Source organism: Cryobacterium sp. TMT1-3 (genome assembly GCF_004402315.1).
Classification (GTDB): Bacteria; Actinomycetota; Actinomycetes; order Actinomycetales; family Microbacteriaceae; genus Cryobacterium; species Cryobacterium luteum.
The window spans coordinates 115,343-173,013 of the sequence record NZ_SOFW01000030.1 but is presented as its reverse complement, the minus strand read 5'-3'; the positions used below and the strand labels follow the sequence as shown (position 1 = coordinate 173,013).

General features: G+C 66.7%; 47 protein-coding genes and 1 riboswitch (2 of these 48 running past the window's edge). Of the genes, 38 read left to right on the top strand and 9 right to left on the bottom strand.

The annotated features are described in order from the left end of the window. From E3O25_RS09795 to E3O25_RS09780, 4 genes are all read left to right on the top strand, one after another. On the top strand, nt 1–880 hold the 3' portion of the coding sequence (locus tag E3O25_RS09795; RefSeq protein ID WP_134361053.1) for a DUF6350 family protein. 368 nt of this gene lie to the left of the window's left edge; only the last 880 of its 1,248 coding nucleotides appear in the window; the start codon falls outside the window, past its left edge; the stop codon is at nt 878–880. A gap of 9 nt (nt 881–889) precedes the next feature. After that, nucleotides 890–1,483 (top strand): phosphoribosylglycinamide formyltransferase, encoded by a 594-nt coding sequence (gene purN / locus E3O25_RS09790; RefSeq protein ID WP_134361052.1) that lies wholly within the window; start codon nt 890–892, stop codon nt 1,481–1,483. Beyond that, nucleotides 1,480–3,147, top strand: coding sequence for a bifunctional phosphoribosylaminoimidazolecarboxamide formyltransferase/IMP cyclohydrolase (gene purH, locus E3O25_RS09785; RefSeq protein ID WP_092107379.1), 1,668 nt, complete (start codon nt 1,480–1,482; stop codon nt 3,145–3,147). The genes purN and purH overlap by 4 nt, the downstream gene beginning before the upstream one ends. Before the next feature lie 135 nt (nt 3,148–3,282). Further along, nucleotides 3,283–4,362 carry a Glu/Leu/Phe/Val dehydrogenase dimerization domain-containing protein gene (locus E3O25_RS09780; RefSeq protein WP_134361051.1) on the top strand — a complete coding sequence of 360 codons (1,080 nt, stop codon included), beginning with the start codon at nt 3,283–3,285 and terminating at the stop codon, nt 4,360–4,362. A 107-nt stretch (nt 4,363–4,469) separates the two neighbouring features. On the opposite strand, the gene E3O25_RS09775 is transcribed toward E3O25_RS09780, so the two are convergent. Beyond that, nucleotides 4,470–5,195, bottom strand: coding sequence for a DedA family protein (locus tag E3O25_RS09775; RefSeq protein ID WP_092107383.1), 726 nt, complete (start codon nt 5,193–5,195; stop codon nt 4,470–4,472). Between the two features lie 546 nt (nt 5,196–5,741). Between E3O25_RS09775 and E3O25_RS09770 the strand changes: the two genes are divergently transcribed. After that, nucleotides 5,742–7,604: an ABC transporter ATP-binding protein gene (locus E3O25_RS09770; RefSeq protein WP_092107385.1), complete on the top strand. Its 1,863-nt coding sequence runs from the start codon at nt 5,742–5,744 to the stop codon at nt 7,602–7,604. Continuing rightward, nucleotides 7,601–9,406, top strand: a complete 1,806-nt coding sequence (locus E3O25_RS09765; RefSeq protein WP_134361050.1) for an ABC transporter ATP-binding protein — start codon at nt 7,601–7,603, stop codon at nt 9,404–9,406. The genes E3O25_RS09770 and E3O25_RS09765 overlap by 4 nt, the downstream gene beginning before the upstream one ends. A 257-nt stretch (nt 9,407–9,663) precedes the next feature. On the opposite strand, the gene E3O25_RS09760 is transcribed toward E3O25_RS09765, so the two are convergent. After that, nucleotides 9,664–10,014: a cupin domain-containing protein gene (locus E3O25_RS09760; RefSeq protein WP_134361049.1), complete on the bottom strand. Its 351-nt coding sequence runs from the start codon at nt 10,012–10,014 to the stop codon at nt 9,664–9,666. Nucleotides 10,015–10,381: 367 nt separating this feature from the next. On the opposite strand from E3O25_RS09760, the gene E3O25_RS09755 reads away from it, so the two are divergent. Then, nucleotides 10,382–11,986 carry a DUF4389 domain-containing protein gene (locus E3O25_RS09755; RefSeq protein ID WP_198410975.1) on the top strand — a complete coding sequence of 535 codons (1,605 nt, stop codon included), beginning with the start codon at nt 10,382–10,384 and terminating at the stop codon, nt 11,984–11,986. 118 nt (nt 11,987–12,104) lie between these two features. On the opposite strand, the gene E3O25_RS09750 is transcribed toward E3O25_RS09755, so the two are convergent. Further along, nucleotides 12,105–12,422, bottom strand: a complete 318-nt coding sequence (locus E3O25_RS09750) for an MGMT family protein (protein WP_370448753.1) — start codon at nt 12,420–12,422, stop codon at nt 12,105–12,107. A gap of 8 nt (nt 12,423–12,430) precedes the next feature. Continuing rightward, nucleotides 12,431–12,883, bottom strand: coding sequence for a GNAT family N-acetyltransferase (locus tag E3O25_RS09745; RefSeq protein WP_092107393.1), 453 nt, complete (start codon nt 12,881–12,883; stop codon nt 12,431–12,433). Nucleotides 12,884–13,041: 158 nt separating this feature from the next. Here E3O25_RS09745 and E3O25_RS09740 point away from each other — a divergent pair, with 158 nt between their 5' ends. From E3O25_RS09740 to E3O25_RS09715, 6 genes are all read left to right on the top strand, one after another. Beyond that, on the top strand, nt 13,042–14,256 hold the full coding sequence (locus E3O25_RS09740) for an NADP-dependent isocitrate dehydrogenase (RefSeq protein WP_092107621.1): 1,215 nt from the start codon (nt 13,042–13,044) through the stop codon (nt 14,254–14,256). Nucleotides 14,257–14,413: 157 nt separating this feature from the next. Next, nucleotides 14,414–16,381 (top strand): heavy metal translocating P-type ATPase, encoded by a 1,968-nt coding sequence (locus E3O25_RS09735; protein WP_134361048.1) that lies wholly within the window; start codon nt 14,414–14,416, stop codon nt 16,379–16,381. Between the two features lie 242 nt (nt 16,382–16,623). Beyond that, nucleotides 16,624–20,340, top strand: a complete 3,717-nt coding sequence (locus tag E3O25_RS09730) for a S8 family serine peptidase (RefSeq protein WP_241988559.1) — start codon at nt 16,624–16,626, stop codon at nt 20,338–20,340. A gap of 149 nt (nt 20,341–20,489) precedes the next feature. Then, on the top strand, nt 20,490–21,737 hold the full coding sequence (locus tag E3O25_RS09725) for an MFS transporter (protein ID WP_241988558.1): 1,248 nt from the start codon (nt 20,490–20,492) through the stop codon (nt 21,735–21,737). A gap of 227 nt (nt 21,738–21,964) precedes the next feature. Beyond that, a complete protein-coding gene (locus E3O25_RS09720; protein WP_134361047.1) occupies nt 21,965–22,972 on the top strand; it encodes a ring-cleaving dioxygenase in 1,008 nt (335 codons plus the stop codon). Beyond that, nucleotides 22,969–23,610 (top strand): alpha/beta hydrolase, encoded by a 642-nt coding sequence (locus E3O25_RS09715; protein ID WP_134361046.1) that lies wholly within the window; start codon nt 22,969–22,971, stop codon nt 23,608–23,610. The genes E3O25_RS09720 and E3O25_RS09715 overlap by 4 nt, the downstream gene beginning before the upstream one ends. On the opposite strand, the gene E3O25_RS09710 is transcribed toward E3O25_RS09715, so the two are convergent. After that, complete coding sequence (locus E3O25_RS09710) at nt 23,607–23,963, bottom strand: YrdB family protein (protein WP_241983945.1); 357 nt, start codon at nt 23,961–23,963, stop codon at nt 23,607–23,609. The two genes, E3O25_RS09715 and E3O25_RS09710, sit on opposite strands and share 4 nt — an antisense overlap. 136 nt (nt 23,964–24,099) lie before the next feature. Beyond that, the gene (gene purU, locus E3O25_RS09705; protein ID WP_092107405.1) at nt 24,100–24,960 is read right to left on the bottom strand and encodes a formyltetrahydrofolate deformylase; all 861 of its coding nucleotides are present in this window, start codon (nt 24,958–24,960) and stop codon (nt 24,100–24,102) included. 197 nt (nt 24,961–25,157) lie between these two features. Here purU and E3O25_RS09700 point away from each other — a divergent pair, with 197 nt between their 5' ends. The 10 genes from E3O25_RS09700 (at nt 25,158) to E3O25_RS09655 (ending at nt 38,525) form a co-directional block, all read left to right on the top strand. Then, the gene (locus tag E3O25_RS09700) at nt 25,158–26,417 is read left to right on the top strand and encodes an MFS transporter (protein WP_092107408.1); all 1,260 of its coding nucleotides are present in this window, start codon (nt 25,158–25,160) and stop codon (nt 26,415–26,417) included. Between the two features lie 60 nt (nt 26,418–26,477). Beyond that, complete coding sequence (locus tag E3O25_RS09695) at nt 26,478–27,029, top strand: RNA polymerase sigma factor (RefSeq protein ID WP_134361045.1); 552 nt, start codon at nt 26,478–26,480, stop codon at nt 27,027–27,029. Continuing rightward, nucleotides 27,026–27,256 carry a hypothetical protein gene (locus tag E3O25_RS09690; RefSeq protein ID WP_092107412.1) on the top strand — a complete coding sequence of 77 codons (231 nt, stop codon included), beginning with the start codon at nt 27,026–27,028 and terminating at the stop codon, nt 27,254–27,256. Before E3O25_RS09695 ends, E3O25_RS09690 begins: the two co-directional genes overlap by 4 nt. A 457-nt stretch (nt 27,257–27,713) precedes the next feature. Next, entirely contained in the window at nt 27,714–28,742 is a 1,029-nt protein-coding gene (pstC, locus tag E3O25_RS09685) for a phosphate ABC transporter permease subunit PstC (RefSeq protein WP_092107414.1), read from the top strand. 9 nt (nt 28,743–28,751) lie between these two features. Then, a complete protein-coding gene (pstA, locus tag E3O25_RS09680; protein WP_092107416.1) occupies nt 28,752–30,032 on the top strand; it encodes a phosphate ABC transporter permease PstA in 1,281 nt (426 codons plus the stop codon). Further along, on the top strand, nt 30,029–31,708 hold the full coding sequence (locus E3O25_RS09675; protein ID WP_092107418.1) for a substrate-binding domain-containing protein: 1,680 nt from the start codon (nt 30,029–30,031) through the stop codon (nt 31,706–31,708). Before pstA ends, E3O25_RS09675 begins: the two co-directional genes overlap by 4 nt. After that, entirely contained in the window at nt 31,705–34,365 is a 2,661-nt protein-coding gene (locus E3O25_RS09670) for a hypothetical protein (RefSeq protein WP_134361044.1), read from the top strand. Before E3O25_RS09675 ends, E3O25_RS09670 begins: the two co-directional genes overlap by 4 nt. Nucleotides 34,366–34,534: 169 nt before the next feature. After that, nucleotides 34,535–35,701, top strand: a complete 1,167-nt coding sequence (locus E3O25_RS09665) for a hypothetical protein (protein ID WP_134361043.1) — start codon at nt 34,535–34,537, stop codon at nt 35,699–35,701. A 167-nt stretch (nt 35,702–35,868) separates the two neighbouring features. Beyond that, complete coding sequence (locus E3O25_RS09660; RefSeq protein ID WP_134361042.1) at nt 35,869–37,251, top strand: hypothetical protein; 1,383 nt, start codon at nt 35,869–35,871, stop codon at nt 37,249–37,251. A 119-nt stretch (nt 37,252–37,370) separates the two neighbouring features. Further along, nucleotides 37,371–38,525, top strand: a complete 1,155-nt coding sequence (locus E3O25_RS09655) for a WxL protein peptidoglycan domain-containing protein (RefSeq protein ID WP_134361041.1) — start codon at nt 37,371–37,373, stop codon at nt 38,523–38,525. A gap of 148 nt (nt 38,526–38,673) precedes the next feature. On the opposite strand, the gene E3O25_RS17140 is transcribed toward E3O25_RS09655, so the two are convergent. Beyond that, a complete protein-coding gene (locus tag E3O25_RS17140; RefSeq protein WP_134361040.1) occupies nt 38,674–38,859 on the bottom strand; it encodes a hypothetical protein in 186 nt (61 codons plus the stop codon). A gap of 19 nt (nt 38,860–38,878) precedes the next feature. On the opposite strand from E3O25_RS17140, the gene E3O25_RS09645 reads away from it, so the two are divergent. The 11 genes from E3O25_RS09645 (at nt 38,879) to mnhG (ending at nt 50,837) form a co-directional block, all read left to right on the top strand. Next, nucleotides 38,879–39,388, top strand: a complete 510-nt coding sequence (locus E3O25_RS09645; RefSeq protein ID WP_134361039.1) for a hypothetical protein — start codon at nt 38,879–38,881, stop codon at nt 39,386–39,388. A gap of 281 nt (nt 39,389–39,669) precedes the next feature. After that, nucleotides 39,670–40,476, top strand: coding sequence for a sortase (locus E3O25_RS09640; RefSeq protein WP_166787743.1), 807 nt, complete (start codon nt 39,670–39,672; stop codon nt 40,474–40,476). A gap of 306 nt (nt 40,477–40,782) precedes the next feature. Further along, on the top strand, nt 40,783–41,547 hold the full coding sequence (gene pstB, locus E3O25_RS09635) for a phosphate ABC transporter ATP-binding protein PstB (RefSeq protein WP_370448757.1): 765 nt from the start codon (nt 40,783–40,785) through the stop codon (nt 41,545–41,547). Nucleotides 41,548–41,630: 83 nt separating this feature from the next. Next, nucleotides 41,631–43,439, top strand: coding sequence for a PASTA domain-containing protein (locus E3O25_RS09630; RefSeq protein ID WP_134361038.1), 1,809 nt, complete (start codon nt 41,631–41,633; stop codon nt 43,437–43,439). Next, nucleotides 43,436–44,347 carry a lytic transglycosylase domain-containing protein gene (locus E3O25_RS09625; protein ID WP_370448752.1) on the top strand — a complete coding sequence of 304 codons (912 nt, stop codon included), beginning with the start codon at nt 43,436–43,438 and terminating at the stop codon, nt 44,345–44,347. Before E3O25_RS09630 ends, E3O25_RS09625 begins: the two co-directional genes overlap by 4 nt. 124 nt (nt 44,348–44,471) lie before the next feature. Then, on the top strand, nt 44,472–47,453 hold the full coding sequence (locus E3O25_RS09620) for a Na+/H+ antiporter subunit A (RefSeq protein ID WP_134361037.1): 2,982 nt from the start codon (nt 44,472–44,474) through the stop codon (nt 47,451–47,453). Further along, nucleotides 47,450–47,986 carry a sodium:proton antiporter gene (locus E3O25_RS09615; protein ID WP_134361036.1) on the top strand — a complete coding sequence of 179 codons (537 nt, stop codon included), beginning with the start codon at nt 47,450–47,452 and terminating at the stop codon, nt 47,984–47,986. Before E3O25_RS09620 ends, E3O25_RS09615 begins: the two co-directional genes overlap by 4 nt. Continuing rightward, complete coding sequence (locus E3O25_RS09610) at nt 47,983–49,587, top strand: Na+/H+ antiporter subunit D (RefSeq protein ID WP_134361035.1); 1,605 nt, start codon at nt 47,983–47,985, stop codon at nt 49,585–49,587. The genes E3O25_RS09615 and E3O25_RS09610 overlap by 4 nt, the downstream gene beginning before the upstream one ends. Next, on the top strand, nt 49,584–50,177 hold the full coding sequence (locus tag E3O25_RS09605) for a Na+/H+ antiporter subunit E (RefSeq protein WP_092107439.1): 594 nt from the start codon (nt 49,584–49,586) through the stop codon (nt 50,175–50,177). Before E3O25_RS09610 ends, E3O25_RS09605 begins: the two co-directional genes overlap by 4 nt. Then, the gene (locus tag E3O25_RS09600) at nt 50,174–50,443 is read left to right on the top strand and encodes a monovalent cation/H+ antiporter complex subunit F (RefSeq protein WP_338419455.1); all 270 of its coding nucleotides are present in this window, start codon (nt 50,174–50,176) and stop codon (nt 50,441–50,443) included. The genes E3O25_RS09605 and E3O25_RS09600 overlap by 4 nt, the downstream gene beginning before the upstream one ends. A gap of 49 nt (nt 50,444–50,492) precedes the next feature. After that, nucleotides 50,493–50,837, top strand: coding sequence for a monovalent cation/H(+) antiporter subunit G (mnhG, locus tag E3O25_RS09595; protein ID WP_241988557.1), 345 nt, complete (start codon nt 50,493–50,495; stop codon nt 50,835–50,837). Nucleotides 50,838–50,842: 5 nt separating this feature from the next. Here the strand turns inward: mnhG and E3O25_RS09590 are convergent, their stop codons facing one another. Then, a complete protein-coding gene (locus tag E3O25_RS09590) occupies nt 50,843–52,012 on the bottom strand; it encodes an LLM class flavin-dependent oxidoreductase (protein ID WP_092107441.1) in 1,170 nt (389 codons plus the stop codon). Between the two features lie 197 nt (nt 52,013–52,209). Beyond that, nucleotides 52,210–52,298, top strand: a riboswitch (ZMP/ZTP riboswitch). 21 nt (nt 52,299–52,319) lie between these two features. On the opposite strand from E3O25_RS09590, the gene glyA reads away from it, so the two are divergent. Beyond that, complete coding sequence (glyA, locus tag E3O25_RS09585) at nt 52,320–53,612, top strand: serine hydroxymethyltransferase (RefSeq protein WP_277871551.1); 1,293 nt, start codon at nt 52,320–52,322, stop codon at nt 53,610–53,612. Nucleotides 53,613–53,850: 238 nt separating this feature from the next. Next, nucleotides 53,851–54,735: a bifunctional methylenetetrahydrofolate dehydrogenase/methenyltetrahydrofolate cyclohydrolase gene (locus tag E3O25_RS09580; protein ID WP_092107443.1), complete on the top strand. Its 885-nt coding sequence runs from the start codon at nt 53,851–53,853 to the stop codon at nt 54,733–54,735. 359 nt (nt 54,736–55,094) lie between these two features. Here the strand turns inward: E3O25_RS09580 and E3O25_RS09575 are convergent, their stop codons facing one another. Then, on the bottom strand, nt 55,095–55,637 hold the full coding sequence (locus E3O25_RS09575) for a gamma carbonic anhydrase family protein (RefSeq protein ID WP_134361034.1): 543 nt from the start codon (nt 55,635–55,637) through the stop codon (nt 55,095–55,097). Between the two features lie 189 nt (nt 55,638–55,826). Between E3O25_RS09575 and E3O25_RS09570 the strand changes: the two genes are divergently transcribed. Together E3O25_RS09570 and E3O25_RS09565 are read left to right on the top strand one after the other, a co-directional pair. Beyond that, nucleotides 55,827–56,786 carry an aldose 1-epimerase family protein gene (locus tag E3O25_RS09570; RefSeq protein ID WP_134361033.1) on the top strand — a complete coding sequence of 320 codons (960 nt, stop codon included), beginning with the start codon at nt 55,827–55,829 and terminating at the stop codon, nt 56,784–56,786. Then, a protein-coding gene (locus tag E3O25_RS09565; RefSeq protein WP_134361089.1) for a DMT family transporter crosses the window boundary here: on the top strand, nt 56,783–57,671 show its 5' portion. The gene runs 35 nt beyond the window's last position; 889 of the gene's 924 nt are visible here — the first part of the coding sequence; its start codon is at nt 56,783–56,785; the stop codon falls past the right edge of the window. Before E3O25_RS09570 ends, E3O25_RS09565 begins: the two co-directional genes overlap by 4 nt.

The window sequence follows — 57,671 nt, the reverse complement described above, 5'->3', positions numbered from 1 at the left end:
CTATGCCCTTCTCGCCACGCTCGTGACCGTGTCGGCCGTGTCGCAAACCGTCGCGCCCAACCAGCTGCAGGGTGTTCTGCTGCCGGCGCTCATCTATGCCGCCGGAGTTCTGGTGGGAGCGGAACTGGGGCGGCGCAAGACCGCGGGGGCCGTTGACGCTGTGGATCGGGTGAGCCTGCGCATCCGCTCGTGGTACCAGCGGATGCCGCAGACCAGTCGCACCATCATCGAGGCCGCTCTGCGCGGCGGAACAGCGGCCGCCGCCGGGGTGCTGATCGTGTCGGCCGTGGCCGTGGCCGCGCTCATCGCGGTCAACTACGCGACCATCATCGGGCTGTACGAGGCGGTGCAGGCCGGCGTGTTCGGCGGCGCCACCATCACTCTCGCCCAGCTCGCCCTCATTCCCAACCTGGTCATCTGGGCCGCCGCATGGTTCGTCGGTCCGGGCATCGCGCTCGGCGTGGGAACGAGCGTCTCGCCGATCGGAACCGTCGTCGGCACCCTGCCCGGCCTGCCCCTGTTCGGTGCGCTGCCGCAGGGCACCCCGGCCTACGGCTTCCTCGGACTGCTCGTTCCGGTGCTGATCGGTTTCATTGTGGCGGTCGTCACCCGACAGTATTTGGATCGCCCCGGTGTGCCCGAACGCACCACGCTTGAACACGTGCTCACCGGCCTCGGCATGGGAGTGGTCGCCGGCGCACTGCTCGGCGTGCTCGCCTGGTGGTCGGCCGGAGCCATGGGCCCCGGCCGTCTGGTCGAGGTCGGGCCCGATCCGTTGCTGGTCGGGGCTCTCGCCGCCGCCGAAATCGGTGTCGCTGCGGCCCTCGGCATGCTGGCAGGCCGGGTGCGACTCCCGTCGGGGCTCTCCGTCAAACGGTAAGCTCAGTGCGTGCTGTCTATTGTCGTGTTGATCTCCGGCGGAGGATCCAATCTGCGAGCCCTGCTGGAGGCGTCAGAAGACGCCGAGTTTCCGGCCCGAATAGTCGCGATCGGCGCCGACCGTGATGCCGACGGGCTCGAGCTCGGGGTGGAATTCGGCATCCCCGCCTTCTCTGTTCCCTTCGCGTCCTTTGCCGACCGCGCCGAGTGGGGCGACGAACTGCTCGCGCAGATTCAGCAGTGGCAGCCCGACCTGGTCGTACTCAGCGGCATGATGCGACTGCTGCCGCCACGCGTGGTCGCCGCACTGTCGCCGAACCTGATCAACACGCACCCGGCCTACCTTCCCGAGTTCCCCGGGGCACACGCCGTGCGGGACGCCCTCGCCGCCGGGGCTGTGCAGACCGGTGCGAGCATCATCGTGGTCGATAACGGTGTCGACGAGGGCCCCATCCTGGTGCAGGAACGCGTCGCCGTTCTGCCCGATGACACCGAAGCTTCCCTGCAGAATCGCATCAAGATCGTCGAACGCCGACTGCTCATCCAGGCCGTGCTCGACATCGCCAACGGACATATGAACCTCAAGGAGAATTCCAACGCATGAGTGGACACACCAACGCGCCCAGCTTGTACCGTGACCGGGACCAGATCCGCATCGAGCGCGCACTCATCTCCGTGAGCGACAAGACCGGCCTGCTCGAACTCGTCGCAGCGCTGAAAGCGGATAGCGTCGAAATCGTCTCCACCGGATCGACGGCGGCCACCATTCGCGCCGCCGGCTTCGACGTGACCGATGTCTCGACGGTCACCGGTTTTCCGGAGTCCCTCGACGGTCGTGTCAAGACCCTGCACCCCGGCGTGCACGCCGGCATCCTCGCCGACCTGCGCCTGGAAGCCCACGAAGCGCAGCTGAGCGAGCTTGGCATCAAGGCCTTCCAGCTCGTCGTGGTCAACCTGTATCCCTTCGTCGAGACGGTCGAGAGCGGCGCCGAGCCGGCCGACGTGATCGAGCAGATCGACATCGGCGGCCCGGCGCTGGTGCGGGCATCCGCTAAAAACCACGCCAACGTGGCCATCGTCGTCGACCCGGCCAACTACGGCGAGATCATCGAAGCCGTCACCGCCGGCGGATCGACCCTCACACTGCGCCAGAAGCTCGCCTCGCTCGCGTTCGAGCACACCGCCGACTACGACCTGAGCGTGTCGGCCTGGTTCACCGAAAACGTCTACGACCAGTGGCAGGACGACACCGAGGCCCTCGGCGAGGCCGACGTGCTGGAACACGAAGACGACGAGGAAGACGACGAGTCGCCGTTCCCGGAGGGCTTGGGCATCGAGGTCACCCGCGAGGCCATTCTGCGCTACGGCGAGAACTCGCACCAGGCTGCAGCGCTCTACGTGGGTGAGGGCGGCCGCGGCATCGCCCAGGCCCGGCAGCTGCACGGCAAGGACATGTCGTACAACAACTACGTCGACGCGGATGCCGCGGTGCGCGCCGCCTTCGACTTCAGCGAACCGGCCGTCGCCATCGTGAAGCACGCCAACCCCTGCGGCATCGCCATCGCCAAGCCCAACGCACCGGATGCCATTGCCTCGGCGCACCTGCGCGCCCACGCCTGCGACCCGATCTCGGCGTTCGGCGGCGTGATCGCCGCGAACCGCGTTGTCACGTTCAACATGGCCCAAACCATCAGTGAGATCTTCACCGAGGTGCTCGTGGCCCCCGGCTTCGAGCCGGCCGCGGTGGAACTGCTTACCAAGAAGAAGAACATTCGCCTGCTCGAGCTGCCCGCCGATTACGAACGGTCCTCGCTCGAACTACACCAGATCTCCGGCGGCCTGCTCGTGCAGGAGACCGACAGCTTCGAAGACTTCAGCTCGGCCGGCTGGACGCTCGTGGCCGGCCCCGAAGTGGATGCCGCCACTCGCGCCGACCTCGAATTCGCGTGGAAGTCGTGCCGTTCCGTGAAGTCGAACGCTATTCTGCTCGCGCACGCCGGAGCATCTGTTGGGGTGGGCATGGGCCAGGTCAACCGGGTCGACTCCTGCCACCTCGCCGTGAGCCGCGCCGGCGAACGGGCCGAGGGTTCGGTCGCCGCGTCCGACGCGTTCTTCCCCTTCGCCGACGGCCTCGAGGTGCTGCTCGAAGCCGGAATCGCCGCTGTCGTACAGCCCGGCGGTTCGGTGCGCGACCCCGAGGTCATCGCCGCGGCGACCGCGGCCGGTGTGTCGATGTACTTCACCGGAGAGCGCCACTTCTTCCACTAGTCCGATCGCGAAAAGCACCGTCGATATTCAATCGAGGGTGCTTTTGCGCACCCGGTTTGGTTATCCTGTTCGAGGCGGTGCCACACACCGGCGTCGCCGCATCCGGCCCACAAGGCCCGAAACAACGGAGTTTCCATGACCCTCACGCACCCCACCGTCGCTGTCGATTCTCTCGCCCAGACGACGCCGTCCCATGAGAAAGTACTGATCGTCACCGGAGAACGCTCGGGACTCATGATCACGGTGGCCGTTCACTCCACCCGCCTCGGCCAGGCACTCGGCGGCGCCCGCCTCTGGCAATACGCGAACTGGACCGACGCTGTCGCCGACGCGCTGCGCCTCTCCGCCGCCATGACCCTCAAGAACGCGGCTGCGGGGCTTCGCCGCGGCGGCGGTAAGTCGGTAATCTACCTGCCGCTTGGCACCGTGCTGACCGATGCGCTGAAGCGTCTGGCGATGCTCGACCTCGGCGACGCGATCGAAAGCCTGGGCGGCGCCTACATGACCGCCGAAGACGTCGGCACGAGCGCCGAACTCATGGCCATCGTCGCCGAACGCACCAGTCACGTCTGCGGACTGCCCGCCGCAACCGGCGGCGTCGGCGAACCGGCGGAGGCGACCGCGGCCGGCGTGTACGCGAGCATCGAATCCACCCTGGAGGCCCTGTTCGGCAGCCGCGACGTGCGTGGGCGTCACCTGGTCATCTCGGGCCTCGGCCAGGTCGGCGGACGCCTCTCGACCGCTCTCGCCGCCGCCGGCGCCACCCTCACCGTCACCGACATCAACCCGGACAAGCGCGCGCTGGCCGACGCGCTCGGCGCAAGCTGGGTATCGGTTGCCGACGCGCACCGGGTGCACGCCGATCTGTTCGTGCCGTGCGGCCTCGGCGGGGTGCTGACGAAAGAGGTAATTGCGGAGCTCAACGTGCTCGGCGTCTGCGGCGCCGCCAACAACCAGCTCGCTTCGCCTGCCGGAGCGACGCTGCTGGACGCGCGGGGCATCCTCTGGGCGCCGGATTTCGTCGTCAACGCCGGCGGTGTTGTCTATCTCGACCTGGCGAGCGAGCCGAACGCCGACCTCGGCCAGATCTCGGCGCGCGTGGCTGCCATCGGTTCCGTGCTCAGCCAGATCTTCGCGGATGCCCGCGCGAACGAGATCACGACCCTCGCGGCCGCCGAGCGACTCGCGGCGGCCCGCCTGAACGCCGCCCGATAGCCCGTTCCGGGCCTCTTCGGGTCATGGGCGCGCCCCTTCTGGGTGGCCGCTACGCCGGTTACTGTAGCGGCCACCCAAATGGGGCGCGGTCACGGGCGGGGCGAGGTCTATTCGCGCAGGTCGGCCGGGATGGTGGGCTGAACGCGGGCTGCCGCGCGGCGCTCTTTGAGAGTCGTGCTCGCGGCCTTGGTCAGCTCCGTGAGAATCGGAATTCCGGAGAGCAGGATGATGCCGATGATGAAGAATTCGGAGTACTTCTCGACGAATGCGATTTGGCCGAGGAAGAATCCGACCAGGGTGAGGCCGACGCCCCAGGCGAAGGCACCGATCGCGTTGAAGGTCACGAAGTTGCGATAGCGCATCTTGCCGACGCCGGCGGCGACCGGCACGAAAGCGCGAAAAATGGGCAGGAACCGGGCCAGGATGATGGACTTGCCGCCGTGCTTGGCGAAGAAGGCGTTGGTGCGTTCAACGTTCTTCGGGTTGAAGAACCGGTTCTTCTCCCGGGAGAACACGGCCGGGCCGGCTTTTCGACCGATCACGTAGGCGAGCTGATCGCCGGCGAAGGCGGCGATGAACACGACCAGGCAGGTCACCCAGATCGGCAGCGGAACGACGCCGGTCGCGGTGAGCAGACCCACCGTGAACAACAGCGAATCGCCGGGCAGGAACGACAGCACGATGAACCCGGTCTCGATAAACACGACCGCGGCGACGCCCAGCAGCACAAACGATCCAAACGAGTGGATCAGCCACTCAGAGTCGAGAAAATCGATTCCGAACAGGGTGGGCAGCATGACGAATCCTTCCAACAGAGCGAGAGCGCGCGGCATGGCGATGCCGACAGAGGCGCAGAACCCAGACTACGGGACGTAATGCTGGGAAGGGCCGGGACCCGGAGTGGTTCGGCACGCGATGCCGTCGCGAGCGGGGGCACCCGGCGCAGAAAATACTTGTGTTCTGCCCCCGTTTCGCCATAGTCTGAAAGGCTGCCTGATCCGGGGGGCAATTGATACATATTCTTGAGGCGCCCAGGAGGCAGACATGACAAAGACAGCACCGATCACACTCGCACCCCTTGCGAACGACGGAGCACACTTTGGCGCGTTTGCCCCGGTGTCAGTTAGCCAGACTCGCGTCGCCTAGCCTCGTCGTTCCCCGCACGGCGGCTCGCGCACACCGATCCGCCAGCGCGACCACGGGGTGGGTCTAACTCGCCACCTGTAAAAACGTGGCCCCGGCACGCACTCTTGGGCTGATCGTCCCCGGTATTCGGATCATCAGCCGCACACTTGGTCGCCCGCGTTCTTGGCGACCACAGACATCCGCTGCACCACTAGAACCGCGGGCGCAGCCGCAGCACCATCAGGACTGGAACAATGACCCCCACCGCCCCACCGGCCGCGACGCCTCCCCCCGACAGCACGACGGCACGCCGCACGACCTTCCGCAGCCTGCAACGGCTCTATCCCTACGCCAAACCGGCCCTGCCGCGCCTGTACCTCGGCATGGTCGCCGCGCTGCTCGCCGGCCTCGTGGCGCTGGCCATCCCGCAGGTGCTGGCCTGGCTCGTCGACGGACCGCTCAGCGGCGTGGGCGGCGGCGACAGCGCCGCCCAGATCTGGCCGGCCGTGTGGATCGTGCTCACCCTCGGCGTCGTTGAGGCGATCATGATCGCCCTGCGCCGCTGGTTCGTGCTCACCCCCGGCACCCACATCGAGGCGCGCATGCGCAACCACCTCTACGCCCGGTTGCAGGACCTGCCGGTGAGTTTTCATGACCGCTGGCCGAGCGGCCAGCTGCTCTCCCGCGCCGTGAGCGACCTCAACCTCATTCGCCGCTGGGTGTCGTTCGGCCTCGTGCTGCTCGTCGTCAACTTTCTCACCATCGTCGTGGGTGTCGTCATTCTGCTCTGGATGCACTGGCTGCTCGGCGTGATCTTCGTGGTCTGCTCGATTCCCATCTGGATCTACGGCTACGTCTTCGAGGAGAAGTACTCGGTGATCGCCCGGCGCAGCCAGGACCAGGCCGGCGACCTCGCGACCGCGGTCGAGGAGTCCGTGCACGGGATCCGCGTGCTCAAGGCCTTCGGTCGCGGCTCGTTCGCGCTGAAGAACTTCGCCTCGCAGGCGGAGAGCCTGCGCGGCACCGAGATCGAGAAGGCGCGGGCCATCGCCGGAATCTGGCTGTGGCTGCTGCTCGTTCCCGACGTTGCCTTCGCGCTCTGCCTCGTCACCGGCGTCTGGCTCACCAGTCAGGGCGACCTGAGCGTCGGCGAGCTGCTGGCGTTCTTCGCGACGGCGACCGTGCTGCGGTTTCCGGTGGAGTCGATCGGGTTTCTGCTGTCGATGACCTTCGACGCGCGCACCGCAACCGACCGATTCTTCGACATTCTCGACACCCCGAACGAGATCACCGACCCCGCCCACCCGGCCACGCTGACCGCGCCGCTCGGCCGGCTCGCGTTCGACAACGTGCACTTTCGCTACCCGGACTCGCCCGAGCGTTTTCCCGACCTGCTCGACGGCATCGACCTCGTGCTCGAACCCGGCGAGACCATGGCGCTCGTCGGCCTCACCGGCTCGGGTAAGTCCACCCTGACGGCCCTGACCACCCGTCTCTATGACGTGACGGCCGGCGCGGTGACCCTCGACGGTGTCGATGTGCGGGCGCTCAATCGTGAGGAGCTGCGCCGCCACCTGGCGATGGCGTTCGAGGATGCAACGCTGTTCTCGGCATCCGTTCGCGACAACGTTCTGCTCGGTCGCGCCGATCTGGCCGAAGCCAGCCCCGAAGCGGATGCCGCGCTCGCGCAGGCCCTGCAGATCGCGCAGGCCGGCTTCGTGCACGACCTGCCGCTCGGCGTCGATACCCTCGTCGGAGAGGAGGGGATGAGTCTGTCCGGCGGTCAGCGGCAGCGTCTCGCGCTGGCCCGAGCGGTCGCCGCGCGGCCATCCGTTCTCATTTTGGATGACCCGCTGTCGGCGCTCGACGTGAACACCGAATCGCTCGTGGAGAACGCGCTGCGCGAGGTGCTCGTGCACACCACGGCGCTCATCGTGGCGCACCGCCCGTCAACGGTCATGCTCGCCGACCGGGTGGCGCTGCTCGAAAATGGGCGCATCACCGCCGTCGGCACGCACTCCGAGCTGCTGCGCACCAGCCCGCACTACACCTTCGTCATCTCCAGCCTGGAAGACGAAGAACGCCGAGAGTCAATCCGAACAGAGGAAGCACTGTGAGCGTCACCGGTGTCGAGGGCGAAGAACGCCACGATTTCACCCAGGCCGAAAGCAAGCAGATTCGGGCGCGCTCGTTGCGGCTGCTCGGCTCGCTGCTGCTGCCGGTGCGCGGCAAGGTCGTGCTCGCCATGCTCGTGGTCGTCGTCTCGACCGCCGCGCAGGTGGCCGGCCCGGCGCTCATCGCCTTCGGCATCGACCGCGGCCTGCCCGCCCTGCTCGAACAAGACTGGATGCCGCTCGCCGCGACCGGCGTGATCTACCTCGTCGCCGGGGTGTCGGGTGCGCTGCTGATCGCCTGGTATACCGTGCTGAGCGCCCGGGTGAGCCAAACCGTGCTGATCGACCTACGCAAGCGGGTGTTCCTGCACACGCAGAAGCTCAGCCTGGAATTTCACGAGTCGTACACCTCGGGCCGCATCATCTCCCGCCAGACCAGTGACCTCGACGCCATTCGGGAACTGCTCGACTCGGGTATCAACCAGCTCGTGCAGGGCATTCTCTACATGTCGTTCACCGCTTTGGCCCTCGTGCTGCTCGACGGCACCAGCGGACTCGTGCTGCTCGGCGCCCTGCTGCCGCTCTTCATTCTCACCCGCTGGTTCCAGGTGCGGTCGCAAAGCCTGTTCCGGCAGTCGCGGGTCGCATCGGCGAGCCTCATCGTGCGCTTCGTCGAGACCATGACCGGTATTCGCGCCGTCAAGGCGTTTCGCACCGAGAAGCACAACGAGAGCGTGTTCGGCGCGCTCGTGGAAAGCTACCGTCGGGTCAACGCCCGCGTGATCCAGCTGTTCGGGGTGTTCGACCCCGGACTGGTGCTGATCGGCAACGTCACGGTCGCCGTCGTGCTGCTGGTCGGCGGTTTTCGGGTGGCCGACGGTCAGCTCGCCATCGGCGCGCTGCTCGCAACGCTGCTCTACACCCGCCGATTCTTCGATCCGATGGAGGAGATGGCGATGTTCTACAACTCCTACCAGTCGGCCGCTGCGGCTCTTGAGAAGATCTCGGGCGTGCTCCAGGAACGCCCGGGCGTGCCCGATCCGGTCGCCCCGGTCGACCTCTGGGAAGCGCGCGGGCGGGTGCGCTTCGACAATGTGCAGTTCGCCTATCAGGCCGATCGGGAGATTCTGCCGCACGTCGACCTCGACATTCCGGCCGGGCAGACCATTGCCCTGGTCGGGTCGACCGGAGCCGGCAAGTCCACCCTCGCCAAGCTCATGAGCCGGTTCTACGACCCGACGGACGGCCGGGTGCGGCTCGACGAGGTGGATCTGCGCGACCTGCACCCCAAGGACCTGCGCCGGGCGATCGTCATGGTCACCCAGGAGGCCTACCTGTTCAGCGGCTCGGTCGCCGAGAACATCGCGATCGGCAAACCGGATGCCTCGGCGCACGAGATCCGCGCCGCCGCGGCCGCCGTCGGTGCCCACGACTTCATCGAGAGCCTGCCCAACGGGTACGACACCGATGTGAACAAGCGGGGCGGGCGGGTGTCGGCGGGGCAACGGCAGCTGATCTCGTTTGCGCGCGCTTTTCTCGCCAACCCGGCCGTGCTCATCCTCGATGAGGCTACGTCGTCGCTGGATATTCCGAGCGAACGGCTCGTGCAGGAGGCGCTGCAGACGCTGCTCGCCGACCGCACGGCCGTGATCATCGCGCACCGCCTGTCGACCGTCGCGATTGCCGACCGCGTGCTCGTGATGGAACACGGCCGCATCGTGGAGGACGGCACCCCGAATGAGCTCATCTCCGGAACGGGCCGTTTCGCGACCATGCACGCCGCCTGGCGCGAGTCACTCGTCTAGGTCTGGGGCTGGGTCTGGGTCTGGGTCTGGCGGGCGGCGCTGGGGTTTTGCCGCAGCGCGGGACCTGCGCCGGTGCGCGCGAACTCCGGCAGCGGGCATCCGCTTGACTGTGTGGGTCGGCGCGGGAGTCGAGCCGGTGCGCGGGACCTGGGATGTGGCCAGACCTCCCGCGCCACGCGACACGCTGGACCTGCGCCAATGCAAGCGAGTTGCGACTCCCGCGCAGTGGCGCACGTCCCGCGGCACTGTGAAACGACTTAGGGGACAGGGCCAAGGGGCTCGGATGGGCCGGGGGTGACCGGGATCGGGGTGGGCTCTTTGAGCTCCACGAAGATGGTGTGGGTTGCGGTGTCGCCGATGTTCGCCCCGGAATGGTCCTGAGCGGGGAGCCACCGTGCGACGCCCTCCGGCAGGTCGACGTCGACGGATCGGCCGCCGGTGGACAGGCGCCGCTGGAAGGCGGTCAGGGTGAACATGACGCTGTCGGGGTGCCGATGCGGTGTGGTCTCGTCGCCGGGTTGATCGAGGTATTCGAGCACCCGCACTCGCTCGTTCTCGAAGATCACCCGGTAGAACTGCGGGTTGGTGACGACCGGATCGCTCTGCATGCCAGCACGGTAGCACCGGGGCGGTGGCCTGCACAGGCAGCGGCAGTTCGCTCTGCACGCTGGCCTCCGGCGGTATGCGCTGGCCGCTGCGCTGGGCACGGACGTGTTGTGCTCGAGCTGCAGCACGAGTTGGTCGTGCCGCCGAAGCATTTTCTCTGGCTGGAGGCAACAGCGGCCGGGAGGCCGGGGGCGATTCGGGCGGCACGACCTCGGCAGGTCGGTGGGAGGCCGGGTGGCCGACGCATCCGCTGGGCAGCCCCGCGACTTATCGGGTCTTTGGTCACTAGTGCGATCGGGGGAGGTGCGGGATGCTGGAGGCGCGCGTGTGGTCCTTCCACATGCACCGCACCAGAAAGGCTGCCAGACGATGAGCAGTATCACGCCACCCAACCCGACTTCCCCCCACCCGACTCCCCCCAACCAAACCCCGCCCGGTCAAACCCCGCGCTCACGCTCGGGAGCGCGACCCGGAGCGATCATCATGCTCGTGCTGGGCACGGTGCTGGGCCTGGTCGGCGCCGGCATGCTCACGGGCGGAACGGCGCTCGCCGTTGTGACGGCCTCCCAGCAGGACGACGGCTACTTCACCTCGCCGGCGGAGACCTTCGCTGTCGATTCCTATGCGATCACCACGCCGAAGCTCGATGTCGGAATGGACTTCGGCGTGCCGACCGGGGTCGGATTCGACCTCGCCACCGTGCGCCTGCAGGCAACCGCGGTCGACTCCGATCGGGACGTGTTCATCGGCATCGCACCGCGCGCCGACGTCGACGCGTATCTCGCTGACGTGAACCACAGCGAACTGCGCGAGGTGGAGAGTCGGCCGTTTCGGGACGACTACCTGAACGTTCCCGGAACTCAAACGCCGGGCGCTCCCACCGACGAGAGTTTTTGGACCGAATCTGCCTCGGGCGCCGGCACGCAGGAGATCATCTGGAAGCCCGCTGCGGGAAACTGGTCTGTTGTCGTCATGAACGCCGACGCGAGCGAAGGAGTCGCGGTGAACCTTGCCGCCGGTGTGCACACCGACCTGCTCGGTCCGATCGCGGTGGGACTTCTCGTGGGTGGCGGCATCCTCTTTCTGATCGGTGTCTTACTGGTCGTCGCCGGAGCCATCGGCCTCGGCCGTAACCTCGCCCCGGCGCCGCGCACGCCCGGTATTGCGGTCGCGTCACCGCAGCCGCCGGCCTTTGGCCGAGTGGATGCGACCGGCCCGGTCACCCCGCCGCTGGCGGCGGCGGTAGCGCCGGCATCCGTTGGGGCGGATGCGTCATTGAAACCGATCTCGCCGGCAACGCTGACCGGTCATCTCGACCCCGTGCTCTCGCGCGGCCTGTGGCTGATCAAGTGGCTGCTGGCCGTTCCGCACTTCGTGCTGCTGGCCTGCCTGTGGTTCGCGTTCCTGGTCACCACGATCGTGGCGGCGTTTGCCATCTTATTCACCGGTCGCTACCCGCGCTCGATCTTTCACTTCAATGTGGGAGTGCTTCGCTGGAGCTGGCGGGTGTCCTTCTACGCCTATTCCGCTCTCGGCACCGACCGCTACCCGCCGTTCACGCTCGCGCGCACCGACTACCCGGCGGACTTCGACGTCGAGTATCCCGAGCGGCTGTCGCGCGGGCTCGTGCTCGTGAAGAGCTGGCTGCTCGCCATCCCGCACCTCGTGCTGCTCACGGTGCTCGTCGGCGGCATGTCGACCTGGACCGACCCGTGGCGCGGCGATGACGGAGCCGGCATCGGTGGAACCGACGGGGTCTCGCTGCTGGGACTGCTCGTCGTGGTCGCCGGGGTCATTCTGCTGTTCACCGGCCGGTATCAGCGGCCGCTGTTCAATTTCATCATGGGCGTCAACCGCTGGGTCTTTCGTGTCATCACCTACACGGCGTTGCTGCGCGACGACTACCCGCCGTTCCGGCTGGACCAGGGCCCGACCGAACCGGCTCCTGAATCGGTTGGAGCGCCCCAGGGCTGACCCGCCGAGGCCGGTCGAAACGCTGCGTCGGTGCCGGGCCCTTTTGGCCCGGCGCCGTCAAGCGGGCGGCGGCGTAGTCACTCTGCGAGGTTCGCGGCATCCGTTTGCGTGGACTTCGTCAGGCGGGCGGTGACCAGTGGGCGGCGGCGTAGTCGATCCGGTAGGCGGCATCCGTTTGCGTGGCGAGCAACGGCGTATTCTCGGCGCGATAGTGCGGCAGCGCCTGGGCCTCATGCCCGATCGGCGGATGCCCACCGGCGCGAATGACCCGCCACCAGGCGACGTCGGAACCGTAGCGGACCATTACCTGCCCGACGGCGCGGGCCGCGAGGGAACCGAGCTGCGCGGCCACGCCGCCGTAGGTCATCACGCGCCCCGGTGGGATCGATTCGACGACGCCGAGCACCCGGGACACGAAGTCGTCGGGCTCGTTCACCGGAACGATTAGAGCTTCAGGGAGCCGATGACCTCGCCGTACTGGGTTTCGCCGACATCGACGAAACCGAGTCGGTGGAAGAAGGCCTCGGGGCCGTCGGCGCCGGGCTCCCAGATGACGTTGACGTGGTCGAAACCACGGTCGCGGGCTTCGGCGGCCAGCGCTTCGGCGGCGAACTTGCCGACACCCTGCCCCTGCGTCTCGGCGTTGACGTTGATGCGCCAGATGCAGGCCCGAAACTCTTCGTGTTCGGAGGTGGGGTCGAAGTTGCCGTGGATGAAACCAGCGACGACGCCGTCGAGAAGTACCACGCGCTGCCACGACGTGGCCGGGTTGATCACCGACGCGGCGACCGAGTACGAGACCGGTGCGATGAATTGCTCCTGGCCCGGCTTGAGGCTCAGGTTGTTGGCCGCAACGATGTTACGTGCGGATAATTCTTCCAGCGTCAGCTCACCCATGTCTTCAGGCTAACGTGCGCCCGAGGTCGCCGGTAGTCGAGTACCGCTTCGACACCCGCAATTCACGTGGGAATTTATCTCGATGTCAAGACAGTTGCGGGCTTCTAGTAAGCTTGACGATGGTCGTGACGGCCACACTGAGTAAAGAGGAGAAATTTTTGTCGAAGATCAAGGTTGAAGGAACAGTTGTCGAGCTCGATGGCGACGAGATGACTCGCATCATCTGGCACGCCATCAAGGAAACGCTCATTCACCCGTACCTCGATATTGACCTCGAGTACTACGACCTCTCGATTCAGAAGCGCGACGAAACCAACGACCAGGTCACGATCGACGCCGCCCATGCCATCCAGAAGCACGGCGTCGGCGTGAAGTGCGCGACCATCACGCCCGACGAAGCTCGGGTGGAAGAGTTCGGCCTCAAGAAGATGTGGCTCTCGCCGAACGGCACCATTCGCAACATCCTCGGCGGCACCATCTTTCGCGAGCCGATCGTCATCTCCAACATCCCGCGCCTGGTTCCGGGCTGGAACAAGCCGATCATCATCAGCCGCCACGCCTACGGCGACCAGTACAAGGCCACCAACTTTCGGTTCAAGGGCAAGGGCACGCTCAGCATGACCTTCACCCCGCAGGACGGCAGCGAGCCCTCGACGTTCGAGGTGTTCGAAGCTCCCGGCGACGGCGTGGCCATGGGCATGTACAACCTCGACTCGTCGATCACCGACTTCGCCCGCGCTACCCTGGCCTACGGCCTCGAGCGTAACGTGCCCGTCTTCCTCTCGACCAAGAACACCATCCTCAAGGCCTACGACGGTCGGTTCAAGGACATCTTTCAGGACATCTTCGACGCCGAGTTCAAGACCGCCTACGAGGCGGCTGGCCTCAGCTACGAGCACCGCCTCATCGACGACATGGTCGCTTCGGCCATGAAGTGGGAGGGCGGCTACCTCTGGGCCTGCAAGAACTATGACGGCGACGTTCAGTCCGACACCGTCGCCCAGGGCTTCGGCTCGCTCGGCCTCATGACCAGCGTGCTCTCCACCCCCGACGGCAAGATTGTCGAAGCTGAGGCCGCCCACGGTACCGTGACGCGTCACTATCGCCAGCATCAGCTCGGCAAGCCCACCTCGACCAACCCGATCGCGTCGATCTACGCCTGGACCCGCGGCCTGTCACACCGCGCGAAGCTTGACAACAACCCGGCCCTGGCGGAGTTCGCGCTGACCCTCGAAGACGTCGTCATCAAGACCGTGGAAAGCGGCAAGATGACCAAGGACCTCGCGCTGCTGGTCGGCCCCGACCAGGGCTACCAGACCACCGAAGAGTTCCTCGCCTCGCTCGCCGAGAACCTGCAGACCCGCCTGGCATAACCCGCACCAGCCGTACCACGAAGGCCCCGACCGCACCTGGTCGGGGCCTTCGCGCGTTCATGAGCGGATGCCGGTGCGGCTCGGCGTGCACCCGCCCGGGCGAGCCTGCGCTCGAGGCCGACTGGCGACCGGGGCGCGCAGGGACCAGACTCAGTCCATGACCCGCATCCCGGCCTTCGCCCTGAGGTATCCCGTTGTTTCAACGACGATCGTCGTCGGGGTGCTCGGCCTGGCCCTGGTGGCCGTCGATGCGGCATCGATGGTGCGATGGCTGTTCAGCGGTTACGGGCTCGTCGTGGCCCTGATCGAATTCGTCGGGATGCTGCGTCGGCTGCGCCGCGGCAGCCTGGGCATCGACCTACTCGCGATCATCGCGATCGTGGCGACTGTTCTCGTCGGCGAATACGTGGCGACCCTGCTCATCGTGCTCATGCTCGCCGGCGGGGCGGCCCTCGAAGACTTCGCCGCCGGACGTGCAGCGCGGGAACTCGACGCGCTGCTGAAACGTGCCCCCCAGATTGCGCATCGGCTCGACCCCGACTCGGGTGAGGCCACGGATGTGGCCGCCACCGAGGTGCGCGTGGGGGATCTGCTGCTCGTGCGTCCCTCCGAGATCGTGCCCGTCGACGGGCAGTTGCACAGTGACAGCGCCGCGTTCGACGAATCCTCGCTCACCGGCGAGAGCCTTCCGGTGGAACGAGCAGTCGGTGACGGGGTGCTCAGCGGTTCGATCAACGGGCAGGTCGCCGCGACGATCGTCGCGACGGCGACCGCCGCGAACAGCCAGTACCAGCAGATCATCGCCCTGGTGGACGAAGCGTCGAAAAGCAAAGCCCCGGTGGTGCGCCTCGCCGACCGCTACGCCGTGCCGTTCACCGTCGGCTCGCTCGCCCTCGCCGGCTTGGCCTGGGCGCTCTCCGGCGACCCGGTGCGGTTCGCCGAGGTGCTCGTGGTGGCGACACCGTGCCCGCTGCTGCTGGCCGCCCCGGTCGCGTTCATGGGCGGAATGAGTCGCGCCGCCCGCAACGGCATCATCGTGAAGGGCGCGGGCGTGCTCGAAGCGCTGTCCCGGGCCAGGACGGTCGTCTTCGACAAAACCGGAACGCTCACTTACGGTACGCCGGCGATCACCGAGGTGCGCCCCGAAGCCGGCTTCACCGCCGACGAACTGCTGACCCTCGCGGCGTCAGCCGAGCAGTATTCCAGTCACGTGCTGGCGGCATCCGTCATTGGGGCCGCCCACGAGCGCGGCCTGACGCTGCACACGGCGGACTCGGCGAGCGAGGCCGCGACCTTCGGCGTCGAGGCCCGGTTCGGAGACGGCACGGTACGGGTCGGTAAGCTCACCTTCATCACCGACGAAGCAGCTGATGCCACGGCCACCCACCTCGCCGGCGGCGAGCTGGCCATGTACGTCGCCGTGGACGGGCGGTTCGCGGGCAGTATCGTGGCGAGCGATCGGGTGCGCGCCAACGCCCGCCAGAGCGTCGCCGATCTCGCCCGGCTGGGGGTGCGGGAGAATCTCATGCTCACCGGCGACGCGCGCGCCACCGCCCAGCACGTGGCCGGCCAGGTCGGCATCGTGCACGTGCGGGCAGACTGCCTGCCGAGCGACAAGGTCGAGGCGGTGCGAGCGCTCACCCGGCGGCCGGTGATCATGGTCGGTGACGGGGTCAACGACGCTCCCGTGCTGGCCGTCGCCGACGTGGGCATCGCAATGGGAGCGAAGGGGGCGACGGCCGCAAGCGAATCGGCCGACGCGGTCATTCTGCTCGACGATATCTCCCGCGTCGTCAGTGCCGTGCGCATCGGGAAAGACACCGTACGGGTGGCTCTGCACAGCATTTGGCTCGGCATCATGCTGAGTGTCGTGCTGATGGTCGTGGCCGCATTCGGCCTGATTCCGGCAACCGCGGGGGCGATCAGCCAGGAGGTCGTGGACCTCGTNGCATTCGGCCTGATTCCGGCAACCGCGGGGGCGATCAGCCAGGAGGTCGTGGACCTCGTGACAATTCTGAATGCGCTGCGGGCGATCGGGGGCCGGCGGGACCGGGCGGCGGCACGGCGGGCGCCGGTCTCCGCGCCGCCGACCCCGGCCGCATCGGCGGCGGCGGTCGCCCCCTGACGGTGCGGTAGCCGGGCCGGGAGGTGGGCGCGCGCCGCGGCATCCGTTTTCAGAGTGGATACTGCCGCGCGCGTTTGCGCGTGACCGCCCGCGGACCACGACGTTGGTACCTGCGGAATGCCCCTATCCGGGGGGCGGCGAGCGCGCTACGGTCACGAGCGGACTGTCCCGCGCATCGGGGCAGCGAAGCGTTCCCGTTCAGGAACGAGACCACCTCGCACCCTTATCGGATTGGACACCACGTGAGTTCCTTCTTCAGGCGCACGATGTCGGCGCCGGATTCAGCGCTGAACCCGGCGCCGACATCCCGTACGCGCCGCCGCGCCACAATCGCGGCCACCGTCACCCTCGCCCTGGTGGGCGCTTCTGTACTGGTCGGCGGAACCGTTCCCGCCGGCGCACTGACACCGCAGGCTGCCTCTGCCGCTGCGACCGGCCTGGCCGGCGGTATCAGCGCGCCCGGCGGCACCCGCATGGACTTCACCGCCGGCCGCTACATCGTGACCCTCAGTGACGAGGCTGTTGCGCTGTATCAGGGCGGAATCAACGGTTTCTCGGCGACGATGCCGGGCGCCGGAGCCAAGCTGGACGCCCAAAGCCGCTCGGCCGAGACCTACACGGACTACCTCACCCGGGTGCACCAGGAGGTGGCAGCATCCGTCGATGCGACCGTGGGGTATTCTTACACGCTCGCCGTCAACGGGTTCGCCGCGCAGCTGACCGCGAAACAGGCTGCTGCGCTCGCCGTGAAGAAGAATGTGGTGTCGGTCGTCCCCGACGCCCTCCGCCACGTGACAGCCGAGTCGTCGACCGACTATCTGCGGCTGAGCGGGCCGACCGGACTGTGGTCCAAGTTGGGCGGAGCGAGCGGGGCGGGAAAGGGCGTGGTGATCGGCGTTCTGGACACCGGTATCGCCCCGGAGAACGCATCTTTTGCCGGCTCCGCTCTTGGCACGACGCCGGGCGACGAGCCGTGGCTCGATGGTGACACGATCACCATGAACAAGGCCGACGGAACGACTTTCACGGGAACGTGCCAGACCGGAGAACAGTTCAGAGCCGATGCCTGCAGCACCAAGGTGATCGGAGCTCGATACTTTCTCGACGGGTTCGGCGCCGACCAGATCGGTGACGCGTCCACCGGGGAATATGTCTCCCCACGCGACGGTGACGGCCATGGTTCGCACACCGCGAGCACCGCCGGCGGCAACGTCGACGTTGCCGCGAACGTGAACGGCGTCGACTTCGGCGTCATTTCGGGTGTCGCTCCGGCCGCTAAAATCGCCGCCTACAAGGTGTGTTGGTCCGGCCCCGACAATTCGGTCACGACCGATGACGGCTGCACGGACACCGATATTCTGCGAGCCATCGACCAGGCCATCTCCGATGGCGTCGACGTGATCAACTACTCGATCGGCGGCGGCCCGGCCCAGACCACGTTCTCACCGACCGACCAGGCCTTCCTCGGCGCGGCGGCAGCCGGCATCTTCGTGGCCGCTTCGGCCGGCAATGCCGGACCCGAGGAGTCAACTCTCGACAACGCGTCACCGTGGATCACGACGGTCGCGGCGACGACCATCCCGTCGTATGAGGCGACGGCCACCCTGGGCGACGGCTCGCAGTACGCCGGTGCCTCGATCACGGTCGACCGCACGCCGGGAACGACCCCGCTCTCCGATGATCTGGTGCGAGCCGACCTCGTCTCGGTTGACGGCTTCGACCCGGCCGACGCGCTGCTGTGCGCACCGGATTCACTCGACCCGGCCAAGGTAGCTGGCGGCATCGTCTTTTGCCAGCGCGGTGTCTACGACCGGGTAGCCAAGTCGGCCGAGGTTCTGCGGGCGGGAGGCAACGGAATGCTGCTGGTCAACCGCACACCGGCCGACGTCGACACCGACGAACACTCGGTGCCGAGCATCCACCTCGACGCTCCCGCCTTCGACCCGGTCTTCGCCTACGCGGCAACGGATGGCGCGACGGTCACGTTCACGCCAGACAACACCACCGCCGAGCAGACTCCGGTGCCCCAGGTGGCCGGGTTCTCCTCCCGCGGGCCGGTGACCGCCGACGGCGGCGACCTGCTCAAGCCCGATATCGCCGCCCCGGGTGTCAGTATTTTGGCCGACGGCCCGAATGCGCAAGGCGCCGACCCGACGTTCGAATTTCTGTCGGGTACCTCCATGGCCAGCCCGCACATCGCCGGGCTTGCCGCGCTGATTCTGGGCTTCCGGCCGCTCGCGACCCCGTCCGAGATTAAATCGGTCATGATGACGACCGCGAAAGACACGGTCGACGCCAATGGTGACCGGGTGACCGACCCGTTCGCACAGGGGGCCGGGCAGGTCAATCCCTCGTCCTTCGACTATCCGGGACTGGTTTACCAGAGCGGCCCCGTCGACTGGCTGGCCTACCTGCAGGGAATCGGGTTCGATGCCGGCGTGGAGCCGATCGACGCGAGCAACCTCAACCTGCCGTCGATTCAGATCGGAGCCCTGACCGCGCCTGAGACGATCACCCGCACGGTCACCGCCGTTCGGGAGGGTACCTACACCGCCACCCCGATCGAGATTCCCGGCATCGACGCCGTCGTCTCCCCGGCCGAGATGACGTTCGCTGCGGTCGGCGAGCAGCAGAGTTACACGGTGACCTTCACCCGAACGGATGCCCCGCTCGACGTCTACGCGACCGGCTCGCTGGACTGGGGCTTCGGCAACGGCGGTTCGGGTGACCCCGGTGACTTCTTCGACGTGGTGCACAGCCCGATCGCCGTTCGTCCGGTCACCGTCGTCGCCCCGACCGAGGTGGACGGCGCCGGCGTGGACGGCACGGTCGATGTGACCGTAGCGCCCGGTGGCTCGGAGCCGGTGGCGCTGAACCTCAGCGGCCTCGCCAACGGGGTGCACCAGAACAACGCCGACGACCCGCTCGACCCGCGCACCGGTGCGGGTACGACCGGCGATCAGTTCGCCTACGAGGTCGAGATCCAGGGAGGCCGGCTGGCCCGGTTCGACCTGGACGCCGTCGATGATTCAACCGACCTCGACCTGTTCGTGTTCCTCCTTGACGGCGCCGGTGGTGACCCGGTTGCCGGCTGGCAGTCGGCCACCGGTTCAGCCGACGAGCGCGTCGACCTTTCCGACCCCGAGGCCGGTTTCTATCAGGTTGTCGTGGACGTGTTCAACGGTACGACCGCGTTCGACGTGAACACCTTCTCGGTTGCGTCGGGGGAGCCCACGAATGGATTCACGGCGACTCCGCCGGCGATTCAGGGGCCGCAGGGCGTTCCGATCACCTACACGCTGAGCTGGGCGGGCCTCCTGCCGAACACGCCGTACCTCGGTGTGGTCGACTACGGCGACAGTGCCGCGTCGACGATTCTCGCCATCGCCGCGAGCGAAGGCGGCGAAACGGATGCCCCGGTGAACACGGTGGCACCCAGCATCTCCGGCATCCCGGAGATCGGGTCGCTGCTGACGGCTGATCCCGGCCAGTGGAACACCGATGGCCTCGCCTTCGGCTACCAGTGGCAGAGCGACAGCGTCGACATTTCCGGTGCCACCTCGGCAAACTTCACGCCGACCAGGGCGCTCGCCGGAACCACGCTGACCGTGGTGGTGACCGCCACGGCAACAGGCGGGCCGAGTGCCACGGCGACGTCGGCTGGGCTCAGGGTGAAGTACCCCGCGAGGGTAGTGGTGAATCTCAACCATCGGGTCGTTCTCTCCTCCAGCCGGGTCACCGTGTCCGTCACCGTGACCAGCAAGGGTGAAGTCGGCGACTCGGCCACCGTGACCGTCGACAAGCGCAGCTTCAGGGTGGCGCTCGATGCGAACGGGCACGGCAGTGTGACACTGCCCAAGCTCGGTCGTGGCCTGTACAAGGTGGTCGGGCACTACGGCGGGAACGACGCGGTCGCGGCCGCGAACAGCGCCGCGCGGGCGCTGCTGATCGTGCGGTAGCCCCGCGCGCTCAGCCTGAACCCGGGCCCCGTCTCTCTCGGGACGGGGCCCGGGCCCCGTCCCCGGGCCCAGCTTAGAAACTGGGCCCATGGTCATAAGGTGGGCCCAGGGCGAACCCGGCGCCCAGCGCGGCAGCTTAGGCTGGAGGGATGCGAGTGGCGGGATGGATGCGGGGGCGACCCTGGGCATCCGCTGTACCCGAACTGAGCCCAGCTAGCCCGAAGCCCCGACTGAATCGCGACGTGATCGTGCTGGGCGTCATCGCGTTCTTCGTGATGGTGGGGTTCGGTGTCGTCGTTCCGGTGTTGCCGGTGTACGTGCAGAGCTTTGGGGTGGGCAACCTCGAGGTCGGGGCGGTCGTCTCGGCGTTCGCCCTCATGCGCTTCGTGTTCAGCCCCGCCTGCGGACGCCTGATCGACTGGGCCGGGGAACGCACCGTGCTTGCCGTCGGTATCGGCATCGTGGCGCTCTCCAGCGGGCTGGTTGGCGCCGCCGACAGCTACCTGCACCTGTTGCTGCTGCGCGGCGCGGGCGGCATCGGCTCGGCCATGTTCTCGGTTTCGGCGATGACGCTGCTGCTGCGCACGGCCGAGCCGGGCCGTCGGGCGCGCGCGATCGGCTTCTACCAGGGCGGGTTTCTGATCGGCGGCATGGCCGGGCCGGCCATCGGCAGCCTGCTCGCCACGATCTCCCTCACCGCTCCGTTCTTCTTCTATGCCGGCACCCTGACGGTGGCCGGCCTGGTCGGGCTGTTCCTGCTGCGTTCGGGCGGGCGGGGCAGCGCGCTGGCCGGCGCTGACGCATCCGCTGTGCGTACGCCGTTTCGCACCGTGCTGCGCGACGAGCGTTTTCGCGCAGCCTGCCTGGCCAACTTCGCCCAGGGCTGGACCTCCCTCGGCGTGCGCACGACACTCATTCCGCTGTTCGTGGTCGTGGTGCTCGGCGGCACGAGCTCGTGGACCGGCATCGCCCTCGCCGCGGCGGCAGTGGCGCAGGCGCTTGCACTGGCGCCGGCCGCCCGGTTCGTCGATACCGTCGGGCGTAAACCGGCCATCATCGGGGCTTTCGCCGTGGCCGGGCTCACCATCGTGGCCATCTCCTTCGCGCCGAACATTTGGGTGCTCGGCGGCCTGCTCTGCGTCTACGGGGTCGCCGCCGCGTTCATGGGCACCGCTCCGGCCGCCGCGGTGGGCGATGCCGCCGGTGCCCGCGGGGGCCGCCCGGTGTCGGTGTTCTCGATGTGCGCGGATGCCGGTGCCATCGTCGGTCCGCTGGTGGCCGGCCTGCTCGTTGACACCTTCTCGTTCTCGGCCGGGTTCGCCGTCGGCGGGGTGTTTCTGCTCGTTGCGGCCGCCTACGCACTGCGGATGCCGTCGGAGCGGCGCGTCGGCGCCTGAGCCGGGCCGGCCGCGCAGGTGTGGCCGCGCTCGCGTGGCTAATTCAGGAAAGATCGGCGGTGCCCACTGAACTTCCGCATGATGACGGGACCTCGCCGGGCATCTGGGGCCGATTTCCTGAATTAGCCACGTGGGAACGCTCTGGCGTGGCAAGAATGGGGAATGAAATCCTAGATACATGCGTTTGCATAAATATCGAACGATTGATTCGCTAAGGAGAAGACCTCATGACCGTGAAGACCAGCGGACTGCACCACGTCACCGCCATTGCGGGCGCCCCGCAACGCAACATCGACTTCTACGTGACCGGCCTCGGCTTGCGCCTGGTCAAGAGAACCGTCAATTTCGACGACCCGGGCACCTACCACCTCTACTACGGTGACGATTCCGGCCGCCCAGGCTCGCTCCTCACCTTCTTTCCGTGGACCGGAATTCGCAGCGGACGCATCGGCGCCGGCCAGTCGACGACCACCGCGTTCTCGGTTCCGGCCGGCAGCCTCGGCTGGTGGAAGGACCACTTTGCCACAATCGGCGTGGAATCAGCGATCACCGGCCGCTCCTCGCACGAGGAACGCCTCTCGCTGCGCGACCCCGATGGGCTGCAGATCGATCTCGTGGCGTCGTCGACGGTGGATCCGCGCAATCCCTGGGATTCCGCATCCGTTCCCGCCGAGTTCGCGGTGCGCGGGCATCACTCCTCGGTGCTCTCCGTGCGTGACCCGGCGACGACCGTGCAGGTGCTCACCGCCGATCTCGGCATGCACGTCATCTCCGAAACTGACGGTCGCATTCGCGTCGGTGCCGGCGATGGTGCCGCCGGCAACCTCGTGGACGTGCTCGCCGATCCCACCGGCGAACAGGGACTGACCGCCGGCGGCTCGGTGCATCACGTAGCGTTCCGGGTGCCCGACCGTGCCACCCAGCAAGTCTGGCGTGAGCAGCTCGTTGACCGCGGTTACGGTGTGACGGCCATCCTCGACCGCGACTATTTCACCTCGATCTACTTTCGTGAACCCGGCGGTGTGCTGTTCGAAATCGCCACCGACACCCCCGGATTCGACATCGACGAGCCGCTGCTCGAACTCGGCCGGTCGCTCAAGCTTCCGCCGTGGCTCGAGCCCAGCCGCGAGGCCATCGAGAATTCGGTCGTGCCGCTGAGCGTGCCCGCCGAGAACAACCCTGGTTTGGCGGATGCCGCGGCGCCGGTCGCCGCTGCCGCCTCGGTCACCGAATGAGCGCCGCGCAGGCCGAATGGCCGCACCTGTTTCGGCCCGGTTCCGTCGACGCGCCCGTGCTGCTCATGCTGCACGGAACCGGAGGCGACGAGCAGCAGATCAGCGGACTGGCCGCTGCGCTCGACCCCAGAGCCGCCGTGCTCGCCCCGCGCGGACGGGTAGTCGAAAACGGCATGAATCGTTGGTTCCGACGCCTGTCGGAGGGGGTTTTCGATACCGACGACGTGGCTCGCCGGGCCGACGACCTCGCCGGATTCCTGGTCTGGGCGCGTGAGTACTACGAGTTGGGCGATCGCCCGCTGGTCGCCGTCGGATTCTCAAACGGCGCCAACATCGCCCTCGCCCTGGCGCTGCTGCGCCCCGAGATGGTGCCACGCGTGATCGCGTTCTCCGGAATGCATCCGCTCGACGGTCTGCCGGTGGGAGGCGCGGGCGCGCGGGTCACGACGAGCGGCCTGGCGGCATCCGTTCTGCTGCTGCTGAACGGTGACAGTGACCCGATGGCGCCGCTGTCGAGTGTGCACCGGCTCGTCAGCTTGCTCGAAGCGCGCGGTGCGACGGTGGAGCAGGTGTTGCGGCCCGGTGGGCACGGCATCGCCGACTCCGATGTCGCCGCCGCCCTGAGGTGGTTGGCCTAGCGGAGCTCTTTGCGCCCCGAGATGACGCCGCTGACCGTGGCGACGACGGCGAAGATCACGGTGATGATGGGAAAGCCAAGGTCCCACCAGGCGATCGCGGCCGAGCCGAAGATGGCGATCTCGATGAAGGCCTTACCGAACGCGTCGAGGCGGAAAACGGCCTTCGGCGACCGGAACAGTGCCCAGATCAGAATGGCGAAGGCGGGGGTGGCCAAGCCGACCAGCACGCCGGGCCAGGGGAGCGGCCAGGCGAGGAAGCCCCAGATTCCAAGGCTGATGAAAGCGAAGAGTTCGAGCACGAACCGGAGCATGTCGTTGGGGCCGATTTTCGGCAGTTCGCGCGTATCTGTCACCCGTCAATCTTAGCGAGGCGTCGCACCCCTGCTTTCCGGGCTGACGTTCCTTGCCGCACTGCGGACGGGGCCCAGGCCCGGGCCCCGGGCCCAGTTTATAAGCTGGGCCCACGGACGGGGCCTGGGCCCCGTCCGACTATTTGAAGATGATCGTGCGGGCCCCGTCGAGCAGCACCCGGTTCTCGGCGAACCACTTCACCGCCTGGGTGAGTGTGCGACTCTCCTCGTCCTGCCCGATCGACACGAGCTCCGCCGGGGTGCGCGAGTGGTCGACCCGCACCACGTTCTGCTCAATGATGGGCCCCTCGTCGAGGTTGCTGGTCACGAAGTGCGCCGTCGCCCCGATGAGCTTCACGCCGCGCGCGTGCGCCTGGCGGTAGGGGTTGGCGCCCTTGAACCCCGGCAGGAACGAATGGTGAATGTTGATCGCTCGCCCGTTCAGTTTCGCGCAGAGTTCGGGCGACAGAATCTGCATATAGCGGGCGAGCACGACCAATTCAATGTCGAGCTCGTCGACCGCCTCGAGCACGCGGGCCTCGAAGTCGGCCTTGCTGGCGGCATCCGTTATGGGCAGCGATTCGAACGGCACCCCGTAGAACCCCACGAGGTCGCGCAGCGTGCCGTGGTTGCTCAGCACGAGCGGAATCTCCACCGGAATCTGTCCGCCGCGCTGCCGGAACAGCAGGTCGTTCACGCAGTGTCCGGCCGACGAGGCGAGCACGAGCGTGCGCAACGGACGCCCGACGACGTCGATGATCGACGCCATCGCGTAGCGCTCGATTACTGGCGCGAGCGCGGCCTCGAGCTCGGGCCGGGTGGCGGGCGACTGCACCTGCAGTCGCATGAAGAAGCGTCCGGTGTCGTCGCTGGAGAACTGCTGGCTCTCCGAGATGTTGCCGTGCGCCTGCACGATCGCACCGCTGACGGCGTGCACGATGCCGGGCTGGTCGGCACAGACCAGCGTGATTACCCAGTGATGCGGGGTCGAAGAAGTCATTGGCTCAGAATACCCGGCACGAGAGCGGATGCCGGGGTCCTCCCGGTTGCCGCATCACCCTGTTTGGGTAGACTACGTGTTGGTCGCACTGAACAAGTCGGCCCCGGGCGCGCACGTCGGCGCGTAGTCGTGCGGCTTCGATCTCGGTGTGAATGGTCCCACCGGTCGTCCCCGACTTACCAGCTTCGAATGCAGCCATGACCAACACCGCCAATATCTTTCTGCCGACCGGGTCTCTCCCGGCCGTGTCCGACGCGAAGAATGGATTCCCGACTCCGTTCCCCTGGGTCGGGCTGATCACCCTCTCCGCCGCCGTTTTTCTCTCGGTCACGAGCGAAATGCTGCCGACCGGCCTGCTCCCCGAAATGAGCCGCAGCCTGAATGTGGCGCAGTCCCAGATCGGGCTGCTGGTCTCCTGGTTCGCGTTCACGGTCGTGCTCACGAGCGCGCCGGTGGCCATCTGGACCCGCCGCTTTCCCCGGCACGGCCTGATTATCGTCGTGCTGGTCATTTTTGCCGTGAGCAATATTCTCACCGCGATCGCGCCGACCTACGAGCTCGTCGTCGCGGCGCGGGTGCTCGGCGGCGTCGCGCACGGGCTGTTCTGGTCGGTGGTCGGTGCTTATGCCGGGCATCTCGTGCCGAAAGCCCAGATCGGTCGCGCCGTCTCCATCACGGTCGCCGGCGGCACGCTCGCCTTCGTCTTCGGGGTGCCGCTCGGCACAGCGGGCGGGCACCTGCTCGGCTGGCGGCTCTCCTTCGTCGTGCTCGCCGGGCTGATGCTCGTCGGAGCGGTTCTGGTCTGGAAATTTCTGCCACCGGTGGCGCGGTATTCGACCGGCGCACCGGCATCCGCTGCCGCAGCCACGACGCGACCGCCGCGCGACGCGACAGTGCCGGCGGTCGTTCTGATCTGCATCATCACCGGCATCACCATGATCGGCCACTACAGTTTTTACACCTACATCACGCCCTTTCTGCTCGATGGGCTCGGCGTCGACCTGGGTCTTGTCGCCCCGCTGCTCTTCGTCTACGGCGTGGCCGGCGCGGTCGGACTGCTGCTGGTCGGAACGGTTTTCGGCACGCGCCCGAGCCTCGGCCTGATTCTGGGCCTGGCCATCAGCGCCCTGAGCGTGACCATCCTGGCGATGTTCACGGCGACCCTACCCATCGCGCTCGCCGCCTTCGTGCTCTGGGGGATGGCGTTCGGCACGCTCCCCCCGCTCCTGCAGACGCGGATGCTGCACGCCGCGTCACCCCGCATTCGCGACACCGCCTCCGCCTTCTACACCACCGCGTTCAACGCCGGAATCGGCGGCGGCGCCCTCCTCGGCGCGATGCTGATCGACAGCGTCGGGCTTGAAACGGTGCCGATTGTCTACGTTGGAGTGCTGGTCGTTGCGCTCGCGCTGGTGCTCGTCACCGACCGTATGACCCGCCGTCGGGCTGCCGCCTGACGGCTACGGTTTTCACTAGACACAGTCTGTCGGACTGCGCGGTGCGGTATAGTCCCCGTGATGGACGCGACGGGGGATCAGCGTCTCGTCGCTGCCGCTTCACGTGGTGACGAGCGGGCTTTCGGTGACCTTTACGACCTCTACGTCGAGGCGGTGTTCCTTCAAGCCGCTCACGAGCTCGGTAGTGAGGACGACGCTGAAGATGTGACCCAGGAAGTTTTCGCGATTGCGTGGCGAAAGCTCCCGAAGATTCGAATGGTGAACGGGTCGATTTTGCCGTGGCTGCTTATGACGTGTCGAAATGTGACCGCCAACAGACTGCGTTCCGCCAGCCGTCGGCCAGTCACCACGGATTTTGACGATCAAGGACCTAATGTTCTTGAAGCAGAGTTACTCGATGCACGTCTGGACTCGCGAATGCTGATGGACCGAGTTGAGGAGGAGGTGGTATCGATGCCGTTTTTGGATCAGCAGGTTTACCACGCCATCATCAGCCAAGGAGCCTCATACGACGAGACGTCTCGCGCCCTCGATATCTCGATACCTTCGGTGCGCAAACGATTGAATCGAGTGCGTTCGCGGCTGAAAGGCAAGTTGGGCGGCGCACGGTGAACGAGCCGCAGCTATCGCCCGAGCGCCGCGCGGCGATGCGCAAGCAGGTGTTGGAATATGTCGACCACCACAAGCGCAGACGCACGCGCCGTGCCCTGGCCGGCATCGGCGTGGTCGCGACCGTCTCGCTCGGCCTGGCGGTCGTGGTCCTTATCGCTACCCAGGGAAGTACCGGGCGAGTGGGTGTCGTGTTGCACGACGCCCAGCACGCACGCAGCGCACTCTGACGGTGCGGCGCAACACCGACATCGTCACCGGTCGCCGCGACGACGCGCTTGAGTGACGCTCAGCTCCCTGGCAGGCAGGCGTGAATACTGCGCCTTGGCCCGCGGTCCAGTCGCGATCCGCAACTCGCATTCCATCCCTATATGTCCGCTGCGAAACAATCGTTACCCCTCCTCCGAAGTGTTCATTATGTGTCTGCCAAAGTGCAGTTGACAGTTACCCAAATCTTCGGCGTGAGACAGATTTGGCCATGAGCCTGGCGGCCATACTGGCTAGCGGGGCGTAAACCGGTCAGTAAAGATCCGTGATTTCGTGCCCCGAGAGCGCCGACCGATCGCGGTCGGCGGGTGCCGAGGGGGAACTGATAATGATCACGCGGAACACGCCGCACAGCGCGATTCTGGAGTACAGCCAGATTCCACTGATAGCAGGCCTTCCCCCTCTTCACGGCTTCGACGCATGAGCGGCCCCAACATTCTTGAGGCGCTTGACGTCTCCGACGGCTCACGTCCCCAAGACGATAGCCCGCGGCAGCTAACCACGGTGCGTGGCCCGTCCGACACTGTTTTCCGCGTCGCGGCGCACGGTGGTGGCGTGCTGGTGCTGTCGATCATGACGCTCGTCGGGCTCTTCCTCGCGGTCAGGGGCGCGGAAGCGATTGCATCGGCCGGGCCGTCGTTCCTCACCGAGCAGGACTGGGAACCCAACTCCGGCCGTTTCGGCATTGCCGCTGTACTGTTTGGCACCGTGGCGATTGCGCTGATCGCGATCGTCGTCGCCCTGCCGCTCGCGGTCGGTACCGCGACGTATATTTCTGAGTACGCCCCGTTGGGGCTGAGGCCGCTGCTGGTGGGTATCGTCGATTTGATGGCCGCAATCCCCTCTGTGGTTTATGGCCTCTGGGGTATGTTCTGGCTCGAAGGGGCGATCCTGCCGGTCGCCCAATGGATTTCGACCTACTTCGGGTGGATTCCGATCTTCAACGTTCCCAACTTCAATCCAGGGGACCCCCTCGCGACACCGACGGTGTTCACCGCCAGCGCCTTCCTGGCTGGCTTAGTGGTAGCGATGATGGTCGCCCCGGTAGCCGCGTCGATCATGCGTGAGGTCTTCGCGCAGGCTCCGATCGGCGAGCGTGAGGGTGCTCTGGCTCTGGGGTCGACCAAGTGGGGGATGATCCGCTCGGTGGTTTACCCCTTCGGTATGGGCGGCATGATCGGTGGTGCCATGCTCGGCCTCGGTCGGGCGCTCGGGGAGACGATCGCGGTCTACCTTGTCATCTCGCCCGTCTTCGTCATCCAGCCGCACATTCTGCAGACCGGCAGCAACTCGATCTCCTCACTGATCGCATTGCGCTATGGGGAGGCGTCGCCGTTTGAGCTGTCTGCTCTGATGGCGGCCGGGCTGGTCTTGTTCCTCATCACGATGCTGGTCAACTTCGGTGCCGGCATCATCATCCAACGTTCCCGTTCCGGCGCGGCAAGCTGAGAGACCCCGATGACAATCACTGATACTCCTCGCGCGCAGCGGCGTGCGCAAAGACCCGGACGCATCACCCGCACGGCGGTCCCGGGCCGTGATGGTCGCAGCAGCCATCCCACCCGCCCCGAGACGCGGCGAAACCTCGCGCGGATCCGCCGCGACGACGTGTTGCGCGTTGTTGGCGCAGCGGCCGCAGCCGTCGCCGGCACCGCCTGGTTGTTTGCTCAGGTTTTTCCCTTCGAGGGACCGCTCACGTTCGTCGTGATCGCCTACCTGCTCTTCGTCGGGTTCTTCGTGGTGCTGATCAGCTTCGACGACAACCGGGTGACGGTGATTGACCGAGTCGCCGCGGTGGTCATGCATTCCCTCGCGGTGGTTCTGATTTTGGCGCTTGCCGTGGTGATCGTCTTCACTCTCGGTCGCGGCTCCGAGGCCTTTCTCAATTGGAACTTCTGGGTTCAGGACCTGTCTTTGGCTGGCCCGCTCGACCCGATGACCGTCGGCGGCATGGCGCATGCGGCCATTGGCACCCTGATCATGATCTCGATCTCACTCGCTATCGCGATTCCGCTCGGGCTTCTCTGCGCGGTGTTCCTCGCTGAGTTTCCGAGTCCTTTCGCCCGCATCGTGCGCACCGTGGTTGAGGCGATGACGGCGCTGCCGTCCATCGTGTGCGGCCTCTTTATCTACGCCACCTACATCCTGTTGTTCGGCTTCGACAAATCGGGATTCGCGGCGAGCCTGGCAATCACGATCATGATCCTGCCGATCATTATCCGCTCGGCCGACGTCGTACTGCGCCTGGTGCCCGGCACGCTGAAGGAAGCGTCGCTGGCACTGGGCACCAGCCAGTGGCGCACGATCTGGCACGTGGTGCTGCCCACCAGCAAGTCCGGTCTGATGACCGCGATCATCCTCGGCACTGCCCGCGGCATCGGAGAGACCTCGCCGGTGCTGCTGACCGCCGGCTACACCACCTATTACAACCTCAACCCATTTTCCGGGCCGATGGTGTCTTTGCCTTTCGCCACCTTCACGCTGGTGAAGTCGCCCGAGCCTTCGCAGATCGCGCGAGGTTTCGGTGCCGCGGCGGTGTTGATGGTGCTGGTGTTTGTGTTGTTCCTTGTCGCCCGCATCATCGGCGGAAAGGGAGCAGGCGTGCTCTCTCCCGGGGGGCAGGCGCGAGCTCGCGCCGCTTCGCTGCGCGACGCCGTTCGATTCGACCAGCGCGTGCCGACGACACCCGATCGGCTTGACGTTCCAGCAATTCCCGACGACCAGGAGGTCACCCGATGAGCCTGCAGAGAATCCCACGTTGGGGTGTGGCGCGCGTGACCGTCGCGTTGCTTGGCCTCGCCCTGATCGCCTTTGGCGTCTTTGGAGCCGCCGGTGCTCTACCCGCCTACGCCGTCGGAACGGTGCATTCGCCGATCGTAGGCTCAGGCTCCACCTGGTCGGCCAATGCGCTGCAGGCGTGGATTCGTAACGTGTGGGCTAACTACCAGTGGAAGATCACCTACTCCGAGTCCGGCTCGACTCAGGGTCGAAACGATTTCGCGAACGGCACCTCCGACTTCGGCGTCTCGGAGATTCCGTACGCCATCGCCAACAGCAATGAGGCGGATATTCGCCCCAGTCGCGAATTCGCGTACATGCCGATCGTCGCCGGCGGCACCGCATTCATGTACAACCTCGAAATTGGTGGTAAGCGGGTAACCAACCTGCGACTGTCGGGCGATACCATCGCGAAGATCTTCACCGGCGTGATCACTCGTTGGGACGACCCCCAGGTGAAAGTCGACAATCCCGCCCTCGTACTCCCTTCCATCCCGATCGTTCCGGTGGTGCGTTCTGACGGTTCCGGCGCCACCGCGCAGGTGTCGATCTGGCTTCGACAAGAACATGCGGGCCTGTGGGATGCGTACTGCCCGAAGGTTGGGCGTCCCCTGGTGAATGATCATTGCGGCGTCACGAGCAACTACCCGGTCATTCCCGGTTCCGGATTCGTCGCCCGATCCGGATCCAACGGTGTCGCCGGCTACGTGGCACTCCCGCATGCCGTGGGGGCGATCACCTTCGTCGAGTACTCTTACGCCCTGAACTCGGGCTACCCCGTCGCCAAGGTGCTCAACGGTGCCGGCTACTACACCGAGCCGACCGCTCAGAATGTTGCCGTTGGACTGCTCAGTGCTCAAATCAACGAAGACACCGCCTCACCCGAGTACCTCACCCAAGACCTCACCAACGTCTACACATCTGCTGACCCGCGCACGTATTCCCTCTCTTCGTACTCGTACAGCATCCTGCCTACAGCGCTGGGAGGCAGCTTCACCGAGAACAAGGGCTTGACCCTGGCGGATTTCGGCGCCTATTTTCTTTGTGAGGGCCAGCAGAGCGCCGAAGTGCTCGGTTACTCGCCGCTGCCGATCAACCTCGTGCAGGCCGGGCAGAAGCAACTGCAGAAGGTGCCGGGCGGTAACCCCGTGATCAAGGGCATCACCGACTGCAACAACCCCACTTTCTCGCCGGACGGTTCAAACAAGCTGGCGAACGAGGCACCGTACCCGGCCGATTGCGACAAGCAGGGTCCAACCCAGTGCACCACCGGTACGGGGGGCGCCAAGGACACGCCCACCGGCGCGGGAGCTGCAACGGGCCCGGGAGCGGCAACTGCCGCCGGCGATGAAACGGGGGCAGGTGGTGGGCCGGCAGCAGGTGACGGCCAGCAAGCGGCCGGCAGCGAGGGGGTGCTGGATGCGGAGACGGCGCCGGTCATCGTGGCTGCATCCCCGCAGTCCATCCCCGTGGCAGCGGTAAGCCTGCTGCCGTCATTGGCCATGGCTGGTTTCGGCGGCGGCCTGTTCGCCTTCTCGGCGATACCACCGATCTTGGGCAAACGGGGTCGCACGAGCCTGCTGCCCGATCCTACTGACGGTATTACGGACACATCGAGAGGACTGACACGCTCATGACTACCGCTTCAGCTCAGCACCCTTCGACCCGCAAGCGCCTCGCGCAGGCGGTGAGCCTCGTCACTGTAGCCCTGCTTGCCGGGGGTGTCATGTCGGTGAACGCAGCATCATCCGCCCAAGCCGTGGAAGATGATTCGTCCGTGACGGTGAAGTGGGCCGGCGGCAACAGCGCCGATCTACAGCAGTACCAGGTGGACCATGCCGGGCGGCTCAGCGACGCAACGGGCAACGACGCCGGCTCCGGCCATTGGGACGACTTCAAAAACCTCCAAATCACCGTCTCGCAGACCGCCGGCCTCAGCGACGGCGCCATCACCGTCTCGGCGTCGGGCATGGCCCCCACCAGGAATCAGAGGTGGGACGGAAGTGCGAGCAACTACCTGCAGCTCATGCAGTGTTGGGGCCCCGACCCGCTTGCCGACGACTTCGCAGAAACCTGCCAATACGGCGGCTGGGATCCGGGCACCGGCGGCAACGGCAATACGGATCTTATGCAGACAATGATCGGCAGTGATACGTACAACCGTGGCTGGCGCGGCGCACAGGGGGAGCTTCCGTTTCGTTCGGTCAGCGGTGAGGTGAGCGAACCGTACACGGTGGAATATGCCAATGCTGCGAGCACCTACAACGGGCTCGGGACGTTCTTTAATGCCAACACGTCAAACGAGGTGCCGTTCCTGCCCATCGATACCGACGGTCATGCCAGTACGGCCTTCGGGGTGCAGTCGGCGGCAGCGGCGCCCCACCTCGGCTGCGGAAACCCGGCATCCGCCGCTGCACAGCGGTGTTGGCTTGTGGCGGTACCCCGCGGAGTACACTCCGGCGGGATCGAGGGGAAGCCCGCCACAGATTGCATTTCAGCCGTCTATGGCGGCCATCCCTACGGCGCCGCAAATGACCAGCAGGTGGGATCGCCGGTTACGCCGTACTGTTCTTTCTTCGACGACCGGATCGTGATCCCCCTGGACTTCTTGGACCCCTCCGGGTCGTGTCCGGCCGGTGCCGCAGAACGCCGCCTGGTTGGCAGCGACACGGTTACCCTGGCGATCAGTGCCTGGCAGCCGGCGCTTTGCGCTGCCGACGGTGGTGCCGCCTACAGCCTCAGCACGAACTCCGGCAACGTGAACCGCTCCCAGTTGCTCACCGGCCAGGCCGATATGGCCCTGGTGTCGTCCCCCGTCAGCGCATCCAGTATCGGGCTGACCGATCCTGCCCTCGTTGAGGCGGCCGATGTGCAGTACGGACCCATCGCCAACACCGGGCTGGTCTTTGGCTTCGTCATCGCTAACGGAACCACCCAGTACACCGACGTGAAGCTGACGCCCCGGCTGCTCGCCAAACTGCTCACCGCGTCGTACTGGAGGGACAAACCGTTTCTTGACGCGAGCTTTAAATCGACTCAGAGTCTCTCCAGGGAGCTGTCCGTTGCGCAGACGCTGCCAGAGGACCCGGAGTGGGCCGCCCTCGGCAACCCGGTCGAGTTCAGCAACAATAATGGGCAGGGCTTCGTCGTTGTCGGGCCGCAGGGTGACGACGCGGTGCAAGCGCTCTGGTCGTATATCCAGGCCGATGCCGACGCGCGCGCCTTCCTGGCGGGCGAACCTGACCCCTGGGGCGGAGTCGTGAACCCCTACTTCCTGCCGGCGGACCACGCCAACGCCGTCGGCGGCGGGCTTCCCGTCAATCTTGCGACCGATCCCATCGACACCTTCCTCAAGGCCGACCAGTCGATCACCCCCGACAAAGCGCAGGCTGTTGAGAGGTTTCAAGGTAACCAGCTCGACAGTGTCGCCGCGTTCCCGTATTCCACCAGCTTCACCTCGAACGCATCCCGCATCTTCAGCATCGACACCAGGACTACGTCCACTTGGGACCCGCTGAAACCCGTGGGCGCACTGGGGAACGGTGCGTTCGTCCCCGCGCCGCCGGGTTCAGCGGCAAGTCAGAAGTTCATCATGGGGCCGACCACGGCTGCGTCGGCGGCGCGTTTTAGCCTGGGCACGGCGAGCCTGCCACTGCCCTTAGCCGAACTGACCAGCGATAAAACGGTAGCCAGCGCGCGTTCCTTCACCCGGCCGACCCCCGAATCGATGCAGAGTGCGGCGGCCGGCGCGAGTGTGGACGCTGAAACCGGATTCGCCCAGATCGACCTCGCCACCCTCAGAGACGGCGCGTATCCGCTCACCCTTGCGGTGAACGCCGCCGCGAACCTGGCCTCGACCTCGTTGGACGCGACGGCACGCACCGAGTATGCGAAGTTGCTGCGCTACGCCGCCGCTGACGGCAACACGGTTGGAACCGGGGTGGGGCAGCTGCCGCCGGGCTTTGCGCCCCTCACCCAGGCCCAGACGGCCGCGACCATTCGATTCGCCGATGCTCTGGTTGCGCCCCCGACGCTTCCGACGAACCCGGTGACCGACGTTGCCCTGCCCGCGCCGGTGGCGGGAACGACGGGTGGGTCCGTCGTGGGCGCGTCGCCGGAGGCTGTCGCACTGACTCAGGTTCAGGTGACGCAGACGCCGGTGCAGCTCACGGCCGCCAACACCGAGCTCACCTCGTCTGCTGCGCAGGGCGCGCTCGGTATCAGCCTGCTGATCGGTATCGGCGGCCTCGCCGCGGCACCGTTTTTGCTGCGCAGGAGACGGGCCAGCGTATGACCTCGACCCGAGACGCTATCAGGCGTCTCCCACAGCTACTCGATCCGCTGACGTTTCCCGGCTGAACGAGGAAGCCCCTCACCAGTCTCGCAAAAGCAGGTGAGGGGCCGAGCCCATCTGGGCCAATGATACAAGGGGGAATATTATCAGAAGGTATGAGCTAATGCAAATGAAGAAGAACTGGCGCCTTGGCGCCATCGCCGCCGCTGCCGCGGTAGCCACCATATTCACAGGCTCGTCCGCAGCCTTTGCGGATCCCAGCGGTGCTCCGACCTACCGTGCGCTCAGCGGCGTGGGATCGGACACCACTCAAGACCTGAACAACGGTCTCTCCTCGGCCATGTTGTCGGGGACAACCCGTGTCGCAGGTTCGTATAACGCGACGAACCCCACTACCGGCGCTATCCACGACCTGATCAACACACGCACCGGCGGGCCGAGCTTTGAACGACCGAACGGTTCGAGTGAGGGTGTCAACGCGCTGAAGGCCGCGAAGACAGGTACGGCATGGCGCGGTGTCACGCTGAGCGACGCAGACCTCCAGTTTGCCCGCTCGTCCAGTGCCGCATCCCAGTGGGTACCTGATGGAACGTACTCCTACATTCCGTTGGCCCTCGACGCGGTGAGCTTTGCCGTGCACTCGAGCAACACGACGATTCCGCAAGACCTTACCCAAGCCCAGCTGACGGCGATCTACAGTGCTGACAACGGGGCCAACGTAACCATCAACGGAACCAGCTACAAGGTGGGCACTGAAGGAACGGCCGGCGTTCAGATCACTCCGTTCATCCCCCAATTGGGATCGGGTACGCGCAGCTTCTGGCAGTCGCAGCTTGCACCGACTGGTTTTGGTTCCGCAGTCGATGACGCCTACACCGGCGGCGGCGTGCAGGAGCACGACGGAAGCGTGCTGGCCGCGCTCCCGACGACGGCGATAGTGCCGTTCTCGATCGCCCAGTGGGTCGCTCAGAACAACAAGACCACCATCGAGTCGCAGTACACCGGAGTGAGCATCACCGACCGTCGCCATGGCGCAATCCTCGGCACAATCGGTGGAATTGCGCCCACGACCGGCACCGCGCCGGTCACGCTCAACACCACGTTCCCGATAGCACGCCCGGTCTTCACCGTCGTCAAGAACGCAGAGCTGGCCACGAACGCGCAGCTTGCCGCCGCCTTCAGCGGAGCATCCGCTCAGGCCTACACGACGAACCGGCCTGGCCCGTCGACCGCGCTCGTCATCACCGACTTCGGGTTCGGCAGCCTGGCGGGCGGCGTCACCATTGGCAGCAGGACCTACACTGCCGGCGACACCACGTCGCACCGCGCTAACTAGATACCCGTAGCACCGGGGCTGGGGCGGCCGTTTTCAGCGGCCGCCCCAGCTTTGAGCAGTGACGTGCGCCATCAATTGCGAAAGACTTTTCCGCCCCGATTTCGAGCGGGATTCATCCGAAACCGCTTTCCCACCGCACAATGCGTCTACAACCAGAGAGATAAACAATGAAGGCATCCCGAACGGCGGCCGGTCGACAAGCGACCGGCGCGTCAATCGTCATGACAATCGTGCTCGCGCTCCTCGCGGGCGCGCCGACGGCAGCCCATGCAGCAGACGTGGTCCTCGACCCGGCGCTGCAGATCACCGGCGCACCCCTCGTTTTCGATCCTGTGAGTCGAACGGGCGATATTGGCGCATCGAAAACATCTGCGCTTGTGTACGGCCCGGACGTGATCTCGAACGAATTGGCCAATTGTCCCGTCGGCTACCGAAGCTCGTCACGCTCCCTCGTCATCGCTCCCGACGGCACAGTATCGTCAGCTGCGGAGTATGTACGCACTCCGCCAGGTAATTATTTTGGTCTGAAGGACGAGAGCGCGGGCGAGTACATCTACTTGGACGGCATGGCCGCCGTCCGTTGGAACGAGGTCACGTTTCAGACCGGCCTCAACCGGTTCATCGTGACGTGCGATCCCACGCTTCGAACCATGACCGACTCGTTCGCTGATTCCAAATACTTCCTCGTTACCCTTGACGTGAACGTCGCAGCGAAATCGTGGACGGTAGTTGCCAATCCGGTGAATGAGGCGAAGCTCACTCCGTCGATCGCTTTCACAAAAACCATCGACAACGCTGACGGCTCCGTCACTTTGACGTCCACCGTCTCCGCTGGCGCGGGTGTGGCGACCGACGCCACCGGTGTTGTATCCATCTCCGGCAGTTACTCCGGGCTGGCCACACCGGTCAGCGGTGAGGCGGCAGTTTCGGCCGGGGTGGCCACCTGGAGAACACCGGTGCTTGACGCAGACCGGACGTATACCTTCACGGCTGGCTACACGGCGAAGGGCGACACGAAATACACCGACTCCGCCGTCAACGCGACGACGACGGTCATCACCGTTGCCGGGCCGACACCGCCGCAGAACACCGCCATCACCGTCACGATCCCGGCGTCTGCTACCGGATTGAAGTTCACGATGACTCCGGGTGCTGTGGCCCTCAACCAGGCCGCCCTCGACGGCACCTCGTATGTGGCCACCGGATCGCTTGGCCAAGTCACCGTCTCTGACAACCGCACGGCCCGCACCGCGTGGACCCTCAGCGGCAACTCGACCAACTTCATCCACGCCTCCGATGCCACGCAGACCATCGCAGCGACCAGCCTCGGCTGGAAGCCGGCCCTGGTTGGTGCAACCAATGCCGGCACGGCCGGTATCGAGGTCATCGCCGGGGCCTCCGGCGGACTGTCGGCCAGCACCCCCCTCGCCCAGGCTGCGGCCGGGGTCAGCACCGCGGACACCACCATCAATGCCGGCATCACGCTGAAAGCTCCAGCCGACTCGGCAGCTGGCGCGTATAGCGCAACTCTCACTCTCACCCTTATCTAGGCACCACCTGTTTGGCCGCGTCCCGCTGACTTCGGTGGGCAGGATGCGGCACCGGGGCCGCGCCTGGCCAGTTCACTCCTGACACGTTCACTATTGATTTGTGCAAACCGAAAGATTCCATGACTACTCGTGTTTCGGCCCTCGCGCGACTGACGGCGGGCCTCGCCGCAGCCCTGCTTCTGGCTTCTCCCACCGCGGCGTTCGCCGAGGGGGAGAACGCTGTGACCTGGAGCGTGCAGCCGTCAACGCCGCAGGGACCGGATGATCGCCCCGAGTTCGACTACACCGTCGCCCCGGGCGCCACCATCAGCGACTGGGTCGCCATCTCCAACTTCTCCTCCCGTCCCGCCACTTTCCGGGTGCACGCGGCAGACGCCACAACCGACTACACCACCGCCGCATTCACCCTGATCGGTGCTGACCAAGCATCTGTCGACGCGGGAGCGTGGACATCCGTCGACTCCGCCGCGGCGGTCTGCGCCGATACCAACGACGCGGCCGAAAGAGCCTGCGCGGCAGGTCTGGGCGTGACCATCACCCTCGAGCCCGGCAGTCGCGCCGATGTGCCCTTTACTGTGACCGTGCCCCACGATGCGACACCGGGCGATCACGCCGCGGGCATCGTGGCCTCGTTCCAGTCCGAAGCGGTCGATTCCACCGGGTCAGCCGTCAGCGTTGAGCAGCGGGTGGGCACCCGCATCTATCTGCGGGTGGAGGGTGCCCTGCTTCCCAAGCTGGCACTGACCGGGCTTGTCTCGGGCTATGACGGCTCCTGGAACCCTTTCGGCGGCGGTACCGGGCGGATCGGATTTGACGTGGCCAATACTGGCAACATGCGCCTGACGGCCACGCCGGCCGTGCACCTCACCGGCCCCTTCGGCACCGATTTCGGCACCGTCACCCTCGACCCGGTAACCGATGTGCTGCCCGGCGGCGTTGCCCATGTGGAGGCCCTTTTTGCCGACGTGCCGCCGCTCATGCTGCTGTTCGCCGATATCACCCTCGCTGCCACTCCGGCCTCCGGTGTTGCAGCAGCGCAGGATGCTGCGCCTGCCGTTCTCACGGAGTCCACCGTCGCCTGGGCGGTGCCGTGGTCTCTGCTCGGGACCATCGCGGTGCTCGGTGGTGGGACCGGGACCTGGTTCTGGTGGCGTCGCCGGTCGCGACAGCTCCTGGGATTTGAGCTTGCGGCTTTCGCCGAGCAGATCCGTACCGAAGAACGCATCAACCGCGGGGCATCTGCCCCCGAACACGAAAGTGAGACCGTCCGATGAACGCTGTTCCCGTAACTGTCACCCCGGGCGAAGCTCGCCCGCCGAAACGCCGCAGCGCGGGGCGCCTGGTGGCATCAGCTCTGCTGCTCGGTGCGGTGACGGCGAGTCTTGGGCTTGCGGGCGGCGGTGCGGCGTTCGCCGCTGACGGTCAGGACACCGACTTCACGGTGACGATCCCCACGCCAACGCCAACGCCCACGCCGACGCCGACGCCGACGCCAACGCCGACGCCGACGCCGACGCCGACGCCAACGCCAACGCCAACGCCAACGCCAACGCCAACGCCAACGCTTGACCCGACGGTCGTGCCGGTTGCCACGGTGCCTCGCGCCACTGTGGGTCGCGTAGGCGGCGTGGGCGCCGGTACCGCTGCCGCCGGCGGCGTAGACGGCGCTGCGGACGAGTGCACTCCGGTCGAGCCGACCGTGCCGACGGTTCCGGCTACGACCGGTGAAAATGCCACCGTTGACCAAAAAGTCTACGAGCCAGGGCAGAAGGTGACCGCAACAGCCTCTGGGTTTGGCGTCGGAGAGCAGGTGCAACTGGTCATGTTCTCTGAGCCTGCCCTGGTCGGCAGCTTCACCGCCGACGCGCAGGGTCAGGTGCAGGCGGTTTTTCCCGTGGACGAGGCGGCCCTGCCGGGCACGCATGCGGTGCAGTTCACGGGATGGTGCACAAGGATCGCCCTGACCACTGTGTTGGTCGGCTCTGACGCGCTGGTGGCCTCGGCTACTTCGTTTCCGATGTGGGTCTGGGGAGCCGGCGGCGTTGTCGGCACGGCCGGGCTTGCATTGGTTGGCGGGCACCTGCTTCGTGTGATGCGGGTCCCAGCGCTGCCCTCGGCGACGACGACGAGCGCCTGATGGCGACGTCCACCGCCCTGCCTGCCCCATCGAGCACACCCAACACTATGGGCGTGGCCGCGCCGTCGCGGCCGCCGTCGCGACCGACCGGCATCAACCGTTTTGCGGTCACCGAGAAGTTCAGTCGAGTGCTTGCGCCGCGCCGCGCCGCGCCTAGCGGTGGCCCGCGGAAGCCGCCCCCCCGAGGCCCGGCGCGGGCAGGTGGCTCGCGGCTTCCGCCGCCGCCCCGCCAGCTCGCGCCGAAGGACACGCGCTGGTGGGCAGGTGCAGCGATTCTCACCGTGTCATTGCTGCTTCTGGGTTTTGTGAGCCACGTGGCGCTGTTCTCCGTCTTCCAACACCATCGCGCCCAAGACCTCAGCTATCAGCAGCTGCGCACGACACTCGCCAAGGCGGAGACCCCGGTCGGTCAACTTGATCTGGATGCCGAACTTGTGACCATTGGCACTCCGGTGGCGCTCATCCAGATCGGCGCAACAAAACTTACTGAAGTGGTCGTCGAGGGGTCGACCGGTGAGGCGCTGCGCGCCGGCGCCGGTCACCGCCGGGATTCGGTGATGCCCGGCCAGGCTGGCACGAGCGTGATCCTCGGACGACAAACCGCGTATGGCGGACCGTTCGGATCCTTAAACGAATTGAAGCCGGGCGACGAGATCGCTGTGACGACCGGACAAGGCGTGCATAGCTACACCGTGTTCGCCCTCCGCCGGGCGGGCGACCCGATGCCAGCACCACTGGCGCAAGGAAAAGGCCGGTTGGAGTTGATGACCGCCGACGGTCTCGCTCTCTTCCCGTCCGGTGTGCTGCACATCGACGCCGAGCTCACCTCCCCCGTGCAGACCACCCCGACTAAGGTACTTGCCTACCCGGCGCTCCCTCCGATCGAGCGGGCAATGGGACAGGACCAAAGCCGCCTGTTCAGCTCCTTCTTCATGTTGGTCATTTTCGCCGCAGCCGGAATCACACTCTGGTGGCTCTGGACTCGCTGGGGCAAATGGCAAGCCTGGCTGATCGGTGTGCCCATCATGCTCGCCCTCGGCGTCACCACCGCAGACACCATCATGAACGCGCTGCCTAACCTTCTCTGATTTTATCGCACCTGAACTTTCACCTCACGATACTCAAGGACACCAATGACTGCCCAGTCTCCATCTCGGCCCGCTGACCACAACGACCTGACCGACGTACACCTGACGGCTGCGGATGCTGCAGAGCTGGCCGCCGTGCGCGTACCGCTGCACTCCGAAGATCCCTCGTTGGACCTCACCACGGTACTGGAGTCCGTCGAGAGCGACACGGTGCTTGGTACGCGGCCGGAGACCTCCCTGAATGCGGATGCAGAAATCGTCGACGCCCATGTTCACTCTGATGCGCCGCGACCGGTCTTATCGGCTCTGGAGGCGCGGGATGTCTCCGCGTGGTTCGGCACGCACAAGGTGCTTGAACGAGTCTCGCTCACGATGGAGGCCGGCCAGGTGACGGCCTTGATCGGCCCGTCCGGCTGTGGCAAGAGCACGTTTCTGCGCATTCTCAACCGCATGCACGAACTGGTGCCGCTGGCGTCGTTGGCCGGCGAGGTGGTACTCGACGGAGCCGACATCTACGACCGCACGCGCAAACTCACCGACGCCCGACGCCACATCGGGATGGTATTTCAAAAGCCCAATCCCTTTCCGGCGATGTCCATCTACGACAATGTGGTCGCAGGCCTCAAACTCACGGGCATCCGCGCCTCTCGCGACGAGAAAGACGAAGTCGTCGAACGCAGCCTCACCAGCGCTGGACTCTGGCGCGAGGTCAAGGACCGGCTGCGCCAACCGGGCGGTGGGCTCTCGGGCGGACAGCAGCAGCGGCTCTGCATCGCACGCTCACTCGCGGTAAAACCGAAGGTGCTGCTGATGGACGAACCCTGCTCGGCGCTCGACCCCACGTCGACGCGCGTGATCGAGGAGACAATGGGCGAGCTGCAAAAGGAGGTCACAATCGTGATCGTCACCCACAACATGCAGCAGGCTCAACGGGTCTCGCAGAAGTGTGCATTCTTCCTGGCATCCCAAGGCACGCCGGGCGGAATCGTGGAGCACGGCGATACGGATGCCATGTTCTCCGAACCCCAGGACCAGCGCACTTTCGACTACGTGAACGGCCGGTTCGGATAGCTGATGAACGGGAACGCTCCGACGGATCGGCCGCTCATACTCGGGGCCTCCACTGTCGAGGCCGCACAGGAAAATTCGGGCAGATGACACCCGGCAACGACGCAGAACTGCTCGACGGGCGGTACCGGCTGGGCGAGCTGCTCGGCGTCGGCGGGTCGGCATCCGTATTCGCTGCGGAAGACCTAACCGCCACCGGCCAGGGCGATCAGACGTGCCTGGTCGCGGTGAAAATGCTGCACCCGCACCTGTGTCGTGACGCCGCGACTCGGGAGGCCTTTTTTCGGGAAGCGCGCGCCGCGAAACCGCTGAGGCACCCCAACGTTGCCGCCGTGCACGAGTTCGGACTGCACGAGGCGGGTGGCGTGACGATGGCGTGGATCGCCCTCGATCTTGTTGACGGGCCTACCGTCTCCGACTGGGTCGAGGCCAACGGCCCCCTGCAACCCGCGTCGGCGGCGGCCGTGCTCGACGGGGTACTCGCCGCACTCGAAGCCGCGCACGCGCTGGGGATCGTGCACCGGGACGTCACTCCGCAGAACGTGATGCTCGACGGCGCTGGCAGAGCGCATCGGGGCGAAGCGCTCACCAGCGCACAGGTGCGGCTGGTCGATTTCGGGCTCGCCGCCGCGACCGGGTACGCCGCCCTCGGCAGCGACGTGCTGCTCACTGAGCACGAGCCTGCGGCGAGTGGCGACGCCGGCCCCGCCGCGGCGGCGACTAGTGAACGGGCACCAACCGGTGTGGTCGGCAACGTGAATTTCATGTCGCCCGAGCATGCGCAGGGCAAACCCGTGCGCGCTGCCGGTGACCTGTACCAGTGCGGTGCACTGCTGTATTTCATGCTCACCGGGCAGCCGCCTTACCCACGAGACGTGGCCGCGCTCGTGCTCGAGGCGCACGTCTCAGCACCCCCGCCGGTGCCCTCCGTGCTGGTACCCGCAGCGCGGGCGCTGGATCGCATCGTGACGCGAGCGATGACGAAAACACCGGCGCGGCGCTACCGCACCGCGGCCGAGTTTCGCACGGTCCTCGCCGATGCCATCAGCCGGGACACGAGTCGACTGTCAGCCACGGATGCGACCGCGATCGCTATCGGACCAGACAGCCCGACGGCTGTCACCAAAATGCTGGCTCCGGGAGGGGCAGGCAATCTCGACTATCTGACTCCTCTGGAACCCGCCGCAGACCACGAGACGACGCAATCGGCGTTCGTCGGAAGCGCTGGCGGTGTCGTCACCATGCTCAGCGTCGCTGCCGTTATGGGGCTCGCGATTTGGGGAGCCATCTCCGCCACGGCCGGCCCAGGGATGTCCGAGCCGACATCCCCGGGGTACGTGACCAGCCCGACAGCGACCGCCATACCACCGCACGCGCCGACTGCGGCTCCGACCGTGCCTTCGACCGTTCCCCCGACCGCGACGCCGACCGTGCCGGAGCAGGTCCTGATGCCGACGCTGTTCGGCACCCTCACCGACGCCGAGACCACGCTGCGCGCGGCCGGACTTACCCTGGGCACCATCACCCGCATCGAATCGGCCGAGGTCGCCGACCGGGTTCTCAGCCAGTACCCAACCGCCGGAGAGCCGCTCCCGGCCAGCTCCACCGTTGATGTCACCGTCGCAAGCGGCACGAACACGGTGCCGCAGGTGGGCGGGATAAGCGCCGCGGCGGCGACCGCGCTGCTGCAATCTGCGGGCTTCGCGGCCACGATGATCCCCGTGGACGGCCCAGTGACGGCGACCGTTACCGGTACGCAGCCCGGTGCCGGGGCGGTGCTTCGCGTCGGGCTGACCGTGACACTGCTCTTGTCCACACCGGCTCCCTCGCCTGACCCGGAGCCGACATCGACCGGCCCGCCCGCGGTGCCGCCCGGCCGTCAGGAGTCATTATGAGCCTCGATACCAGACAGGGCCCCCTGAAGGCTGAACCCAGCGGTTTCATGGAGCCAGGCGACGGCTGGGCATCCTGTGCTGGTGTCGCACCCGAGCGGCGCAAAAAACGCACAGTTCTCGCGCAGATCGGCATGTTCCTCAGTATCGGTGTGATCGCCGTCGCAGCGACCGCCGCGATGAACCTTGCGAGCCTGAAGTCTGCGCCGATACAGCCGCCTACGGCCATGGCGGAGGTCGCCGCGCCCCCGGGCAGCGCCACCGTGAGCGGGCAACCTGCACCGAATACGCAGAACACCCCGGACGCGTCGTTGGGATCGGCGAGTGCAGCGGTGGCGCCCATCGTTGGTGTCGACCCGGCGTGGGCAGAGAATGTCTCGGCCGTGACCGGTATTCCGCGTCGGGCGCTGACCGCCTATGCCGCCGCTGACCTGACCGTCGATGCCGAACAACCCGGCTGCGGAATTGGCTGGAACACTCTCGCCGCGATCGGGGAGATCGAATCAGGGCACGGCAGCCACGGTGGCGCTGTGCTCAGCGACACGGGATACCCGACACCCGCGATTCGGGGGATTGCGCTCGACGGCAACGGGGTCGCCGCCATCGCCGACACCGACGGCGGTGCGTGGGACGGCGACACAGTGTGGGACCGAGCGGTCGGGCCGATGCAATTCATCCCGGAAACGTGGGCGCGGTGGGGTGCCGACGGCAGTGGGGACGGTGCCGCCGACCCGAACCAGATCGACGACGCGGCGCTGGCGACCGCCCGATACCTGTGCCACGGCGGCGACATGACCAGCACCGAGACGTGGCGCGCCGCTATATTCTCGTATAACCACGTCGATTCGTACGTGAACGATGTGGCCGCTGTGGCCAACCAATACGCGCAGCACCCATCGAGTGAACGATGAGCCTGCTCAGCTCCAACCCGGTGATGGTCCCATCGAGAGGCGTTTCGCGGGTCACCATCCAGATACCGCCTGTGGGCGGGTAGGCTAGACCTTTACACCCCGACCTGACAAGCCTGGAGGACGCATGGTTTCATTCCTCCTCGCATTCATCGCTGTGTCGGTGCTCACGCCGTGGCTCACCCGGTATCTGGGCACCCGCGTCTTCTACCTGATCGCCCTTCTGCCGGCCGGCGCCTTCGTGTACACGCTCACCCAGACCGCCACGGTCACCGCCGGCGGAGCTGTGACCCAGTCGATCCCTTGGATCCCGCAGCTTGGCATCAGTCTCTCTTTTCGGGTCGACACCCTGGCCTGGCTTCTCGCCCTCGTCGTGACCGGCATTGGCGCCCTGGTCCTCGTGTATTGCGCCCGCTACTTCACCGACGACGAACCGAGCCTGGGCCGGTTCGCGGCCCTGCTACTGGCCTTCGCCGGCACCATGTACGGCCTGGTCACCGCCGACGACCTCGTGATCATGTTCATGTTCTGGGAGATCACGAGTGTGCTCTCCTACCTGCTGATCGGGCATTACACCCACAAACGAGAGAGCCGCGGCGCCGCCCTGCAGGCGCTGATCGTGACGACGTTCGGCGGCCTGGTCATGCTCGTGGGCGTCGTGATGATCTCCGTCGCCTCCGGCACCACGAGCCTGGCCTACATCGTGGCCAACCCGGTGACCGACGCCATGGGAACCTGGGCGGTGCTGCTCATTCTGGTGGGCGCGCTGTCGAAGTCGGCGCTCGTGCCCTTCCATTTCTGGCTGCCCGCCGCGATGGCCGCGCCGACCCCGGTCAGTGCCTACCTGCATGCCGCAGCCATGGTCAAGGCCGGCATCTACATCGTCGCCCGACTGGCCCCCGGCTACGCCGACAGTGACGGCTGGCTGCCGGTGCTCGTGACCCTGGGCGTCTGGACCATGGTCGTCGGCGCCTGGCGGGCGCTGCGCCAGTACGACCTCAAACTGCTGCTCGCCTACGGCACCGTCAGCCAGCTCGGCTTTCTCATGATCGCGATCGGTTTCAACACCCGCGACACCGCCCTCGCCGGAGCCGCCCTGCTGCTCGCGCACGCCCTCTACAAAGCCACGCTCTTTCTCGTGGTCGGTGTCATCGATCACCGGGCCGGCACCCGGGACTGGCGGGGGCTCAGCGGCGTCGGCCGCAGCGCTCCGGCACTCGCGGCAATCGCGCTCGTCGCGGTCGCCTCGATGGCCGGCCTGCCGCCCCTGTTCGGTTTCGTCGCCAAGGAAGCCGTGTTCACCTCGCTACTCGACGCCGGCGTCGGGGGATCCGGCTGGGGCTACGTCGCCCTGATCGGCACGGCCGTGGGATCGGTGCTCACGGTGGCCTACAGCATCCGCTTCTTTTGGGGAGCTTTTGGAACCCGCAAGCAGCAGCCGAACACCGTGCTGCATGCGAGCCCGTGGGACACCCTGCTCGCCCCCGGTGTGCTGACGGTGGTGACGATTGGCCTCGGGCTGTTCGCCTCGGTGCTCGACCCGCTGCTCGCGCCGTACGCCGACACCGTGCCGGGCACCGGCAGCATCACCGAACCGCCGTACCACCTCGCGCTCTGGCACGGGCTCGAGCCGGCGCTGTACCTCAGCGCGGTCGTGCTGCTGCTCGGGGCGCTTCTGTTCCGGGCCCGCCGCGGGGTGTCGAAGCTGCAAGCCAGGGTGCCCGACTACATCGACGCCGGTCGCGGTTACGGCAAGGCCATTCGCGCCGTCGATCGCGTCGCCGCCCGGGTCACCCACTTCGCCCAGCGGGGCGGCCTGCCGCAGTACCTCGGCACCATTCTGAGCGTGTTCGTGGTGGCCCTCGGTTTTGCGGCCTTCGTCAACCGCAGCTGGCCCGACTCGATCGTGCTCTGGGATTACCCCGGCCAGGTGCTGATTGCCCTGATCATGGCCACCTGCGCGGTCATGGCGGCGCGGGTCGGGCAGCGGATGACCGCCGTCATCCTGGCCGGCGTCACCGGTTACGGCCTCGTCGTCCTGTTCGCCTTTCACGGCGCCCCCGACCTCGCCCTCACCCAAGCGCTCGTCGAATCGATCACCCTGGTGATCTTCGTGCTCGTGCTGCGGCGGCTGCCGGCGAACATCGCCCAGCACAACAAGCCGGTGCGCCCTAAACGCCGCCTGCTGATCGGCAGCCTCGTGGGCCTGGTCATGGGCACAATCGGTTTCATCGCGCTCGGTGCGCGCGACTTCGAAAGCATCGCGGGCGCCCTGCCGCGCCTGTCGGTCGAGAACGGCCACGGCGACAACATCGTCAACGTGATGCTCGTGGACATTCGGGCCTGGGACACCATGGGCGAAGTGTCGGTGCTCATCGTGGTGGCGACCGGCGTCGCGAGCCTGCTCTTCGTCTCGGGTCGTAACGCGGTCGTGCCGAGGCTGAAGGAATCCCGCAGCCTGCGCTCGGTCGCCAACCGGCGCCGCGTCGTCGCCGACCCGGAGGTGTCGAGCGAGGGCCACGCCGTCACCCGGCAGGCTTTTCTGCTCGCCGGGCGCAAGAACGACCCGCGCAGCCGGTCGATTCTCATCGAAGTGCTCGTACGGTTGCTGTTTCACCCGGCCATGATCGTGTCGATCTACCTGCTCTTCGCCGGCCACAACCTGCCCGGCGGCGGCTTCGCCGGCGGACTGCTCGCCGGCCTGGCCCTCGTGGCCCGCTATCTCGCCGGCGGACGCTACGAGCTCAGCGAAGCGGCCCCGATCGACCCGGGCAAGATCCTCGGTCTCGGCGTCATCCTCGCCGTCGGCATGGCCGTCGTCTCGCTGTTCTTCGATGGCATCCCGCTCGAATCGGCCTATTTCACGGCGACCGTGCCCGTGCTCGGCGACCTGTCGTTCGGTACCTCGACCATCTTCGACATCGGCGTCTACCTCGTCGTCATCGGCCTGACCTACGACATTCTGCGCAGCCTCGGCAGCGAGATCGACCGGCAGAGCGAGGCCGATGAGATCGGCCCGCAGCCGGAGCCGGTCGAGCCGTCCACTGACACGGCCGCCGGCCTCAGCATCCGCCCCCTGCACGAGACCCCGAACGGAGGAGCCCAGTGAGCGCCTCCCTCACCCTCGTGGTTCTGATGGCCGTCATGTACGCCGCGGGCGTCTACGTGATGCTCGAACGCAGCCTCACCCGGGTGCTGATCGGCTTTCTGCTCGTCGGCAACGCCACCAACCTGCTTATCTTTATCATGAGCGGCCGTCCAGGCAGCTCGCCGATCGTGACCGGCACGAGCCTCGGCGACATGGTCGACCCGATTCCGCAGGTGCTCATGCTCACCGCCATCGTGATCAACTTCGGCATCACCGCTCTGCTGCTCGCCCTCATCTACCGCTCGTGGTGGCTGGCCCAGCTCGGCGACGAGGGCGACACCCTCACCGACGAGCACGCCGCCGAGAGCGCCGACCAGGCCGACGACGCGTTCCGCTCCTCCTCCGACGACGACGACGCCATCGCCGAATCGCTCGACGAGTTCGAGCGTGGCGACGGTGCCACGAGCGACGAAGACACCGCTGCGAGGAAAACGGATGCTGCCGGCCGCGCCGCCGCATCCGCTTCGCCTCGTCACGGGGAGGAGAAGCGATGACCGCCCTCGTTCCCCTCATTGTCTGCCTGCCGCTGCTCGGTGCGGCGATCGCCCTGATGCTCGGCCGCCGCCGCCTGCAGGTGCTGGTGAGTGTGCTGAGCCTCACCGCGGCGACGGTGATGAGCGCCGTGCTGCTCGTGATGGTCGACCGCTTCGGCCCGGCCGTGGTGCAGGTCGGCAACTGGGAGGCGCCGTGGGGGATCGTACTCATCGTCGACCGACTCTCGGCGATCATGCTGCTCATCTCGGCGCTCATGCTGCTCGGCGTGCTGTTGTTCGCCGTGGGCCAGGGCATCGTCGACGGTGATACCGAAACCCCGGTGTCGATCTTTCACCCGACCTATCTTGTGCTGGCGGCCGGGCTGTTCAACGCCTTTGTCGCCGGTGACCTGTTCACGATGTATGTCGGTTTCGAGATGCTGCTCGCGGCGAGTTACGTGCTGCTCACCCTCGGTGGCACCGGCGCTCGCATTCGAGTGGGCATCACCTACATCGTCGTGAGCCTGGTCTCGTCGTTGCTGTTCCTTTGCGCAATCGCCCTCATCTACGGCGCCACCGGCACGGTCACCCTCGCCCTCATCGCCGAGCGGATGCCCGACCTCCCCGCCGACATCCAGCTGATCCTCGGGCTGTTGCTGCTGATCGCGTTCGGGGTGAAGGCCGCCGTGTTCCCCATGTCGTTCTGGCTCCCGGACTCCTACCCGACCGCACCCGCACCGGTCACCGCGGTTTTCGCCGGGTTGCTCACCAAGGTCGGTGTGTACGCGATCCTGCGCACCCAGACGCTGTTCTTTCCCGACAACCAGTTCTCGATGCCACTCATGATCGTGGCGGGGCTGACCCTGCTCGTGGGTATTCTGGGCGCCCTCGCCCAGGCCGACATCAAACGGCTGCTGTCGTTCACCCTGGTCAGCCACATCGGCTACATGCTGTTCGGCATCGCCATCGGCACCCCGCTTGCCATCGCCGCGACGATCTTCTACGTCGTGCACCACATCACCGTGCAGACCACCCTGTTCCTGGCCGCTGGGCTCATTGACCGGGTCGGCGGCACCACCTCGCTGTCGCGCCTCGGCGGGCTGCTGGGGTCGTCGCCGCTCGTGGCCATTTTGTTCTTCCTCGGTGCGCTGAACCTCGGCGGCATCCCCCCGTTCTCCGGCTTTCTCGGCAAGATCGCCCTGTTTCAGGCCGGCACCATCGTTGGCGACCCGATCATCTACGTGCTGATCGGCGTCGGGGCGCTCACGTCGCTGCTGACCCTGTACGCCCTGGCCCGGGCCTGGAACATGGCATTTTGGCGGCCGAAGAAGCAGGTCAAGAACTACACCTCGTCGATGTCGGCCTCGCTCGTGGAGGATCCGCAAGACGAGGGAATCGTGCTGAAGAAGACGATCTCCCCGCTCATGGTCGGCGCGACCACGAGCATGCTGGTGCTGACCCTGGGCCTGACCGTGTTCGCCGGGCCCATCTTCGACCTGACCACCCGGGCGGCCGGCAACATCAGCTCGCCGTCGACCTACATCGACGCCGTGTTCCCGAACGGCACCGGGTCGATCGCCGACAGCAACCTCGGCACCAACTTCGAAGGTGGTTCGAAATGACCACGCCCCACGAGCGCCTTGAAGCGGTCGGCAACCAGATCCCGCCGCTGATCGCCCTGATCGTGCTGTGGATGCTGCTCTGGGGCGAATTCTCCTGGCTCAACCTGCTGGTCGGGCTTGTCGTGGGCCTGGTCGTGACCGTGGCGTTCTATCTGGTGCCGGTGCAGCTGAGCGGGCGGGTGCATCCGCTGCACACCGTGGTGTTCTTCGTGCGACTCATTTTGGATATCGTGCGGGCGTCGATCGACGTGTCCTGGCTCGCGGTGAAGCCCCGACTGGTCACCTCGAACGCCATTCTGGAGATTCGGCTGCGCTCTCGCAGCGACCTGATTCTCACCTGGACCGCCGTGGCCACCTCGATTGTGCCCGGCTCGATCGTGGTCGACATCGACCGGGAATCGTCTGTTTTGTACCTGCACGTGCTCAATATGCACAGCGCCGGCGACATCGAGAGTTTTCGACGCCGGGTGCTCGATACCGAGCGGCGCATCGTGCGCGGGTTCGGCTCACGCGAAGACGTCGAGCGGATGCGCGGGGTGCTGCCCGCACATCGGCGCACAGCCCGCTTGATGAGAAAGGGACAGTCATGATGTTGCAGATTGTGGCCGTGGTCGCCTCGGTCATGTTCGGGATCGGTGCGCTGCTCTCGGTGTACCGCATCGTCGTCGGACCGAGTGTTCTCGACCGGGTCATCGCCTCGGACGTGCTCGTCGCGACGATCATCTGCGCTCTCGCCGCCGAGATGGCCCTGAACCGGCATACCGACACCCTGCCCGTGTTGCTCGTTCTGGCCCTGTTCGCGGTGCTCGGATCGCTCAGCGTCGCCCGCTTTCTGCCCGCTCGGGACAGCGCGTGAGCGGGGTGCTGCTTCTGATGGGTTCTGCGGCGTTTGTTGAGGCGTGCGCGTGAGCGGGGTGCTGCACGATGTGCTCACGGCCATTCTCGTGCTGGCCGGGGCCGCCATGTGTCTCGCCGCCGGAATCGGGCTCATCCGCTTTCCTGACGTATTATCTCGCCTGCACGCCGCGACCAAGCCGCAGATCTTCGGTCTCATGGCCGTGACAGCGGACGTCGCGATCAACAATTTCTCGGTCGGCACCGTCACGCTGGTGGTCGCCATCGTGGTTTTTCAGGCGCTGACCGCGCCGATGGCCGCCCACCTCGTGGGCCGAGCCGCCTATGCGACCGAGCACCTGCGGCCCGATCTGCTCATCGTCGACGAGCTCAAGGGCCGCCGCGCCGAGCAATGAGCCGGCTACTGAACCCGGCGGAAGGAGGCGTCGGGTTGGGTCGGCGCGATGGCCGCGGCGGTGTCGAGGTCGTCGTGCAGCACAGCGGCGGCGGCCGCCGGAGCATGCGCGGCGAGGCGGAGGGACTCGTGAGTGGGGGCATCCGGTGTGTCGGCCGGGCGGTTCTTCGCGAATTCCCGGCGCAGCACGGGCACAACCTGTTCGCCCAGAATGTCGAGCTGCTCGAGCACGGTCTTCAGGGGCAGGCCGGCGTGGTCCATCAGCCAGAGCTGGCGCTGGTAGTCGCCGACGTAGTCGCGAAACCCGAGGGTACGGTCGATGACTTCCTGCGGGCTGCCCACGGTGAGCGGGGTCTGCGCGGTGAAGTCTTCCAGGCTCGGGCCGTTGCCGTAGACCGGGGCGTTGTCGAAGTAGGGGCGGAAGTCGCGTTTGGCGTCCTGCGAGTTCTTGCTCATGAACACCTGGCCGCCGAGTCCCACGATGGCCTGGGCGGCGGTGCCGTGGCCGTAGTGTTCGAACCGCTCGCGGTAGAACTGCACCATCTTCGCGGTGTGCGAGGCGGGCCAGAAGATGTGGTTCGAGAAGAATCCGTCACCGTAGTACGCGGCCTGTTCGGCGATTGCGGGGCTTCGGATGCTGCCGTGCCAGACGAAGGGCGGCACGCCGTCGAGCGGCCGGGGGGTGGACTGGAACCCCTGCAGCGGAGTGCGGAACTGGCCCTCCCAATCGACGACCTCTTCGCGCCAGAGCCGGCGCAGCAGGGCATAGTTCTCGAGCGCGAGCGGGATGCCCTCGCGGATATCCTTGCCGAACCACGGATAGACCGGACCGGTGTTGCCGCGGCCCAGCGTGAGGTCCACCCGGCCGTCGGCGAGGTGCTGCAGCATTGCGTAGTCCTCGGCGATTTTCACCGGATCGTTCGTGGTGATCAGCGTCGTGGCGGTGGAGAGAGTAATGCGGGAGGTCTGCGCGGCGATATATCCGAGCATGGTGGTCGGCGAGGACGGCACGAACGGCGGGTTGTGGTGCTCACCGGTGGCGAAAACGTCGAGTCCCACTTCTTCGACCTTCTGCGCGATGGCGACCATGGCCTTGATTCGGGCGTTCTCGGTCGGGGTGTTACCCGTGGTGGGATCGGTGGTCCTGTCTCCGACCGTGAAGATTCCGAACTGCATCTCAGCCTCCAAAATTCAATGCGTCTGCATGTATATTTAGCCTAACGGACGATCTGCTGCGTCTATTCCCGGCCATGCGCGGTTCGTGGCACGTGTTTGAGAGGATGGCACGCGTTGCAACCAGTGCCAACCTCTCATCCGAGTGCCGCGAGGTGAGCGGATGCCGCGATCGCGGCCGGCGGCATCCGCTGATATGCTGAACGAGTCGCAACTGGCGTAGCACGAAGATGGGTCACCATCGGGGAGCGACTGACACGGTTAGTGGCCGCACGCCTGGGCCGCAACATCCATATATAAGGAGAACTCCGTGCCTGATTCCGCCACCGTCCTGAAGTCGACTTTCAACGAACCGCTCTCGGTCGTTGACCCCGAGATCGCCGCCGTGCTCGAGCAGGAGCTCGGCCGCCAGCGCGACTACCTCGAAATGATCGCGAGCGAGAACTTCGTTCCGCGCGCCGTGTTGCAATCGCAGGGTTCCGTGCTCACCAACAAGTACGCCGAAGGCTACCCGGGGCGCCGCTATTACGGCGGCTGCGAGTATGTCGACGTGGCCGAGCAGCTCGCCATCGACCGGGCCAAGTCGCTCTTCGGCGCCGCCTACGCGAACGTGCAGCCGCACTCCGGCGCCACCGCGAATGCCGCGGTGCTCTCGGCCATCGCCACGCCCGGCGACACCATCCTCGGCCTCGAACTGGCCCACGGCGGCCACCTCACCCACGGCATGAAACTCAACTTCTCGGGCAAGCTGTACAACCCGGTCGCCTACGGCGTCGACCCGGAGACCTTCCGCGTCGACATGGACGTCGTGCGCGACAAGGCCCTCGAGAGCAAGCCGAAGGTCATCATCGCCGGCTGGTCTGCCTACCCGCGCCACCTCGACTTTGAGGCCTTCCGCGCCATCGCCGATGAGGTCGGCGCGTTGCTCTGGGTGGACATGGCCCACTTCGCCGGACTCGTCGCCGCCGGCCTGCACCCCTCGCCGGTGCCGTACGCCGACGTCGTGTCGAGCACCGTGCACAAGACCCTGGCCGGCCCGCGCTCCGGCTTCATCCTGTCGCGCGACATGGCCCTGGCCAAGAAGCTCAACAGCAACGTGTTCCCCGGCCAGCAGGGCGGACCGCTCATGCACGTGATCGCCGCGAAGGCCACCGCGTTCAAGCTCGCCGCGACGGCAGAGTTCAAGGAACGGCAGGAGCGCACCCTGCGCGGTGCCAGCATCCTCGCCGACCGCCTCACCGCCGACGACTCGCGTGCCCACGGCATCGACGTGCTCACCGGCGGCACCGACGTGCACCTCGTGCTCGCCGACCTGCGCCACTCCGAGATCAACGGCCAGCAGGCCGAGGACGCCCTGCACGAGGTGGGCATCACCGTGAACCGCAACTCCGTTCCGTTCGACCCGCGCCCGCCGATGGTCACCTCCGGCCTGCGCATCGGCACGCCGGCCCTCGCCACCCGCGGATTCGGCGACGCCGAGTTCACCGAGGTCGCCGACGTCATCGCCGAGGCCCTCAAGCCCGGCGCCGACCGTGCCGCGCTCCGCACCCGTGTCGGCGCGCTCACCCAGGCATTTCCCCTGTACGACGGGCTGCAGCAGTAACTTTCTCGAAAACGGATGCCGCCAGCCGGCCGGGCCGGCGGCATCCGTTTACGCGTGGCTGCGCGCGTGCGGTTGCAGCGCACGGTTCCCTGTCTGCGCACTTGACCGGGCCCGGGCCCGGCAACTGGGCCCAGGTTACAACCTGGGCCTGCTTTCTGGGCCCGGGCCCGGAAAACAGGAACAGGACGACGGCACCGAAGTACAGCACAGAACCGAAAGACAACAGTAGGGAACCACGATGACGGCAATCACACTCGACGGGGTCAAGACCGCGTCTGACATCAAGACCGAGCTGCGGGACCGCATCGCCGCCCTGCGCTCCCACGGCGTGGTACCCGGCCTGGCCACCCTGCTCGTGGGCAACGACCCCGGATCCGAGACCTATGTTGCGGGCAAGCACCGCGACTGCGCCGAGGTTGGTATCGAATCGCTGCGCATCGACCTGCCCGGTTCGGCGACCAGCGCCGACGTGCGCGCCGCCATCAGCGACCTCAATAACAGCCGTGAGGTGACCGGCTACATCATCCAGCTGCCGCTGCCGGTCGGTCACAACGAGAACGCCATGCTCGAGCTCATCGACCCGTCGAAGGACGCCGACGGTCTGCACCCGACGAACCTCGGCCGCCTCGTGCTCGGCATTGAGGGCGAACTGCGGTCACCGCTGCCGTGTACCCCGGCCGGAATCGTCGAGCTGCTGCGCCGCTACTCTGTGCCGATCGTCGGCAAGAAGGTCGTCGTCGTGGGCCGTGGCCTCACCGTGGGGCGCCCGCTCGGCCTGCTGTTCACCCGCAAGGGCCTCGACGCGACGGTCACTCTGACCCACTCGCGCACGGTCGACCTCGCCGGCGAGGTGCGCCGCGCCGACATCGTGGTGGCCGCCGTCGGTGTGCCGCACCTCATCCAGGCCGACTGGATCAAGCCGGGCGCCGCCGTGCTCGACGTGGGAATCACCCGCGTGCACAACGAGGAGACCGGCAAGGGCCGTCTGATCGGCGACGTGCACCCTGACGTCGCCGCAGTCGCCGGGCACCTCTCACCGAACCCCCGCGGTGTCGGCCCGATGACCCGCGCCATGCTGCTCTCGAACGTGGTCAAGGCCGCCGAGCAGACCCTGCTGGCCTAGCGGGTCGTCTCAGGCCCGTTCTGGGCCGCGCCCGGTTCCTCGTGGCTTATTCAGGAAATCCCCGGTACCGGCTGACCGGATACCGGCGAATTCGGGCGTGTGGTTCGGGCCGGCCGCAGATTTTGCTGAATTAGCCACCGGATAGACCCGTACGGAAGTGCGAGAGCGCCCACGCCGCAGACGGCCCGCCCCCGCGGGTCCCGTGGCGTATTCAGGAAATCCCCCGGACAGGGGCGAGCGCACCCGCACGAATTCGGGTGCCGGGAGACATCGCCCCACCGATCTCCTGAATTAGCCACCGGGCGCCGGGCGGAGGCGGGCAGTGGCGGGCCGGGCGGGCAGCCGCCCGCGCCGGAATACTACGGCTGGGTGAGGGCGGCGCGGTGCAGCTCGGTGTGCTCGAGGTAGTTCTCGGCGTTGTGCCGGATGCTGGCGATCTCGACGTCGGTCAGCGGACGTCGAACTTTGGCGGGAACACCAGCCACGAGCGAGCCGGGCGGCACGACCGTTCCGCCGAGTACGACGGCTCCGGCAGCCACGAGCGATCCGGTGCCGATGACGGCTCCGTTCAGAATGGTTGCGGCCATGCCGACGAGCACGTTGTCTTCGATCGTGCAGCCGTGCAGCACGGCGCCGTGCCCGACCGAGACGCCGGTGCCGAGGGTGAGGGGAAAGTCGGTGTCGACGTGGCAGGAGACGTTGTCCTGCAGGTTGGAGCCGGCGCCGATGGTGATCGGCTCAAGCTCGGCGCGCAGCACGGAGTTGTACCAGACGCTGGCCCGGTCGGCGAGGGTGACGTTGCCCACGATCACCGCGCCGGGAGCAACGAACGCGGTCTCGGCGATGCTCGGAGCCGGCGTGTTCGGCAGGACGATGATTCGGGTGGCGCGCTCAGCAGTCATACGCGTCAGCCTAGCGTCGAGCGGATGCTGTCGCCCGGCTTGAGCCGGCCGCACGGTTTCGCACGGTCGCGCCCTCAATGCACGGCGCAGTGGTCTGCACCGCAGGCGTTCATGGATGCCCCAAGCGGTCGGAGCCGGTGCGCGCTGCCCCGGCCTGGCCAAGCCGTGACCCCGCAATACACTGGGCGGATGCACGCACCCACCGGAACCCAACACGAACTGACCTTACAGACCCCGAGCGGCCCGGCCCGGGTGGTCGTGACCGAGGTTGCAGCCGGCCTGCGAGTGTATTCCCTGAACGGCATAGATCTGGTGGAGACCTTCGATGAGCTCGTTCAACCGCCGATGGCGGCGGGAATCGTGCTTGTGCCCTGGCCCAATCGCATTCGCGACGGCCAATGGACCCAGAACGGCGTGACCCGGCAGCTCGCTCTGACCGAGCCGGGCAAACACAACGCCAGCCACGGGCTGCTGCGCTTCGCGCCCTACCGGGTGGTGTTCCGAACCAGCGACACGGTGACGCTCGCCGCGACCATTTTTCCGCAGTCCGGCTACCCCTTTCACCTCGAAACCGAGGTGACCTACGCCCTCACGGCCGCGGGGCTCGACGTCACACACCGGGTGCGCAATGTGGGAGCCGAGCCGGCGCCGGTGGCGGTGGGGGCGCATCCGTTTCTGAAAATCGGGGACGTGCCCACAAGCGACCTGGTGCTGCGCGTGGATGCCGCGACCCACATCGACGTCGACGATCGGCTCAACCCCATTGGTGAGGGCCCGGTCGACGGCACCCGGTTCGACCTGCGCGCGGGAGTCAAGGTCGGCGACCTCGACCTCGACGACGGCTTCGGCGGTGTCGGCCCTGCCGGCGAGCACACCCTCACCGCCCCGGATGGCCGGTGCCTCACCCTCTGGGGTGACGAGACCATGCGCTACGTGCAGGTGTTCACTCCCCACATCTTTCCCCTCACGCAAAGCGCTGCGGAGCCCGTCAAGGGCCTCGCCATCGCGATCGAGCCGATGACGGCCCCGGCAAACGCCTTCAACTCCGGCGCCGGCCTGCACTGGGTGCAACCGGGGGAGCAGTGGGCGGTGCGCTGGGGCATCCGTCACGCCGGTTTCGACCGGTCGGTCAGTTCACCGACCCGATGACGGGCATCCACACCCGCCCGGCGCTGCTGCCGCAGGCCATCGGGCGCTACCGGGTCGACCTCGTGCTGCTGCTCGTGGCGGTGGTCTGGGGCGGCAGTTACCTCAGCGCGAAGGTGCTCACCGAGCAGGCGAGCGTGGTGGCCGTGCTCGCGCTGCGTTTTCTCGTCGCGGCGGTCGCCCTGCTGATGGTCTGGGTGGTGCGGCGCGAACGGCTGCCGTCACGGCGGGCCTTCAGGGTGGGCGTGCTGCTCGGGGTGACCCAGGCGAGCATTCTCTGGCTCGAGACGCAGGGCGTGGCGTTCACTTCGGCCACGAACGCCGGGCTCATCATCAGCCTCACGATCATCATGACCCCGGTCCTCGAGTCGGTCGCCGCCCGGCGCTGGCTGCCGCGACCGTTCTTCATCGCCGCGGTGCTCGCGGTGGTCGGCGTGGCCCTGCTCGTCTCCGGCAACGGGTTCGCGCAGCCCAATGTGGGCGACCTGCTCATTCTCGCGGCGGCGCTCGTGCGCTCCGTGCACGTGACCATGATGGGCCACCTCATGCGCGGCCGCAGCGACAGCACCATCACGCTCACCCTGCTGCAGGCCTTGGTCGGGGCGGTCGTGTTCACCGCGTTCGACGTGCCCGGCCTCGTTCAGGCCGTCACGACCTTCAACCTCGCCGCCTGGATCGGCGTGCTCTACCTCGGTCTGGCCTGCAGCGTGTTCGCATTCCTGGCCCAGATGTGGGCCATCCGGCGCACCTCGGCGGCCAGGGCCAGCCTGCTCATGGGCACCGAACCCATCTGGGCGGTGCTCGTGGGGGTGTCGCTCGGCAGTGAGACGCTTGGCCTCATCGGCGCCGCCGGGGCAGTGCTCATCATTTTCGGAACCTTGTGGGGCC

What these genes read in the sequence shown, in the direction of transcription:
- E3O25_RS09625 (WP_370448752.1), top strand. Translation starts at nt 43,436, where the DNA reads ATGAGCCTCGATACCAGACAGGGCCCCCTGAAGGCTGAACCCAGCGGT.
- E3O25_RS09575 (WP_134361034.1), bottom strand. Translation starts at nt 55,637, where the DNA reads ATGACTGCTGAGCGCGCCACCCGAATCATCGTCCTGCCGAACACGCCG.
- E3O25_RS09715 (WP_134361046.1), top strand. Translation starts at nt 22,969, where the DNA reads ATGAGCGCCGCGCAGGCCGAATGGCCGCACCTGTTTCGGCCCGGTTCC.
- E3O25_RS09745 (WP_092107393.1), bottom strand. Translation starts at nt 12,883, where the DNA reads ATGGGTGAGCTGACGCTGGAAGAATTATCCGCACGTAACATCGTTGCG.
- E3O25_RS09590 (WP_092107441.1), bottom strand. Translation starts at nt 52,012, where the DNA reads ATGCAGTTCGGAATCTTCACGGTCGGAGACAGGACCACCGATCCCACC.
- purH (WP_092107379.1), top strand. Translation starts at nt 1,480, where the DNA reads ATGAGTGGACACACCAACGCGCCCAGCTTGTACCGTGACCGGGACCAG.
- E3O25_RS09755 (WP_198410975.1), top strand. Translation starts at nt 10,382, where the DNA reads ATGAGCAGTATCACGCCACCCAACCCGACTTCCCCCCACCCGACTCCC.
- E3O25_RS09725 (WP_241988558.1), top strand. Translation starts at nt 20,490, where the DNA reads ATGCGAGTGGCGGGATGGATGCGGGGGCGACCCTGGGCATCCGCTGTA.
- E3O25_RS09660 (WP_134361042.1), top strand. Translation starts at nt 35,869, where the DNA reads ATGAAGGCATCCCGAACGGCGGCCGGTCGACAAGCGACCGGCGCGTCA.
- E3O25_RS09630 (WP_134361038.1), top strand. Translation starts at nt 41,631, where the DNA reads ATGACACCCGGCAACGACGCAGAACTGCTCGACGGGCGGTACCGGCTG.
- E3O25_RS09655 (WP_134361041.1), top strand. Translation starts at nt 37,371, where the DNA reads ATGACTACTCGTGTTTCGGCCCTCGCGCGACTGACGGCGGGCCTCGCC.
- E3O25_RS09670 (WP_134361044.1), top strand. Translation starts at nt 31,705, where the DNA reads ATGACTACCGCTTCAGCTCAGCACCCTTCGACCCGCAAGCGCCTCGCG.
- E3O25_RS09770 (WP_092107385.1), top strand. Translation starts at nt 5,742, where the DNA reads ATGACCCCCACCGCCCCACCGGCCGCGACGCCTCCCCCCGACAGCACG.
- E3O25_RS09780 (WP_134361051.1), top strand. Translation starts at nt 3,283, where the DNA reads ATGACCCTCACGCACCCCACCGTCGCTGTCGATTCTCTCGCCCAGACG.
- E3O25_RS09620 (WP_134361037.1), top strand. Translation starts at nt 44,472, where the DNA reads ATGGTTTCATTCCTCCTCGCATTCATCGCTGTGTCGGTGCTCACGCCG.
- E3O25_RS09610 (WP_134361035.1), top strand. Translation starts at nt 47,983, where the DNA reads ATGACCGCCCTCGTTCCCCTCATTGTCTGCCTGCCGCTGCTCGGTGCG.
- E3O25_RS09695 (WP_134361045.1), top strand. Translation starts at nt 26,478, where the DNA reads ATGGACGCGACGGGGGATCAGCGTCTCGTCGCTGCCGCTTCACGTGGT.
- pstA (WP_092107416.1), top strand. Translation starts at nt 28,752, where the DNA reads ATGACAATCACTGATACTCCTCGCGCGCAGCGGCGTGCGCAAAGACCC.
- E3O25_RS09760 (WP_134361049.1), bottom strand. Translation starts at nt 10,014, where the DNA reads ATGCAGAGCGATCCGGTCGTCACCAACCCGCAGTTCTACCGGGTGATC.
- E3O25_RS09665 (WP_134361043.1), top strand. Translation starts at nt 34,535, where the DNA reads ATGAAGAAGAACTGGCGCCTTGGCGCCATCGCCGCCGCTGCCGCGGTA.
- E3O25_RS09570 (WP_134361033.1), top strand. Translation starts at nt 55,827, where the DNA reads ATGCACGCACCCACCGGAACCCAACACGAACTGACCTTACAGACCCCG.
- E3O25_RS09720 (WP_134361047.1), top strand. Translation starts at nt 21,965, where the DNA reads ATGACCGTGAAGACCAGCGGACTGCACCACGTCACCGCCATTGCGGGC.
- E3O25_RS09580 (WP_092107443.1), top strand. Translation starts at nt 53,851, where the DNA reads ATGACGGCAATCACACTCGACGGGGTCAAGACCGCGTCTGACATCAAG.
- pstC (WP_092107414.1), top strand. Translation starts at nt 27,714, where the DNA reads ATGAGCGGCCCCAACATTCTTGAGGCGCTTGACGTCTCCGACGGCTCA.
- purU (WP_092107405.1), bottom strand. Translation starts at nt 24,960, where the DNA reads ATGACTTCTTCGACCCCGCATCACTGGGTAATCACGCTGGTCTGTGCC.
- E3O25_RS09600 (WP_338419455.1), top strand. Translation starts at nt 50,174, where the DNA reads ATGATGTTGCAGATTGTGGCCGTGGTCGCCTCGGTCATGTTCGGGATC.
- E3O25_RS09675 (WP_092107418.1), top strand. Translation starts at nt 30,029, where the DNA reads ATGAGCCTGCAGAGAATCCCACGTTGGGGTGTGGCGCGCGTGACCGTC.
- E3O25_RS09605 (WP_092107439.1), top strand. Translation starts at nt 49,584, where the DNA reads ATGACCACGCCCCACGAGCGCCTTGAAGCGGTCGGCAACCAGATCCCG.
- E3O25_RS09700 (WP_092107408.1), top strand. Translation starts at nt 25,158, where the DNA reads ATGACCAACACCGCCAATATCTTTCTGCCGACCGGGTCTCTCCCGGCC.
- E3O25_RS09775 (WP_092107383.1), bottom strand. Translation starts at nt 5,195, where the DNA reads ATGCCGCGCGCTCTCGCTCTGTTGGAAGGATTCGTCATGCTGCCCACC.